The sequence below is a fragment of the Mycobacterium sp. P2_H7 genome, assembly GCF_056403275.1.
Genome location: NZ_JBFUFU010000013.1, coordinates 145,406 through 198,839, shown reverse-complemented (window position 1 = coordinate 198,839; position 53,434 = coordinate 145,406). Strand labels below are relative to the sequence as shown.

Sequence of the window (53,434 nt, the reverse complement as noted above, 5' to 3'; positions counted from 1 at the left end):
CCCGCGGCACGCGCGGGTCAGCGCGCCGAAGTCGCTAGACCACCTGGCCGTCGATGACGGTGGCCGCCACCAGCTTCGCGTCCAGGTCGCGCAGGACGTCCTCGGGTGCGGCCGTCAGCACGCACAGGTCGCCGGGCTGGCCGGCCGCCACCGTGCGCGCCCGGGTGGGCTCGATCGGTCCACCGAGGAACAGGTCCAGTGCCGTTCGCGCGCTGACCTGTTCACGCTCGCCGAGCACGGCGCCCGACGGGGTCCGTCGGTGCACCGCCGCACGCAACACGGCCCACGGATCGCCGTCACCGAACGGCATATCGGTGGAAAGTGCCACGGGGACACCGGCTTCCAGCAGCGACGCCAGTCGCCACAATTGGTGGTGCTCTTCGGCAGGCACATCGGCGAGATACTGATCGCCGCGCTCGGCGACGAAGTTGGGCTGGGTGACCACGGTGACACCCAGCCCGGCCAGCACGTCGAGCTGGTCGTCGGGCACCACCGCCGCGTGCTCGATCCGGTCACCCGGATGCACACCGGCGTCGGTCAGCGCGGCCAGGCTGACGATCAGCTGGGCGGCCGTCACACAGTGCAGGGCCACCGGTGCGTCCTCGTCATGACGGCGCCCGATCCAGCCGGTCAGTTCACCGAGATCGAGATCCTCGTCGTGCAGGATGCGCTTGCCGGGAGCCAGATGGTGCACGTGCTGACGCAGACCGCCGCGGCGATGCACCTCGGCCAGCAACACCATGTCGGTGATATCGAGATCGGGTGTGGCATCGGTGATTCCGGTGACGCCGTACCGGCAGAGCCGCCGACTGAGATCGTCGACGGACGTGTCCCGCCGCTTCAGCGCGTCCGACCACGACCGGTCGGCGCTGCGCAGCCGCCCGTCGGGGTGATCGGCGAGCCCGACGGCCGCCAGGCCCGCGGAGTTGAGCGTCCACAGGATGCCGCTGCGATGCTGGATCCGGACGGGCACCGCGGGCGACAGCGCATCCAGGCCGTGCCGATCGAGCGAACCGGCCACCACCTCGTGGTAGCCGACGGCCCGGATCCAGCCGTCCTCCCCCACCTCGGCCGCCGCCAGCACCCGCGCCAGATCATCGCCGTCGTGCACCTCACCGACCCCCACCCGCACCGAATCCGCTGCGGCAGCGGCCGAATGCACGTGCACGTGATGGTCGTGCAGACCGGGGATCACCAGGCCCAGTGCCGCGTCGAGCACCCGTTCGCCGTCGGCGGGCTCCAGCGCCGGGGCCACCTCGTCTATCCGGGTGTCGACCCGGATGTCGACGACGCTGCCGTCCAGCAGGGTTGCACGCCGAATCAGCATGACACGGACCACCTTTCCTCGATCATCGTGTGAACTCGGCCGTTGTCGGCCCCAGATGCCGGTGCCCGCATCGCGGGTTCCGGTGCTGTGCCGCACTGTAGTTCGCCACCGAGGCCGGCGTAGCGGGCCGCCGTCGCCGCCATCGACACCTCGATCAACTCTCCACCGCCCCGGCCCAGCGAAGCTGTCACCGCCTCGGCCGCCTGCAGACCCGTCAGCGGGTCGGCGATGGCGTCGCCGACGAAAACCGGCCGCCCACCGTCATACCCGACCAGAGCGCCGGACACCGCGGCATCATCTCCGAACGCCACCCAGTCCGCACCCGGCGCGTCGGTGCCGTGCCCGGTGATCTGCACCCACACCCGGCCATCCCGCGCCTCGACGGCATCCGGGCCGAACCCGCGCCGGTTCAGCGCGGCGGGCCGCGAGGACTCGATGACCACGTCGGCCACCGACAGCAGCCGGCGCAGCGCCTCGGTATCGTCGAAATCGACTGCGTAGGAGAGTTTTCCGCCGTTCATCCAGTCATAGAAGGCTGCGGGCCCTGCGCGGGTGCCGTCGGGGCGCCGCGGGCTCTCCACCTTGACCACGGTCGCACCCGCGTTCGCCAGCAGGTGGCCGCACAACGGACCGGCCCACATCGAGGACAGATCGGCGACCAGCAGGTCTGCCAACGGCCGGCTGCGCGCCCGGCCCGTGGTGCGTATTCGCGGTGCCGCCGCGGCGGTTTCGCCGAGCAGAGCCGCGGGCAGGCCCAGCAACCGGGCGCGCTCGACGACGGCGGCTGCCCCGTGGTCGTCGACCCCGCCCTGTACCGCCTGCCACGGGTCGTCCACCCGGTCCGCGCCGACCAGGGCGGGCACCGCGTCGATGTCGTCGGCGCGTGCCAACGTCAGGGCACACCAGCCGTCCGCACCGCCCAGCAGCCGCGTGGCGCCACCCGCCGAGACCGGGCCGTGGGGCGCCCAACCCAATTGGACGGCGCGGCCGGTGAGCAGTTCGGCCGCATCCACGGCGGCGCCGGTCCGCGCCGCGACCTGATCGGCCAGGGCCTGGGCGCGTGCGCAGATCTGCTGCGGGACGCCGGACGCGGAAGCCATCCCGCCATCTTGCCCCGCGGCGCAACGCGGGCGCTCCGGTTCAGGCGTGCAGCGCGGTGAAACGCCAGTCCAGCACGGGGCGGTCCGGCTCGCCCAGGTCGGCCGCGACGGCGTACACCACCGAGCGCAGCCGTAACCGCACCCCGACGGCGGCCGGCTCGGCCGACTCGATGTGCAGCTCACTGTGCAGCGTGTCGTTCTCGTGGACGGGCCCGGTGTGGTCGCAGGACTCCCAGCCGAGCACGGTGATCAGGTCGGGCAGCAGGCGGGTGGTCTGCGCCAGGGCCAGGCCGATGGTGTGCCCGCCGTACACCAGGCGTTGCCCGCCGGAGCGCCAATCATGATGCGTGGCAGCGATGTTCAGTGACAGACGGGCCAGCTCGGGCGCGCTGGACACCACGTCGGCGGTGCTGGGCACGACGGTCCCGACGAGCGCGTGGTCGAACCCCGTCCCGGACAGGGCGCGAGCGTTCCAGCCGGCGGTCGGATCCGGCGGGCTCTGCCGGTCGACTCCGATCGCGGCCAGGTCATCGGCGTGTCCGGTGTCCGGCGCGTCCGGGGACAACGGCAGCATGGCGCACCGGTAGAAGTCGAGCACGGAGCGACCGGACTGGTCGACCGTCGTCATCCGCAGTGCGGCCAGCCCGGTGGCGGCACGTCCGGGCTTCGCGGAGTTCTGCCGCAGGGCGACCACCTCGGTGCGGGTGGTCAGGGTGTCCCCGATGACCGGGAATCGGTGGAAGGTCAGGCCGCGGTAGAACAGGTTGGCCTTGACCCGCTGGGTGACCAGCGTGGACTGGCCGATCGCGATGTCGCACACCAGCGCGGGGTGCGCCAGCGGGCCGGCCTCCCCGGTCACCGCGCGGGCGAGCTCCGCGTCCAGGGACAGCCGCAGCCGATCGCCCAGGATGGCCTGATGCGCGGCCGCCGCACCGGAGGTCAGGGTCATCGCGGGGGCGGTGTCGAAGACCTGGCCGACATGCAGGTCGTCGAAGTACGGTCCGCCGGGTCTGTGCACAGTCACGGCTCGCACTCTAGGACGTGCGGCGCGTCAGTCACTCACCGGCGAGCGCGCGGTCGGCCAGTGCCCCGACGGCCGGTGCCAGGAACTCGGAGTATTGGCGGGTGATGTGGCCGCCGTCGAAATACACCATGGTGTCGCCGACGATGGCCGGGCAGCGGTTGTCGGCGCAGAACAGGTCGGTGACGTCGGCGTACTGTCCCCCGGCGCCGGTGACGACGGCCGACTCGGCGGCGGCGCCGGGACCGTGCTTGGGGTTGCGCACCGAGCCACACACGGTCGCGTCATCCAGGTGCCCGGACAGGCAGAGCGGCACCGGCGCAGGCAGATCGGCGGACGCGCCGAGCACCAGCACCCGCGCGCCGGTGTCCCGCAATTCGGTGGTGAGCCGACCCAGACTGTCGACCCAGGCCCTGTCGTACATGTCGAGCCCCGGCACCAGGGTGTGGGCGCCGTTGGCGTCGTACGCCCGCGACGACACGACCACCACCAGCTCGGGGCGCTCGGCCCGCAGCCGGGACAAGATGTGATGACGCCACTGTGCACAGCGCTGAATGCCTTCGGCCAGACCGTTGAGGTGGCTCGCGATCGGCATTTCCGTGATCGGGCAGCCGGCCTTCGCCATCATCTCCAGCCGCCAGTGCCGCTGTTCTGCGACCTGCTTGAACGCCGGGTTGAACATGGCTGCCCGCGAATCGCCGATCAGGGCCACCCTGGTCGATGAGTCGAGGTCGCCCACCGCGCACTCGGGATGCGACGCGTCGAAGAGCAGGATGCGCAGGCAGCCGTTGGTCAGGATGGCGAGTTGCTGGGACCCGCCGGAGGTCAGTGGCGGATTCAGGTTCGAGGGAACGGCTTTCAGGTTGACGGATGCGGCGACGGCGGCCTGCACCTGTTCGAAGGCATCGCGCACCGCCGCGTCGTAGGCGGCCATGCCGGAGCCCGGCGGCACCTGAACCGCGTTGATGTTCACGGGCCGGGCGGCAGGCCCGCGGCCGACCGGCGTCGGCACGGTGACCAAGACGACCACGCCCACCACGACCGCCACCGCGGTGACGCCGCCGCCGAGTCCCAGGCTGGCCCAGGCCGACGTGCGGATGCACGGGGCGAAGCGCAGCGGATTCTCGACGAATCGCAGGGTGAGGACTGCCAGCCCGGCCGCCACCAGCACCAGGGCCAGCTTTGCCGCCAGCCCCAGGGGGTGACCGACCAGCAACGGAATCAGAATCAGCACCGGCCAGTGCCAGAGATACAAGGGGTACGACACCCGGCCGATGGCTCTCATCGGCGCCAGCCCGAGGACGCGACCGCACCCGCGCGACGGGTCGGCGCAGCCGGCGCCGATGACGAGCACCGCGCCGAGGGTGGGCAGCAACGCCGCAAATCCCGGGTAGCTCGTGGCGCCGCTCAAGGTGGTACACGCCACGACGATCAGCGCCAGTCCAGCCCAGCCGACGAGCGCCGCGGCTCGCGACCGCAACCGGCGCCACTGCACCACGGTGAGGGCGACCAAGCCGCCGGCGGCCAACTGCCACGCCCGGGTCGGCAGCGAGAAGAACGCCAGCGGCGGCAACAGGTAGGTCAACACCACCGACAGGGCGAACGACACGGCGGCGACAAGTCCCAGCACCACCAGGTAGGGGCGAACCGACGTCGTGGTGCGCCGGCGCACGCGACGGAGGAACCAGGCGGTCGCGATGATCAGGATCGGCCACACCAGATAGAACTGTTCTTCGACGCCCAGCGACCAGTAGTGCTGAAAAGGCGACGGCGACAACAGGTTCTGCTTGCCGAAGTATTTCACGCCGGAGAAGATGAACTGGTAGTTGCTGACGTACAGGGCGCTGGTGATGCCGTCGATGGTGACCGACTTGACCTGCAGGGGCGGCAGCAAGAGAGCCGAGGCGATCAAGGTGACGACGGCCACCAGCGCCGACGCCGGAAGCAACCTGCGGGCCCGCGCGCCGTAGAAGTTGCGCAGCTTGACCGTCCCGGCGGTGCCGACGTCACGCCAGAGAAGTCCGGTGATGAGGAAGCCCGAGATGACGAAGAAGACGTCGACGCCGACGAACCCACCGCCCAAACCGGGCAGGTCCGCATGGAACAGGACGACGGCCAACACCGCGACGGCGCGCAGACCCTCGATATCGGTGCGGAATGTCTTCGGGGTAGCAGCAACCGGTTCCGCGAGAGCCGTGTCCTGTCGTTCGACGCGCTGCGGCGCCCCCGTGGTCACCACTTTGCGAGAACCGCTCTCACCGTGGCGCCGGACTCGGCGCACGGGGCATCCGGACCGCCGCGCCATGCAGCGTCCCGGCTACCCGCCGACGTCGCCGAGGTCGCCGCGAAAGAGCCACCGAAATGCGCTCCAACCAGCGGTTGCTGGCGGGCCTGGGTGGCCCTGGCGGCCCCGGAGGCCTCACGGTAGGTGCCCATGGGCCAGCAGAATATACGCCCACGTCAAATACTGCCAACCGAGTGGTCGGGGGACGTTTGGTTATTTGCCGTGTCAACGATACGGCGCGGGAAACACCAGCCCCTTGCGTTACATATCTGGTTGCTTTTGCAATGGTCTATCGACGGTGCTCAGCGGTGCGTGGGCTCCCCGGTGACCCGGTGGTCGGCGTGATTGAGCCCCTCCTGCACCAGCCGGCTCAGATGCCCGTCGCGCAGCCGGTAGAACACCCGGCGACCGTCCTTGCGGGTTTCCACGAGCCGGGCGAACCGCAGTTTGGCCAGATGCTGACTGATCGACGTGCGGGAGGCCCCGGTGGCGTCGGCCAGCGCGGTCACGTCGGCCTCGCCGCGGGCCAGCAGCCACAGCAGGTGCAGGCGGGTGCGGTCGGCGAGCATCCGGAAGGTCTCGCTGGCGATGTCGAGGCGCTCATCGTCGGGCGCAGCGTCATGAACGAGACTGGGCCGCGGGCTCTGCGGTTCGTGCCCCACGCGCCCGTCGCTGCCCGGTTCCCTGCCCATCGACCGTGCCCCTTTGTGCGATCCGGGCCGCGGCGATCGCTGCGGATGTAGCGACAATAGCGAGAATCGTGGCCGCGGCACCCTGATCGACGGTCGCGCCCACCCAGCCGGCGACCGGGTAGGTGATCAGGAATCCCGCGTGGGACAACGAGAACTGGGCGGTGAACACCGCGCCGCGGTGCGGACCGGCATTCCGGCGCAACAGCCGCCCGGCGGGTGTGTTGACCATCGATGTCGCGGCGCCGAGGACGGTCCACAACACCGCCAGGACGGTCCAGCCGGCCAGGCCGCTCACCAGCACGACGGCCGTCACCCCCAGCCCGGCCGCCGCGACAGCCGCGCCGGCGAGCATCAGCGTCCGATCCGCCAGGACATCCAGCAGGCGCGGGACCAGCAGGGCCACCGTCAGTGACCCCGCGCCGTAGCAGGCCAGCAGCAGCGCCACGTCCGCGTTGCCGCCGCCGAGCAGGTCGCGGGCATAGACCACGGTGTTGACCACGACCAGCCCGGTGGCCGCTGCCACCACCACATTCATGGCCAGTAGGCTTCGTAATTCGAAGCTGCCCAACATGATTCGACTGCCATCCAGAATGCGCCCCGGGAGTCCGGTCTCGGTATCGACGCTTCCTCGTCGCGGTATCGCGGTGCCGAGAACCAGCACCAGCGACACCACGAATCCGGCGGCGGTGCCGACGAACAGGCCGTGATAGGCGATCACCGTCAGCAGCGCCGCGGCGAGCAACGGGCTGAGCAAGGACTCCAGGTCGTACGCCAGCCGGGACAGCGCCAGCCCGCGGGTGTAGTCGGCCTCGTCGGTGAGCACATCGGCGATGACGGACTGGAAGGCCGGGGTGAACGTCGCCGAGGCCACCTGCAGCACGAACACCAGCAGGTAGATCTGCCAGACCTGGCCCACCCACGGCAGCGCCAGGGCGACCAGCGCCCGCACGACATCCGCGCCGACCAGTACGGCCTTCGGCGGGAGGCGGGCGGTGAGGCCCGACATGACCGGCGCCGCAACGACGTACGCGATCATTTTGATCGCCAGGGCGGTGCCGAGCACCGTGCCCGCGGCGCCGCCGGCCAGATCGAAGGCGAGCAGTCCGAGCGCAACGGTCAGCAGCCCGGTGCCGGCAAGGGCGGTCACCTGGGCGATGTAGAGCCGCCGGAACACGGGATGCCGCAGAACCATGCGACCAGTATTACCTATATGTGCGCAATTGCGCACATATAGGTTACGTCAGGTCACGTCGTCGACGAGCCCCCATACCCGTGCGGTGTGCGCGTCGATGGTGCGACCCGACAACACCAGATAGGCCGTGCGCCAACGACCGACCCGCCTGGTGATGCTCACCGTGCCGCCGGCGCCGGGGATGAGCCCGAGTGCGAGCTCCGGCAGCCCCAGCACGGCGTCGGGATGGCAGCGCACCCGACCGCAGTAGGCGGCCATCTCCAGACCGCTGCCGAGCACCTGCCCGTGCACCTCCGCCCGGCACCGCTCCCCCAGCCGGCCGGCGAGTTCGGCGAGCACCAGCGCGGGGCTGTGCCGGGTGCGGGCCAGATGGGCACTGGACGGATCGGCGAAGCTGCCGAACTCGGCGAGATCACCACCACTGCAGAAGGACCGGCCGTTGCCCGACAGCACGACCTCGGTGATGCCGTCGTCGAGTCGCGCGACCTCCAGAGCCTCCAGCAGCGCGGCCCGCGCATCGGTCGTGAACGCGTTGAGCCGTTGCGGACGGTTGAATCGCACGAACAGGGTGTCCCCGTCGCGTTCGGCCTGCACCGGATCGGGCAGCAGGGGCACCTCGGCGGGGCCGCGTTCGGCAAGCCAGCGGGCGAATTCGGGCCCCGCCTGCAGCGTCGAATAGGCCAGCGATTCGGTGATCACCCCACCGAACGCGGGTGCCGCCGGGTCCAGGGCGCGCAGCACGTCGTCGCACACCGCCGCCGCCTGCGGCCAGCGCGCGCAGCGTTCGGTGAGCTCCGTGATCGTCTGCTCGATCGAGTCGACGGTGATCACCCGCGGGTCATCCGAGGCCGCCTCGGCGAGCGTGAAGGTCAGATGGTCCGCGGGCGCAGCGGTGCCGACGAGAATGCCTGCCGGCAGCGCCAGTTCGCTCACGAGTACTTGTTTATCAGTTCCTGCTTGTAGAGCTTGCCGGTGTCGGTGCGCGGCAACTGAGCCTCGAACGAGATGGACCGCGGGCACTTGTAGTGCGACAGGTTCTCCCGCAGCCAGGCCAGCAGTTCCGCGGCGAACTCTTCGGTGGCATCCGCCGGGTCGACGGTCTGCACCACGCCCTTGACGCTCTGGCCCATCTCGGTGTCCGGGATGCCGAACACGGCGGCGTCCATCACCTTCGGATGGACGACGAGGGCGTTCTCGGCTTCCTGCGGGTAGATGTTCACCCCGCCGGAGATGATCATGTGGTGCCGCCGGTCGGTGAGGTAGAGGTAGCCGTCCTCGTCGAGGTAGCCGATGTCGCCGACGGTGAGCCAGCCGTGGGTGTCCCGCGAGGACGCCGTCTTGCCCGGGTCGTTGAGGTACTCGAAATCGTTGCCGCCTTCGAAGAAGATCTCGCCGGGCTCGCCGGCGGGTAGCTCGTTGCCGTCCTCGTCGAGGATGTGGATGACCCCGAGCATCGGCTTGCCGACAGAGCCGGGGTGGGTCAGCCAGTCCTCGGCGCTGATGAGCGTCGATCCGATGGCTTCGGAGGAGGCGTAGTACTCGTCGACGATCGGGCCCCACCACTCGATCATCTGCTTCTTGATCTCCACCGGGCACGGCGCGGCGGCATGCATGACGCGCTTGAGCGACGAGATGTCGTACGACTCGCGCACCGACTGCGGCAGCTTGAGCATCCTGGTGAACATCACTGGGACGAACTGGCCATGCGTGACACCGTGTTTCGCGATCGCCTCCAGCGCGCCCGCGGCGTCGAACTTGTCCATCACGACGACCGTCAGGCCGCCGGCCAGCGCATTGAGCGACCACACCGACGGTGCGGTGTGGTACAGCGGCGCCGGGCTGAGATAGATCGCGTCGGGACCCATCCAGTACTCGACGAGCATCGCCATCATCCCCGGCACCTCGGCGGGCGGCAGGTGCGGCAGGGCTCGCTTGATGCCCTTGGGGCGGCCGGTGGTGCCCGAGGAGTACTGCAGCAGATCGCCTTCGATCTCGTCCTCGATCGGCGTCTCGGGTTGGTCGGCGACGGCGGCCGGGTACGGCGCCCAGCCGTCCAGATCGTCTGCGGTGCTGAGCAGGACAGCGGGCAAGCCGTTGGGCAGATGCTCCGCCAGGCCGGCACACACCTCACGCAGCGCGGCGGACGCGACGACGGCTTTGGCCCCGCTGTTGTCGATGATGTAGGCCGTCTCGGCGGCGGTCAGGTGCGTGTTGATCGGCACGTAGTAGAGGCCGCTGCGCCGCGCCGCCCACATGATCGTGTGCATGTGCTCGGTGTTCTCCATGAGGATCGCCACCGCATCGCCCTCGCGCAGACCCTGGCCGCGGAAGTAGTGGGCAAGTTGATTCGCCCGCGCCTCCATCTGACCGAATGTGACCACGGTGCCGGCCGGATACAGGATGACGGCCGGCTTGTCAGGAGTCGCGAGAGCGGTTTCACGGATCTGCATGGGGTGACTCTACGACCCGATGTTTGACACCCGTCAAGTGGTGGCCTGCGCCACACTCGGCACCACACCTCGGCTGTGGCCTACATCACGTCGATATGCAGATTTAGCAAAGTTTTATCTCGTCGCGAACAGAGATTGATACCGCAGTCACACCAGTTCAATGTGCCAGTCTTCTCGCAGACTTCACCAACTGAAGTAGATACGGCGAATTATCGACAGGCGTTGCGCTATGCTTCCGCGCAGCTGAAATCAAGGAGTGATCCATGGCCGGAGACCTCGCCGCACGCCCGACCGGAACGCCCGCCGTTCCCGCGCCGGAGCCGGCACCCCACGCGCTCGACCGCAGCCCGCACGACATCGCCGCCGAGATCGACATGACCGGATCGGCATGCCTGCGGGCCCTGACCGGACCGGAGTGGACGGCGCGGGCCAGGGCGTACGCGCACGCACTGGCCGCGCGGGGCGAACACGAGGTGATGATCGAGGGTCCCGAGGCCGACGATCTCGGGTTCATCCGTGAGTTGACCGCCGACCCCCGCCTCCGGGCATTGCTGGACGGCGTCACCCGGGCCGGCTACCCCGACGCGAGCCCCGCGGACGGCACCTTCTCCTGTTCCATGCGGGTGATTCAGGGCGCCGATCCGCTGCAACGTCCCCTGTGGTTTCACTACGACGCGAGCGTCGTGACCATGGTGATCCCGGTCGACATCCCCGACGCGGACCCCGGGCAATGCGGTGAGCTGGTCCTGTGCCCGAATCATCGGCCGTACCGGCGATGGGCGCTGACCAACATCATCGAGAAGGCCGTCGTGCAGAGCGACGCCTACCGGCGCCGGTTCCTGACCGGTGTGCGGTGGGACCGGGACGCCGAGGTGGTGCCACTGACGCCGGGCAACGCCTATCTGTTCTGGGGCTACCGGTCGTATCACGCCACCCTGCCCGTCGCGGCCGGGCACACCCGGATCACCGTGGTGCTGCACTACACCAACGTGCACAACCGAAGCCGCGTCCTGCGGCACGCCAAAGCGCTGCGGGGCCGGTTGCGCGCCCGCTGACACCCCCGGGCGCCTGATCGCGCCATGACGGGCCCATCCAGGCGACCGGTGACTCCGAATCATCAAAGCAGCGGTTTGGTCTGGGAGGTTCGGTGGAATACACGCACTGTCGCGAGGCCCTTCGGGTCCGTGGCCGGCGACGGGGGGCCTGGTGACCGACAACGGATCGCTTCGCGTTCTGGTCACCGGCGCCACGGGCTATATCGGCGGGCGCCTCGCGCCGCGTCTCGTCGACGCCGGTCACGAGGTCCGGGTTCTGGTCCGCGACCCGGACAAGATCCACCCGACGCCGTGGGCCAAGAGCGTGCAGACGTTCTGCGGTGACCTGATGGACCCGGCCACCCTCGACGCGCCCTGCCGCGACGTCGACGTCATCTACTACCTGGTCCACTCGATGAACAGCGACGGCGAGTTCATCGAGCAGGAGCGCCGCAGCGCGCGCAATCTTGCCGACGCGGCCAGACGTGCGGGCGTGGGACGCATCGTGTACCTGGGCGGTCTGCACGCGGACTCCGAGCAACTCTCGACGCACCTGCGGTCGCGCACCCAGGTGGGAGAGATCCTGATGGACTCGGGGGTGCCGACCCTGGTGCTACAGGCCGGTGTCGTGATCGGTTCCGGCTCGGCCTCTTTCGAGATGATCCGCCATCTCACCGAACGCCTGCCGGTGATGACCACACCGCGCTGGGTGAACAACCACATCCAGCCCATCGCGGTGCGCGATGTCCTGCACTATCTGATTGCCGCGGCAAGCGCCGCGCTGCCGGAGAGCCGCACCTATGACATCGGCGGACCCGATGTACTGCGCTACGGCGAGATGATGCAGATCTACGCCGAGGTGGCCGGCCTGGCACCGCGCCGGATTCTGGTCCTCCCGGTCCTCACCCCGAAACTCGCGGGTCTGTGGATCGGCCTGGTGACGCCGGTGCCCCGCTCGATCGGCCGTGCCCTCATCGAGTCGCTGAGCACCGATGCCGTTGCGGCCGAACACGATATCGATACGGTGATCCCGCCACCGCCGGGCGGGCCCACCGACTACCGGGCGGCCGTCGCCCTCGCACTCCGGCAAGCCGCCAAGGGCGAGGTGGAGACCACGTGGGCGAACGCCGCGGCCAACGGGGCGCCGTCGGACCCACTACCGTCCGACCCCAGTTGGGCCGGCGAACTGGTGTACACCGACGTGCGCAGTGCCGACTGCCCCGCCAACGTCGCCCAGGTGTGGAACGTCTTCGAACAGCGCTGCGCCGAGAACACGCTGCGCTCGTTTCCCTTCGGCGCCGGCCGCAGCCACTGGCGCGTCGAGAAGAAGACGGATCGGTCGTTTCTCCGCCTGCGCGCGCAGACGCGCGCACCGGGCGGGGTATGGCTGGAGTGGCAGCTCGAACCCCTGGACGCGCACCACACCCGGGTACATCAGCGGGCGATCTATTCGCCGAAAGGTCTTGCCGGACAGATCTACTGGAATGCGCTTCGGCCGCTGCACCGGACCGCTCTGGCCGATGCGCTGCACAACCTCACCAGCGCCTGACCCACACGAAGGACAACGGATGATCCAGATGCAGCGCGAGGTCACGACCGAAGCCGCGCCGGATGCGGTGTTCGCGTATCTGGCCGACTTCACCACGACCGAGCAGTGGGATCCCGGCTCGGTGCGCACCGTGCGGGTTGCCGGCGACGGCGGTGTCGGCACCCGCTACGAGAACACCTCGAAGTTCGCGGGCCGCACCAGCGAGCTGGTCTACGAGGTGATCGGTGTGACACCGGGGGAATCCATCCGCCTGCGCGGCGAGAACTCGTCACTGATCGCGCATGACACCATCACCGTGCACCCGCACCCCGACGGCTCGCAGGTGATCTACCGGGTCGAGTTCGCGTTCCAGGGCTTGCTGCGGTGGGCCGAGCCGCTGCTGCGCTTCGCCGTCGGCAATCTGATGGACAACGGTGCGCGGGGCCTGCGCCGCGAACTGGCGAAGATCTGAGTTCAGGACAGCCCGAGGGCACTGGCGCAGTAGTTCCACACCCAGTCCAGATCGGCATCGCTGTCGTGGGTGGTGGGCAGATAGTGGGTGGGCCGGATCGCGCGGTCATGCCAGAACTTGCCCGACGGCGGCGTGGGAGTCGTTGCGGTGAGCCAGATTGCGGTGTCCGCTGCCTCCTCCGGCGTCCGCAGCACCGGGCCGGTGATCCGCCGGAACGCGGGCAGCGACTGGGCGACCCCGGGAGTGTCCGCCCACCCCGGGTGCATCGCCGACACCGCGACCGGCCAGCGCTGCGCGAGCCGGGGCGCCAGGGCGACCTGGACGCGCTTGCTGCGCGCGTAGGCGGTCGCGCCGCGGTAATGGCCCGTGCGGTACTCGATGTCCTCGACCGGCAACGCCTGGGTGTACATGCCGCCCGAGGACATCAGCACCACCCGCGGGTCGGGTGTGGCCGTCAGGGCGGGCAGCAGCAGCTCGGTGAGCAGCACGGGCCCGAGCACATGGGTGGACAGCGACAGCTCGTGCCCCTGTTCGGTGTAGGTGCGCTCCGGCGGCATGACCCCGGCGTTGTGGATCACCGCGTCCAGCCACGGGCGCCGCGCCGTCACCTCGGCGGCGAAGGCACGCACATCCGCCAGGTCCGACACATCGCACCGCTCGACGACGAGGTCCGCGGTGGGCAGCTCGGCGAGGATGTCGTCCCGGGCGGCTTCGCCGCGCGCGCGGTCACGCACCGTCATCAGCACCGTGGCGCCCAGCTCCGCGACACCGGCGGCGATGGCCTTGCCGATCCCGGAGTTCGCTCCCGTGACCATCACCGTGGCGCCGTCCAGTGCGTGCGGATCCAGCGCGGACCAGAACCGTTCGCGCACCGCATAGCCCAGCCGGGAGTAGCCCGGGGCGATGGTGCGATCGAGCAGTCCGTCGAGGAAGGTGGTCACCTTCCTGATTCGGAGCCACCGACCCTAGGTATGGGCCAATTCGGATCTGATCTGCACCAGTTGCTCGACGGCACGCAGGTCATACGGGGCGCGGACCCCGAGAATGATGTGCTCGGCACCCGCTTCGATCAGGGCTTCGACGGAATCGGCCGCCGGGGCCTCGATCCACACCGTGCGCTCGATGACACGGGGATCGCGGCCCTCGACCTCACACCAGCGGTCGATGACGGCGTTGAGACGCCGGATCGTGTCGGCGTCGCCGTATCCGTTCCACATGTCGGCGTATCTGGCGACCAGCCGCAGGGTGCGCTTCTCGCCGTTGCCGCCGATCAGGATCGGCAACCGGCCCAACGGTTTCGGGTTGAGTTTGTCGATCCGTGCGCGGATGCGGGGCAGCGCCGCCGCCAGTTCGTCGAGGCGTTGCACGGGCGTGCGCACCGGGTAGCCGTACTCGAGCTCATCGCGGTCCATCCAGCCCGAGCCGATGCCCAGCACTGCCCGGCCGTCCGACAGGTGGTCCAGGGTGCGGGCCATATCGGCCAGCAGGTCCGGATTGCGGTAGCCACCGCCGGACACCAGCATGCCGATCTGCGACACCCGCGACGTGGTGACCGCCATCGCCGCCAGCACCTGCCAGCCCTCGAAGTGCGGGTCGTCCGGCCGGCCGTAGAGGGGCGGGAAGAAGTGATCCCAGGTCCACAGGCTGTCGACGCCGAGTTCGTCGACACCGGTCCAGCCCGCCCGCAGGTCGGCCATCGACGATGTCTGCGGATGGATCTGGACGCCGATCTTGACCATTGCCCGACGCTACCGCGAGCTCGCCGAAACCTCCTGCATCCGTGGCAGATTGCGCTCGGCGTCGGCGTCGTCGTCGGGCAGTGCGACGAAAGGCGCACGCAGCGTGGCGAGCAGCACGTGCCGGTTGACGACGAAACCCGCGACCGCGAGAACACCGTAGACCCCGCACAACACCAGCCGGCCCTCGGTGGAGGTGATCGGGAACTGCACCGCGAACAGCACCAGCAGCAGCCACGCGGTGCGCCGGTGGAAGCGCAGCGAGAGGATCAGCGCGATACCCATCAGAGTCTGGGTCGCGGTCAGTAGGACCTCTTCGATCTGACGGCCGTCGAGCACCAGGGCAGTTCCGCCACCGCCGGCCATGTACGCGATGGGCAGCGAGCCCATCAACAGCGTCCACTGGTTGACCTTCGAGGAGATCAGGGTGGCGATCGCGGCGGTACCCTTGCCCCGGCTGGCGAAGATGATGGCAATGATGAACTCCGGTGCCTCCGACGCCAGCGGCGCCAACCACTGCACCAACAGGAAACGGTCGACACCCATCTCGGTGCCCGCACCGATGAGGCTTTCGGCGAACGGCTCCGCGCACGCGAGGATGACCGCGCCGGCGGTGACGAACAGGGCGACGACGGTGCGCCGGCGCATCCGGGTGGGCAGTGCGCCGATCGCGGCGGCGGTGCCGATCAACTCCGGTTCCTCGACCTCGCCCCTGGTCAACTTGTAGAGGTAGAAGCCGAACCAGGCCAGCAGCGCCACGCCCAGCACCAGGTGGATGCGTCCCGTCGACGGGATGACGAACGCGACCACACCGGCGATGAGCAGGAAGCCGAGCTCGACCCGGTTACCGGATTCCAGAGTCATGAAGGTCGTCTTCTGACTCGACACGCCGGGTTTGGACATACGTCGGGCAACCCACAGCGACACGAGCACCACGACCGGCCAGCCGATACCCATCAGCAGCCGGTTGGAGCCGGTCATGTTCGCCGCCGCGTACTGCACGTACTCGGGATTGCTGCCCGCGGTGTAGGCGTAATACAGGTCGACGGCGTACTCCGGGAGCACCGCGATCAGCGCCAGGACGGCAATGGCCAGCCCGCCGGACACGTCGATCTGCGCGGCTTCGGCGGCCCACGCCAACAGGAAGCTGGCCGCGACCACCGCGGCGCCGTAGAGCGCCAGCGCGACGACGGGATTCGGGTGCAGTCCGGCGAAGCGGACCACCAGGGCGGGGACGATGAAGGCGAAGGTGAGGGCGAGTGACCGGATGAGGGTCCATCCGTGAGTTCTTGTCACGTGGGCACGTCCTTAGGTATGCGGCCCGCGAGTTCATCGACAGCGACGAAACCTCGGACCGACAGATGTCATGTCGGCCGAAGGTCTCGCTCGCCGGATGTGGGATCCGGTGGAGGGCCGGGCGGCTACCGCGCTGCCAGTATGTCGACCATCCGCATCACGCCGGACGAGCCGGCGGTCAGGAACTACTCCCCTTCGCTGGGTCCGACCATACCCCCGACAGGCACGGCCCAGCAACTTAGTGAGACTACAAATTAGCGGTGTGAATGACCCTGAATTTGCTGATCAGAGGCATCACATCAGAAAGTTCGGCCACTCGAATCGAGAGATTTGAATACCCTTGGCAAACAAGAAACCGCCCCGGCCGTGGCCGGGGCGGTTCTCGCGGAGATCGGGTGTCAGTCGGTTTCCGACAGACGCGTCTTCAGGGCGTCGAACTCGTCCTTGATGCCCGTCGGCAGCTTTTCGCCGACGAACTCGAACCACTCCTCGATCAGCGGCAGTTCGGCACGCCACTCGTCGGCGTTGACGGCCAGGGCCTCGTCGACGTCGGCGGCCTTCACTGACAGACCCTCCAGGTCCAGATCGGCAGCGGTCGGCACGATACCGATGGGGGTCGTCTTGCCCTCGGCCTTGTGCTCGATGCGCTCGACGGCCCACTTCAGCACGCGGCTGTTCTCACCGAATCCGGGCCACAGGAAGCGGCCGTCGTCGCCACGGCGGAACCAGTTCACGAAGAACACCGCGGGCAGCTTGGATTCGTCGGCGTTCTTGCCGATGTCGATCCAGTGCTGGAAGTAGTCACCGACGTTGTAGCCCAGGAACGGCAGCATCGCCATCGGGTCGCGGCGCACGGTGCCGACCTTGCCCTCGGCGGCGGCGGTCTGCTCGGAGCCCAGGGTGGCGCCGATGAACACACCGTGCTGCCAGTCGCGGGCCTGCGTGATCAGCGGGACGGTGGTCTTACGACGGCCGCCGAACAGGATGGCCGAGATCGGCACACCCTGCGGGTCGTCCCATTCGGGGGCCAGCGTCGGGCACTGCGAGATGGGGGTGCAGTAGCGCGAGTTCGGATGCGCCGCTTTGGTTTCCGTCTCGCGAAGGATCCAGTCCTGGCCCTTCCAGTCGATCAGGTGATCGGGCTCGCCCTCCAGACCCTCCCACCACACGTCACCGTCATCGGTCTTGGCGACGTTGGTGAAGACGGTGTTGCCGCCGGCGATGGTCTTCATCGCGTTGGGGTTGGAGTCCCAGTTGGTGCCGGGCGCGACACCGAAGAAACCGAACTCGGGGTTGGTGGCGTAGAGCCGGCCGTCCTTGCCGAACCGCATCCACGCGATGTCGTCACCGACGGTCTCGGCGCGCCAGCCCGGGATGGTGGGCTGCAGCATCGCGAGGTTGGTCTTGCCACAGGCCGACGGGAACGCGGCGGCGATGTAGTACGCCTTGTTCTCGGGAGAGATCAGCTTGAGGATCAGCATGTGCTCGGCGAGCCAGCCCTCGTCGTGCGCCATGGCCGAGGCGATGCGCAGCGAGTAGCACTTCTTGCCCAGCAGCGCGTTGCCGCCGTAGCCGGAGCCGAAGCTCCAGATCTCGCGGGTCTCAGGGAAGTGGGTGATGTACTTCGTGTCGTTGCACGGCCACGGCACATCCTTCTGGCCGGGCTCCAACGGGGCGCCGATCGAGTGCAGCGCCTTGACGAAGAAACCGTCGTCGCCGATCTTGCCCAGCGCCGCCGCGCCCATCCGGGTCATGGTGCGCATGGAGACCACCACGTACTCCGAGTCGGTGATCTCGACACCGAGCTTGGGATCCTCCGCGTCCAGCGGGCCCATGCAGAACGGCACGACCCACATGGTGCGGCCGCGCATGCTGCCGCGGTACAGGTCGGTCATCAGCGGCCGCATCTCGGCGGGCGCCATCCAGTTGTTGGTGGGGCCGGCGTCGACCTCACGCTCGGAACAGATGAAGGTCCGCGATTCGACGCGCGCGACGTCGGACGGGTCGGACAGCGCCAAGTACGAGTTCGGCTGCTTGTCCTGATTGAGCTTCTGGAAGGTACCGGCCTCGACCAACTGCGCGGCGAGACGCTCGTACTCCTCCTCGGAGCCGTCCGCGAACACCACCCGCTCGGGCTGCGTCAGCTCCGCGACCTCTTGAACCCAGGCCAACAGCCCCTGATGTTTGGTCGGTGCAGTGTCGAGACCGGGAATGGTCGCTGAGGTCATCTAATATCTCCTGCGTAGGTTACGCGCCAGTAGCATATGGCGATAACTGGTAGGTCACGATCGTCCCTATGGAGAGGTTAACTCCCGTGACTTACGCGTGGTGAATCGGGACAATGTCCGATCACTCACAGGAACGATTCAGAGACGCCAGTCGGCCGCACCTTTTCTCATCCGCCGCCCAGATCGGCACACACCGCGGCCAGTTCGGCACGCAGCCGAGGAAGCTCCCGCTGACCGTCAGCGGACGCGTGGGTGGCGAGCACCGCGATGCCCCGCAGCTCGGTGTCCATCTCGTCCATCCGCTGAGCCAGCGTTGCCGCCTCGCGATCTTCGCGCGCCGCATTTTCGCCGGTGAACTGCACTTCTGCGACCAGCACCCGACTGGCGACACGTTGCTCGGTGGCCTCCCGCAGACGGGCGGTCGCCTCGGTGATCCACCGGTCCACCACGGCCCGGTCGTGCAGCACGCTGCGGATACCGACCACCCACCAGCTCAGCAGCAGCCCCGCCACCGCGCCTACCAGCACACCCACCGCGGCCAGCCCGGGTGCCAGACCGGCGAACAACCGGCTCACCGCGAAGGCGGCGCCCAACCCGAAACCCGCACCGAGCACCATCATCAGCCGGGTCTCCAGGGTTCTGGACCGCAGGCCCGGCCGCCCTGGATCCGGGATGGGGTCCGGCGGCGGCACCGCCGGGGCCGACAGTCCGAGTTCGGTCGCGACGTCGACAAGGTGCTCGGTGATCCCGTCGTCGACCTCCCGAACCACGTCGGCCGAGCGCCGGTGCACGTAGGACTCGAGGCGCTCTACCTTCCTGCCGTTCCAGTCCGCGACGTCCTCGGACAGCTCGGTGCGCACCGACGCGCACCGGCTGCGCGCGAAGTACGCCAGCTGGACCCGCGCCTGCTGCACCTGACTGCGCAGGGCGATGTTGCGTTCGGTGCGGATCAGCCGCCGGGCCCGCAGCAGCTCGTCGCGTTCGGTCCGAAGCGCTGCAGCACGGCCGTCCGGCCGCTGTCGGGAACTCAGTGCGGCGATGCGGTCCCTCAGGTGGGTTTCCTTCGCGCGCAATTCATTTCGCTGCGCCATTGTGTCGTCCGACAGGCCCGTCGACAGCACGTCGACCAGATCGTCGAGGGCCGGTTCACCGTCTTCGGGCGCGGCGGCCACGCCGGCCCACGGCATCTGGACGTAACGCGGTGACCGGGCGGCGAGCAGTTCACGGTCGGTGGCGAGCACGTCACGCCACCCGCGGTGCACATCGATCTTGGTCACGGCGCCGATCACCAGGTCGGTGTGGCGGGCGGCCGCATCCAGCAGTGCCGCATCCGACTCGGCCAGCGGGGCGACCGCGGACACCGCGAAGACCACCGCCGCGGGGGCGTGGTCCGGGGCCAGGTCGGCGGCCTCGACGAAGGTCCGGTCCGGCAACCTCGCCCGTAGCGCCGCGACGACGGCGGACACCCCGGCCAGCCACGGGCCGACCACCAGGACGACATCGCGACGCACGACGCCGGGCGCCTCCGGGGTCACGTCCGCGCCGCCAGTCGCAGTGCGCCCCGGGTGAGTGCGTGCGCGCACCCTCGGTGCAGGGCGTTCACCGGTCCGCGGCCGTAGCGGCTCCAGCGCACCGCGTCGGCAGGACCGATCGGCAGTCCGTCGGCACGCACCACGTCGGCCGCCGCCGCCATCAGGCCGAGCACCAGTCCGTCGGAGGCCAGCAGCTCCCAGACCGCGGCGTCGCCGGACCCCACGGCCAATGCCCGCAGGTCGGTCACCGCCCTCTCGGCACGCAGGTAGCGCACCGGCGCGGTCACCGCGGTCAGCGCGTCGAGGACATCGTCGATGCCGCTGAGCTGCCGCATCAGCTCGGGCAGGGACTCGGTGCCGGCCCCAGCGCGCAGCGCGGCGGTCGCCCGGGCGATACCGAACCGGTCCAGGGTCGCCAGCAGCCTGTCGCGGGTCACGGCGTCGGGCGACGGAGCCCGCAGCGCATCGACGAGGACCTCGTCCAGCACCGCGGTGGCCAGCAGGGCGTTCAGCGGCAGCGTCGGGCGGCCGGTGCGGCGCCGGATCTCATCGATCTGCCGCGTGGCCGCCGCCCCGAGCAGGTCGCACTTGTTGAGCACCACCAGCGCTGCCGGGGTGGGCAGGTCCTCGGGTTTCACGGTCTCGGCCACCACCAGCACGGTCACGTCGCCGGTACCGGCGTCGCCCACGACGCGCCAGCCGGCGCCGACCAGTGCGGCGGCCACCGCGTCGCGTCCGGTTCCGGGGCGGCCGGTGACACGCACCGTCGTCGGCCGGGTCAGCCGCCGCAGAATCGGGGCCACGCGCAGATCGCCGGTCCGTGCGGCGAATGCCGCCAATTCCTCGGCGAAAATGACCGACTCCTCACCTCACGCGTCGCACTGACACCAATGCGCACTTCAAATGGTGACACTGCGGCGACGTACTCGTGAACGGTGTTTTTCCGCACACGGTGTTCCAGGCAACTGTTGGGTATCAATCTGCCGCACGATGCAGGTCAATCGGCCACGATGCGCGACGATGTACCGATGCATGCCCAGCGTGAGGAAGCCGGCCGTGGGCTGCCGGATTCGGATACCTCGGGCCCGCCCGCAGCTAACGATGCGCTGGATGCGCCCTCGGCCGAGAAACACCACGCCCGGCGCGTCAGTAGTTTCCGGAACCGGCGTTCCACGCTCTCCGGCGGCCAGCAGGATTTGTGGGAGCGGCGCTGGCCCGAACTCGGCGCCGAGGCACGCGACCCTGCCGGGCACCCGTTGTCCCGCGACATCGACCAGTGGTTCGGCAGACAGGCCCCGGTGATCCTGGAGATCGGCTGCGGCACCGGTATCTCGACGCTGGCCATGGCGAGCGACGAACCGCACATGGATGTGGTGGCCGTGGAGGTCTACCGGCGCGGGCTGGCGCAGCTGCTCGGGGCCATCGACCGCACCGCCGCGACCGACCACCCCGTCACCAACATCCGGCTGATCCGCGGCGACGGCCTGGACGTGCTCGAGCACATCTTCGGCCCGGCGTCGCTGACGGGCGTGCGGGTGTTCTTCCCGGACCCGTGGCCGAAGGCCCGCCACCACAAGCGCCGGCTGCTGCAGCCCGAGACGGTGGCGCTCATCGCCGACCGGCTGGTGCCCGGCGGGATCCTGCACGCCGCCACCGACCACGCCGAGTACGCCGAGCAGATCGTGGAGGTCGGTGACGCCGAGCCGCTGCTGCGGCGCGCGGACGCCGCGACGGAGCTGCCGATCTCGGTCCGGCGACCGGAGACCAAGTACGAGGGCAAAGGTCTGGAGGCGGGCCGCGATATCGCCGAGCTGGTGTGGGTACGTACTCACTCAGCGATGGAATGAGCGAAGGACACCAGCCATGAGTGTGGTCACCGACATCCCCGAAGTGCCCGAGATCCCCGCGCCCACCGAGGACGCGCAGGCACCGGCGATCCACAAGGTGCTGCTGGTCTGGGACGCACCCAATCTGGACATGGGCCTCGGGTCGATCCTCGGTGGCCGGCCCACCGCCGCACACCGCCCGCGGTTCGACGCGCTGGGCCGCTGGTTGCTGCAGCGCACCGCAGACATCTCGGCCATCTCGGCGATCTCGGACAGCGGCGAGGACGGCTCGGCAACGCCGGTCACGCTGGAGCCCGAAGCGACCGTGTTCACCAACATCGCCCCTGGTAGCGCCGATGTCGTCCGCCCCTGGGTGGAGGCGCTGCGTAACGTGGGCTTCGCGGTCTTTGCGAAGCCGAAAGTCGATGACGACAGCGACGTCGACAGCGACATGCTCGGCCATATCGCGCTCCGCCGGGGCGAAGGTCTGGCCGGGTTGGTGGTGGCGTCGGCCGACGGGCAGGCGTTTCGCGCACCGCTGGAGGAGATAGCTCACGAGGGCGTTCCGGTGCAGGTGCTCGGATTTCGCGAACATGCCAGTTGGGCGTTAGCGTCGGATACCTTGGAGTTTGTCGACCTGGAGGACATCGCAGGTGTCTTCAGGGAGCCGCTACCGCGAATCGGCCTTGATTCGCTGCCCGAGCAGGGCGCTTGGCTGCAGCCCTTCCGGCCGCTGTCCGCGCTACTGACCTCGCGCTTATAGACGACAGAAGCGATAATGCGCGCGCAGCGTGACCAGAACATATTAAGGAGCTGACGTGTTCGCCTGGTGGGGTCGAACGGTGTACCGATTCCGATACATAGTGATCGGTGTCATGGTCGCACTGTGCCTTGGTGGCGGCGTGTTCGGGGCAAGCCTCGGTCAGCACGTCACCCAGAGTGGTTTCTACAACGAAGGCAGCGAATCGGTACGGGCGTCGCTGCTCAGCGATGAGGTGTACGGCCGGGACCGCACCAGCCACGTCGTCGCCATCCTGACGCCGCCAGACGACAAGAAGGTCACCGACAAGGACTGGCAGAAGAAGGTCGTCGGCGAGCTGGACCAGGTGGTCAAGGACCATCCCGATCAGATCGTCGGCTGGGTGGGTTGGCTGAAGGCCCCCGACACCACCGATCCGACGGTCAGCCAGATGAAAACCGAGGATCTGCGCCACACCTTCGTCAGCATCCCGCTCAAGGGCGACGACGACGACACGATCCTGAAGAACTACCAGACCGTTCAGCCCGACCTCGAGAAGATCAATGGCGGCGATATCAAACTGGCAGGCCTGAATCCGCTGGCCAGCGAGCTGACCGGAACCATCGGCACCGATCAGCAACGAGCCGAGGTGGTCATCATCCCGCTGGTGGCGGTGGTGCTGTTCTTCGTGTTCGGCGGTGCCGTCGCCGCGGCGCTGCCCGCCATCATCGGCGGCCTGACCATCGGCGGTGCGCTGGGCATCCTGCGCCTCACCGCCGAGTTCGGGCCGGTGCACTACTTCGCGCAGCCCGTCGTGACGATGATGGGCTTCGGTATCGCCATCGACTATGGCCTGTTCATCGTCAGCCGGTTCCGCGAGGAACTCGCCGAGGGTTACGACGTGGAGGCGGCAGTCCGAAGATCGGTGATGACGTCGGGCCGCACGGTCGCGTTCTCGGCGGTGATCATCGTGGCGTCGATTTTGCCGCTGCTGCTCATCCCGCTCGGCTTCCTGAAGTCGATCACCTACGCCGTCATCGCGTCGGTGCTGTTGGCCGCCATCCTGTCGATCAGCGTGTTGCCCGCCGTGCTCGGCATCCTCGGGACCAATGTCGACGCCCTCGGCGTGCGCACCCTGCTGCGGGTGCCTTTCCTGGCGAACTGGCCGTTCTCCCGCAAGATCATCGACTGGTTCATCGAGAAGACCCAGAAGACCAAGACCCGCGAAGAGGTCGAAAAGGGATTCTGGGGCAAGCTGGTCAACATGGTGATGAAGCGGCCTATCGCCTTCGCCGCACCCATCCTCGTGATCATGACGCTGCTGGTCATCCCCATCGGGCAGTTGGCCCTCGGCGGTCTGAGCGAGAAGTACCTGCCGCCGGACAACCCCGTCCGCAGCGCCCAGGAACAGTTCGACAAAGAGTTCGCCGGTTTCCGTACCGAGCCGCTGACCCTGGTGATCCGCAACGACAACGGCGAACCGGTGACCGATCAGCAGCTGGCCGCGGTGCGTGCCGAGGCGCAGACGATCCCCGGCTTCGCCGGCAGCGACAACCCGTCCAAGATGTGGCAGGAACGTCCTGCCCAGGAAAGCGGCTCCAAGGATCCGTCGGTCCGGGTGATCCAGAACGGCCTGGTGAACAGCAGCACGGCCCCGAAGACCATCGAGGAACTGCGGGCGCTGACGCCGCCCCGGGGTACCACGATCCTGGTCGGCGGCACCCAGGCACTGGCCCAGGACAGCATCCTGACCCTCTTCGACAAACTGCCGCTGATCGCGGTGATCCTGGTGATCACCACGACCATCCTGATGTTCCTGGCGTTCGGCTCGATCGTGCTCCCGATCAAGGCGGCATTGATGAGCGCCCTGACACTGGGCTCCACGATGGGCATTCTGACGTGGATGTTCGTCGAGGGTGGGCACGGTTCGGGCCTGTTCAACTACACGCCACAGCCGCTGCTGGCCCCGATGATCGGCCTGATCATCGCGGTCATCTGGGGCTTGTCCACCGACTACGAGGTCTTCCTGGTGTCCCGCATGGTGGAGGCGCGTGAGCGCGGCCTGTCCACCGCCGAGGCCATCCGGATCGGTACCGCCACCACCGGCCGGCTGATCACCGGCGCGGCCCTGGTGCTGGCCGTCGTGGTGGCCGCGTTCGCGTTCTCCGACCTGGTCGTGATGAAGTACCTGGCCTTCGGCCTGCTCATCGCGCTGCTGCTGGACGCCACAGTGATCCGGATGTTCCTGGTGCCGGCCATCATGAAACTGCTGGGCGACGACTGCTGGTGGGCTCCGCAGTGGATGAAGCGGATTCAGGAGCGCATCGGACTCGGCGAGGTCGAACTGCCCGACGAGCGCAAGCGCCCGACGGTGCGCGACTCCGGCGAACCCGCACCCGATCCGGCCGCCCTGGTCGGCGCGGGTGCACCGATGCTGGCTCTGCCCGCACACGACCCGACCCACCCCGCGACGCCGGTGGCGCCCGCGGGTGGCCGGGCCCCGGCGCCACCCGTCCGCTCCGCCGGACCGTCCGCCGCCGGCACCAGCAGGATTCCGACGACGGCCACCACCCCGCCCGAGCCGGCGACGACCCGGTTCGCCGCACAGCCCGAGTCGCCTGCGACCGTCGCGATCGACGCCGCCCGCAACGCGATCAACTCCGCGGGCGCGCCGACCGAACGTCGCCGCGGCGAGCCGCGCGAGATGCGCAGTGGTGAACCCCGCGACAAGCGGGAGATCGAATCGTGGCTGGGCGACCTGCGTAGCGGCGGTAGCGGTAGCGGAACGGGACAGCAGCCGCCCCGGCCGTCTGCGCAGCCGACGGTGTCGATGGGTGATCCGGGTGGCAACACCCCGACCACGGCCATTCCCACCCAGCGCGACGTGGATGCCACCGAGAAGCTGGACACCTCCAAGGTGCGCGACAAAGCCGAGGCCGGCGATGACGCACCGACGCGCCGCAGCGGCGGGCTCAGTGCCGCCGACCTGCTGCGCCGCGAGGGCAGGCTGTAGCTCGAGATCGACGAAAATGGTCGCTTCGCCACCCGGCGGGGCGACCATTTCGTCATTCTGAGGAAGGTGGGTCCAGCCCCACTCCCGGCGTCTCCGCGGCCAGCAGGACTTCCTCGGCGTCGGGATCCGGTGCCAGCAGCACCCGCACGGCGCTGTTGAGCACCGCGAGGATGGGCACCGCGAGCAGGGCGCCGACGATGCCGGCCAGCACGCCACCCCCGGCGATGGCCAGCACCACCGCGAGCGGATGCAGCGAAACCGCGCGACCCATCACGATCGGTTGCAGCACATGGGCTTCCAGCTGCTGCACCGCGATGATGAGGCCGAGCGTGATCAGGGCGTACACCCAGCCCTTGGCGATGAGCGCCACGATGACGGCGATGCCTCCGGTCAGCACCGCACCCACGAGCGGGATGAACGCACCGAGGAACACCAGCGAGGCCAGGGGCAGCGCCAGCGGCACGCCCATGATGGCCAGTCCGGTGCCGATGYCGATCGCGTCGACCAGGGCCACCAGGCACGTCGCCCGCACGTAGCCGATCAGCGAACGGAACCCGGCCCGCCCTGCGTCGCGCACCCGGTCCCGCACCGTCACCGGGACGATCTTGGTGACGAAGGCGAAGATCTCGCGCCCGCCGTTGAGCAGGAAGATCAGCGTGAACAGCACCAGCAGGGCACCGGTGACGATCTCGGTGATGGTGCCTGCCGTGGACAGCGCGCCGCTGGTCAGTTTGGCTTGGTTCTCCCGGATCGCGGTGATGACCGAGTCGCCGGCGTGGTCGATCTGGTCCTTGCTCAGATGCGCCGGACCCTCGATCAGCCAGATCCGCAGCCCGTCGATGCTGCGGGTCACCTGTTCGACCAGACCCGGTGCGCCGCTGACGAATTGGCTGACGACGAAGGTCATGATGCCGCCCACCACCGCGATCGCACCGAGGATCACCCCGGCCACCGCCGCACCCCGCGGTAGCCGGCGGCTGTGCAGCAGGTCGACGGCGGGCAGTAACAGCGCGGCCATCATCGCCGCCAGCGCGACGGGCACGAAGATGAGCTCCAGATGGACGACCACCCACAGTGCCGCCAGCACCGCGGCCCCGATGATCAGCAACCGCCAGGACCAGGCGGCCGTCTTGCGGATCAACGGGCTCACCGACTCGTCGGCAAACGGATCGGCGGTGGGTATCAGGCTCATGCGATTGAGCGTAACGGCGCGGCGCGCCCGGCCAAGGGACGTTTCCGCACGACATCGGCCGTTACTGTGTAGGCGTGTCGCATGACGACGCGCCGATGAGCAGCGACCACCACCAGGCCTCCCCGCAGGACGGCCGGCCAGATGTCCGTCGCCGCGGCAGGTATTGGTGGGTGCGCTGGGCCATCCTCGCGGTTGCCGTCGTGGTGCTGACCGTCGAACTGGTGCTGGTGTGGGACCAGCTGGCCAAGGCGTGGAAGAGCCTGCTGTCGGCGAACTGGTGGTGGGTGCTGGCCGCCGTCGGCGCGGCGATGGCCTCGATGCACAGCTTCGCCCAGATCCAGCGCACGCTGCTGCGGTCGGCCGGCGTGGACGTCCGGCAATGGCGCTCCGAGGCCGCCTTCTACGCGGGCAACGCGTTGTCGACGACGCTGCCCGGCGGGCCGGTGCTGTCGGCCACCTTCGTCTACCGCCAGCAGCGCATCTGGGGCGCATCCCCCGTGGTGGCCTCCTGGCAGCTGGTGATGTCCGGCGTCCTGCAGGTGGTCGGGCTGGCGTTGCTCGGCCTGGGCGGCGCGTTCCTGCTCGGGGCCAGCAAGAACCCGCTGTCGCTGATCTTCACCCTGGGTGGTTTCGTCGCCCTGCTGCTGCTGGCGCAGACCGTCGCGGCCAACCCGCAGCAGATCGACGGGATCGGCGTGCGGCTGTTGTCGTGGTTCAACTCGCTGCGGGGTAAGCCCGTCGACACCGGGCTGGCCGGCTGGCGCAAGATGTTGTCGCAGCTGGAATCGGTGAGTCTCAGCCGGCGGGCGCTGACCAACGCGTTCAGCTGGTCGATGTTCAACTGGATCGCCGACGTGGCCTGCCTGGCGTTCGCCGCGTATGCCGCCGGTGGGCACCCGTCGCTGGCGGGCCTGACGGTGGCCTACGCCGCGGCCCGCGCGGTCGGCTCGATCCCGTTGATGCCGGGCGGCCTGCTGGTGGTCGAGGCGGTCCTGGTACCTGGCCTGGTGTCGAGCGGTATGACGTTGGCCCAAGCCATTTCGGCGATGCTGATCTACCGTCTGGTCAGCTGGATCTTCATCTCGACCATCGGCTGGGTGGTGTTCTTCTTCATGTTCCGCACCGAAACCGACCTGGATCCGGACGCCCCCGACACCTCGACCGAAAGCCAGGAGATGACCTACGCACCGGATCCCGATAACCCCCGCCATCCGGACTCCTGATGCGCACCCGTTGGGCGGCAATCCTTTTCAGCACGATCGCACTGGCCTCCGGGTGCGGGGGCAACACCGCCGACACCGCCGGGTCGGCGGTATCGGCCACGTCCACGTCGCCCGTACCGGCCGGAGTACCCGCGGCCACCCCGCTGCTGGCCCGCACCGTCGCCGCACCCGTCCCGGTGCCGGCCACCGACGGGCGGACACATCTGGCCTATGAGCTGCTGCTCACCAACGCGCTCAACCAGGACGTCACCTTGCAGACGCTGACCGTGCAGGGGGACGGCGCATCGGTGCTCTCCCTGTCCGGTGACACGCTGGCGCATTGGACCCGGATACTCGGTGCGGGCGCGAAGCCGACCGCCACCATCGGGCCCGCCCAGACCGTCGCGGTGTGGATCGACGCCACGGTCGCCCCGGGCAACGTGCCCGCCCAGCTGCAGCACGCGGTCACGGTGTCGCTGAGCCAGCCCGCCCCCCCGCTGCTAACGGCGATCATGACCGAGACGGTGGCACCGGTGACGGTCCAGACCCGCACGCCGGTACAAATCGCCCCGCCGCTGCGGGGACCGAAATGGCTGGACGCCAACGGATGTTGTGAGATGACTCCGCACCGGATGGCACTCAATCCGATCGACGGCGCGCTGTGGGCGGCCGAACGGTTCGCCATCGACTACGTCCAGCTCGACCCGGGCTACCGGTTGCTCAACGGCAGTGTCGGTAAGCTGACCAGCTACGCATACTTCGGGGCGGACATCCATGCCGTCGCCGACGGGCCCGTGGTGGCCGTCCTGGACGGGCTGCCCGAGCAGGTGCCGGGGCAGTCGCCGACCGGTCTGACCCTGGACCAGTACGGCGGCAACCACGTCGTGCAGGACATCGGCGGGGGCAACTACGCGTTCTACGCCCACCTGAAGACCGGCAGCGTGAAAGTACAACCGGGACAACAACTCAAGACCGGGGACGTGCTCGGCAATCTGGGCAATACCGGCAACACGGACGCACCGCACCTGCATTTCCACGTGATGGACGGTCCCGATCCGCTGCGTGCGGACGGGTTGCCGTTCGTGCTCACGTCGTTCCGGTTGCAGGCCCAGACCGCAAGTGTCGACGTGTTCGACACCCTGATCGCCGGAAAGCCCGCCCCACTGCGGCCCGGCGCCCCGGCCCGCGACGAATCCGGTGTCTCCCCATTGGTTTCCGATGTGATGGACTACGACGGTGAGTAAACGCAGCACGGTCCTGGCCGCGGCGGCGGCCGACGCGGTGGCCGTCATCGTCTTCTGCGCCATCGGCAGGCGCAGCCACGCCGAAGGATTGACGTTGGCCGGGGTCGCCGAGACGGCCTGGCCGTTCCTCACCGGAACCCTGGTGGGCTGGCTGGTGGCGCGCGGCTGGCAGCGGCCCACGACCATCACCCCGACCGGACTGATCATCTGGGTGGCCACGGTGGCCGTCGGAATGCTGTTGCGCAAGGCGACATCGGCCGGGACGGCGGTCAGTTTTGTGGTGGTGGCGTCCCTGACGACCGCCATCCTGCTACTCGGTTGGCGCGCCGCCGCCAAGGTTGCATCCCGGTCTTGACCGGGATGGTGGTCTCCAGGTCCACCGGCGCCGAGATCGCGATCGTCAGCGTGGCGCGCAGGCCACCCAGCGGACTGTCGGAGAGCGCCAGTTCGCCGCCGTGCAGGTCGGCCTGCTGAGTGACCAGCGCCAGACCCAGGCCGGAGCCGCCGGGGGCGGCGGTGCTGCCGCGGGCGAACCGGCCCAGCACGATGTCCCGCTCGTCGACGGGGACGCCCGCACCGTCGTCGTCGATGATGATGTCGATCGTGTGGGACCGCCGATGCCCGGTCAGCACAACATGTTCGGCCCCACCGTGGGTGGCGGCATTGCGCACCAGATTGTCCACCGCCAGCCGCAGCCCTCCCGGCCAGCCCCACACCGTGCCCAGATCGTCGTCCGCTTCCACCGTGAGTTCGACGGTGCTGCGAAGGTTCTCCCGCGCCACCCGGTCCAGCAGGTCGGTGACGTCGATCGGCTCCCGGTCCTCGGCCCGGGCCAGCTGACCCGAGGCGAGTTGGCCCAGCGCGGTGATGGTCGCCTCGACGCGCAGCTGGGCCCGCAGCAGGTCGGCGACCACCTCGTCGCGCTCCTCGTCGGGCAGGTTGTGGATCCGCAGCGTGTCCAGATCCGCGCGCATCGCGGTCAGCGGGGTACGCAACTCGTGGGCCGCGTTCGCCGCGAAATCCTGGGCAGCCTGAAGGGAATTGGTGGTGGCCTGCTGGGCCGCCGCGAGCCGGCGCAGCATCCCGGCCATCGCCTCGGAGAGCTCCTCGGCTTCGCGTGCGCCGGTGATCGCGGGCATCTGTTCGCTGCCGCCGCCGAGCCGGGTGGTCTGTTCGGTGAGCTTGCGTAGCGGGCGGACGGCCGGACCGGCCAGCAGCCAGCCCAGGCCGCCCGCAACGATCACCGTGAACACCCCGACGGCGGTGTAGAACGGGATCCTGGCCCGGTTCAGCAGGATGCTGTCGGCTCGAATCCCGATGGACACCAACACGTTTCCGGCTTGCTGGGTCATCTTGATGGTGCGCACCCGGTAGTCCACGCCGTTGACCGCCACGGTGTCGGTGCCGGGCTGCAGCGACGGCAGCTGGAAACCGCGCTGGAAGACCACCTGACCGGTGGACAGTGACCGGCCGGTGGTGAGCACGCCGCGTTTGGGATCGCTGAGCTGTTCGGGGAACATGCTCGCCTCGACGATCGAATCCAGCCGCCGGTCCAGCTGGGCGTCGTCGTTGCTGGCCAGCACCACCGAGGTGAGGATGGTGAAACCGGCGACGACCGCGGCCGCGGCGACCGCCGACGCCAGCGCCACCCGGGTACGCAACGAGGCCGACCGACCGAAACGGGACAGTCGCACGCGCTACGCCTCCTCCCGCAGGACGTAGCCGATCCCGCGGACCGTGTGGATGACCCGCGGATGGCCGTCGCGCTCGAGCTTGCGCCGGAGATAGGACACGAAGACGTCGGCGACGTTGGTGTCGACGTCGAAGTCGTAACCCCACACCAGTTCCAGCAGCCGCTGGCGGGAGAGCACCACGCCCGCGTTCTCGGCGAGCACCGCGAGCAGGTCGAATTCGCGCTTGGTCAGGTCCGCGCGATCACCGTCCACGAAGACCAGCCGGCGGGCGGTGTCGATGGTCAGCGGCCCCACCGACATGGTGTCCGAGGGCCGCTCGGAATGACCGGCCCGGCGAAGGAGCGCATGCAACCGCGCCACCAGCTCACCCAGGTCGAAAGGTTTGGTCAGGTAGGCGGCGGCGCCGGCCCCCCGGCCGGCGATCCGGTCGTTGACCGTGTCGCGCGCCGAGAGCACACAGATCGGGATGTCGTTGCCGAGCGCCCGGAGCGCCGTGACCACGGCGACCCCGTCGAGTTCGGGCATCTGTACGTCCAGCACGAGCGCGTCGTGCGCCTCGGTGGACAGCAGGCGCAACGCCTCCTTGCCGTTGGCCGCGACCCGGACGTCGAACCCCGAATGTCGTAGCCCGCGGGCCACCGAGGTTCGCACGTCCGGGTCGTCGTCGACCATGAGCACCATACGACCGGTGCTCTCCGAGGAGACTGAATCAAGCGCGCCAGGCACGCTGCCTACGGTATGGCAGGCGCGGGTGCCGCGCCGCAGCGGTTCTTCAGATCCACCAGCGGCTGCCGGATGCCGCTCAGCTCCGCCTTGGTCTGCGGATTCTGGTCGAGGTACTTGGTCACCTCGCCGCGGACCTCGTCGCGGGGCAGGCCCTCGAGGCTGGTGAAGAACCAGTTCACGTCGGGGTGGGAGAACAGGTACGCGGACGTCGCCGCGGAGACGCCCGCAGCCACCTGCGAGAGGTCGCCTGCGGTGCAGTTGGGCGGGTTGTTCGCCGGGTCGTCGGCAAAGGCCGACGGGACGGCACCGAACAACATCGCACCGGCGAGTGCGCCGGTGCCTACCGCGCCAGCAACCGCACGCCGCGCAGCACGAGCCGAGAGCAACATGGTCAAGCTCCTTACCGAATTCTGCAGATTCACCAGGACCGGTATCCGTGAGCGGTTACCGACTCCAAGAAGCTAAGCAGAATCGCCATGGACTTTCGCGGCTTGCTGACAACGAATCGCCAGAAACACCGAATACGCAGGTCGCACGGGCCGTTGCCGGAACGCTGACGGCCCGCCGGGGTTACCGGGCGGCGACGGTGGCAGGCCCGGGCAGTGGTCCGGAGCCCGTCGCACCGGCCGAAACGGGTGCCGATGTGGCCGGTGTGGTCGCGGCCGGGGTTCCCGCGACGCCGAGGGACTGCGCGGGCGTCAGGGTCGCCGGCAAACTTCCCGGCAGCCCGCCCCCTTGGTTCTGCGCGGCCTGCATGAGACCCATGATCTGGGGCAGCGTGATGGGCAGCCGGCACTGCGTGGACAGCGAAACCAGCGGCTGCTGCAACTGCTGCATGTCCTTGCCCGCCTGCGGGTTGGCATCGAAGTACGTCTTGGCCGCGCCGAGGGACTGTGGTCCGGCCGGCTGCTGCGCGATGGTCGTCAGCGCCTGATTGGTTTCGGGATGGGCATCGAGGTAGGACCCCGTCGAGGTGGCCACCGAACCGATGGTCTTGGCGATCTGGCTGGCCGCGCACGGATCGGACGCCGCCTCGGCGGCCGGCGTGAGCAGCCCCGCCGTGACCGCTCCGCCGAGCGCAGTTACAGCGAATGCACCGAGCAGGGCACGGCGCAGGGCGCGCGGGGCACTGGAAGTCATGGTCATGGGTCACTCCTTCACGGTGACGACTGCAATACCGGTCGGCAAAGAGTGATGACCGGCACTTTTTCGCAGCTTTTCGGGCCCCCGACCCGGAAACTTCTCCGCCCATGATGCCATCCCCCGGCGACCTCGGGAAATCAGCACAGCAAACATTGCACCAATGATCACCCAGCTCGCCCCCGGTGAGCCCGCCGTGACCCGTTGCACAACGTCCCCGCCGGGGTATCCACACCCCACGTCAGACCCGGTTCGGGGCCGTACAGACTGCTCACGGGAGCGTCACGACCGGGTTCACGGGCAGGTCAGGACACAGGCTGCTGCGGTAGGCTCCGGGCTACCAGCGGCGGGGTAGAGAGGCGGAGGCTCGCCATCCAGCAGTTCATGATGCGCTTGAGCGGCACGCTGCGCAGATATCGCTGGGCGGTGTTTGTCCTGTGGCTGCTGCTCCTCGTGCCCTCGGTCTCTCTCGCGATGAGTCAGTCGGACAACCTCACCGGCGGTGGTTTCGAGGTGTCCGGGTCCCAGTCGCTCTACGTCCAGCGCCAGCTCGAACAGCAGTTCCCCGAGCAGGGGGCCTCCCCGTTGGCGCTGGTGGCGGTGCCGCGCGCCGACGCATCGTTCGAGGACATGAACGCGGCCGTCGCCGAGCTGCAGCGCATCGCCACCGAGGTGCCCAGCGTCAAGGCCGTGCCGAATCCACAACAGCGCCCACCTGCCCCGGACCGGCCGTACGTCGTCACGCTGCAGATGGACTTCAACAACAGCGGTGCCGTCGACATCGCCAAACAGCTGCGCACCAAGGTCGGCATCGTCGGGGATCAGGCCGGCCAGACCCAGGACGGCAAGGTCCGCCTCTACGTCATCGGCCAGGGCGCCCTCGGCGCGGCCGCCCAGACCGCCACCAAACACGACATCGCCCAGGCCGAGCAATGGAACCTGCCCGTCGTCCTGATCGTGCTGCTCGCGGTGTTCGGCTCGCTGGCCGCCGCGGCCATGCCGATGCTGCTCGCGGTCTGCACGGTGATCGTCACCATGGGCGTCGTCTTCCTGTTGTCGATGGTGTCGACGATGTCGGTGTTCGTCACGTCGACGGTGTCGATGTTCGGCATCGCGCTCGCGGTCGACTACTCCCTGTTCATCCTCATGCGATTCCGCGAGGAGCTGCGCGCCGGCCGTGATCCCGCCCAGGCCATCGATGCCGCAATGGCCACCTCGGGGCTGGCCGTCGTGCTGTCCGGGCTCACCGTCATCGCCTCGGTCACCGGCATCTACCTGATCAACACGCCGATCCTGCGATCGATGGCCACCGGCGCGATCCTCGCCGTCGCCATCGCGGTACTGACCTCGACCACCCTGACCCCCGCGGTGCTCGCCACCTTCGGCCGGGCCGCGGCCAAACGGTCGGCCCTGCTGCACTGGTCGCGGCGTCCGGTCACCACCCAGTCCCGGTTCTGGACGCGGTGGACCGGCTGGGTGATGCACCGGCCGTGGTTGTCCGCGCTGCTGGCGTCGATCCTGCTGCTCGCCATGGCCGCACCGGTGTTCGCGATGTCGTTGGGCAACAGCATGCTGCGCCAGTTCGACCCCAGCCACGAGATCCGCGGCGGGGTGAACGCGGCCTCCGAAGCGCTCGGACCAGGTGCGCTGGGGCCCATCCGGATCCTGATGACCTTCCCCGACGCCAACGCCGACGCCCCGCCGTCTGCGCCCGTGATCGACGCGATCCGCGCCAGGATCGCCGAGGCACCGGACGTCGCGACGGTGTCCCCGCCGGTGTTCGGCAAGGACAACCGCAACGTGATGATGTCGGCGGTGCTGTCGGTCGACCCGGAGGACCTCGCGGCCCGCCAGACGATCGACTGGCTGCGGGCCGAACTGCCCACGCTGCAGACCGACGGCATCCGGATCGACGTCGGCGGACCCACCGCCTTGATCAAGGACTTCGACGATCAGGTCTCGGCCATGCAGCCCTGGGTGTTCCTGTTCGTCTGCGTCATCGCCTTCGTGATGCTGCTGATCTCCATCCGGTCGCTGTTCCTCGCCCTCAAGGGCGTCTTGATGACGGTGCTGTCGGTGGCCGCGGCGTACGGCAGCCTGGTGGTGGTCTTCGAGTGGGGCTGGCTGGAGGACCTCGGCTTCGCGCCGCTGCAGTCGCTGGACAGCACCGTCCCGCCGCTGGTGCTGGCCATGACGTTCGGGCTGTCGATGGACTACGAGATCTTCCTGCTCACCCGCATCCGGGAGCGGTTCCTGCAGACCAACGACACCCGCGACGCCGTCGCCTACGGCGTGAGCACCAGCGCGCGCACCATCACCAGCGCGGCACTGATCATGATCGCGGTGTTCATCGGTTTCGCGTTCGCCGGCATGCCGCTGGTCGCGCAGATCGGTGTCGCCTGCGCGACGGCCATCGCCGTGGACGCCACGGTGGTGCGCCTGGTGCTGGTGCCCGCCCTGATGGCGATGTTCGACCAGTGGAACTGGTGGCTGCCCGCCTGGCTGGACCGCATCCTGCCGTCGGTCGACTTCGAGAAGCCGCTGCCCAAGATCGACATCGGCGACCTGGTCCTCATCCCCGACGACATCTCCGGCCTGGTCACCCCGGGCGGGGATCTACGTGTGGTGATGAAATCCTCGGCCAAGCTGAAAACCCTTGCGCCACAGTCGATCATCGTCGCCGACCCGCTGGTGTTCAGCGGTTGCCGGCCGCGGGTGGCCCAGCTCGCGGGGGCGCGCCGGTTCGCGGGCGTCGGTTCCGGCCGCGGGAGCGGCGGCCCGGGCGGGGTGACACAGGCGGTCAGCAAGCCGGTGCATCCGGTCACCATGTGGCGCGGACGACTGGCCGTGGCCCTGGACGCCCTGGACATCGCCGCCGCGACCGAACGCACGCCCATGGAACGCAGCAGTCCCGTGGAGACCACCAACGTCCAGTTGCCCACCGGCGACCGGCTGCTGATCCCGACCGGCGCCGAGACGCTGCGGCTCAAGGGTTACCTGATCATGACCCGCAACAGTGCACGGGATTACGCCGACTTCGCGGGCATGGCCGTCGCGATGGACACCCAGAACGCAGCCGCGGTGCTCGCCGGAATGGACCGGTATTACTGTGGAAAGCGTCCACGGTCGCAGTGGGTCGCCACCCAGCTGATCAGGCGTCTGGCCGACCCCCGCCCAGAGGACAACCCGGCCGAGGCACTCACTTCGGCCGACACCGATTGGTCCATGGTCCGGAAGCTCTGTCTGTCCGTCGCCGTGGCGATGCTCGAGGAAACGAGGTGACGGTGGCTGCGAAGCCCGCGCAGACCTCGGTGCCCACCGGGGACCGGCCGGTGGAGTTCTGGCCGACCTCGGCCATCCGCGCCGCCCTGGACAACGACGACCTTTCGGTGTGGCAGCGCATCGCCACCGCGATCAAGCGCGACCCGTTCGGCAGGACCGCGCGCCAGGTCGAAGAGGTGCTGGAAACCGCTCAGCCCTACGGCGTTTCGGCGGCGCTGGCCGAAGTACTCGACAAGTCCCGGGCCCAACTGGAAGCCACCGAACGCGCCGAGGTGACCCATCACGTCCGGCTGCTGCTGGAGCGCTCCGGCCTCAAACCCCACGAATTCGCCTCGCGCATCGGCGTGCCCGGCGACGATTTCACCGGGTGGCTCGACGGCACGGGCGCCCCGTCGGCATCGATGATGGTGCGGATGCGCCGGCTCTCCGACCGGTTCGCCAAGATCCGCGCCCAGCGCGACGCTCAGTAGCAGCTTGGCGCGCCGAGACTACGGTTTCTGCGCCGAAACGGCCGAATTCTCGTCACAAACAACCGTAGGCTCGGCGGACAATCGCACCCGTCAGCGCGCGTTGATCGGCGTCACGTCGGCCACCAGCCACTTGCCGTCCTGCTTGGCCAGCACCACCCGCAGCGCCAGCACCGCGACATCGGCGGGCTTGCCCGGCGCGTTCTGCGTGCCGCGCATCACCACCGCGACGCTGGCGTCGGACGGGCCGATCGCCTCCACCCCGGCCGACACCGTCTGCGCCTGACCCGAGACGTTGCGGCCCGTCAAATCCTTTGCCACCGCGGCGAACTCGGATCGGTAAGACTCTGCTCGATCAGGCGTCATGAGCGCGGTCGCCCGGTCTATCGACGCGTTCGGGCTGCTCGGCGTGAAGGTGGCCGAGGCCTCGGCGACGCTGCTGGCGATGCCGACCACCTCGGCGCTGTCGTTGTGCAGATCCCGATCGGGCACCGTCCAACTCGTGTACCCGACGATGACCGCGGCCGCCAGCGTCGACGCCGCCCCCGCGACCACACCCAGTCGCAGCCCCGGGCCGTCGTCGTCGGTGCCCAGCGTCACCCCGTCCCGACGGAACAGCACCGCGTTGACCACCATGCCCTGGACGATCAGCACGCACAGTACCGAGCACACCGACACCCACCACACCGGCCATGCCAGGGCGGCACCGACGTAGATGAGCGCGACGATCGCCGCGATCGGCGCCAGGATGTCGAAGACGAGCACGCGCAACCGGTTGCTCATCGGATGGTCTCCAACCGCGAGATCAAAAGTTTTCCGTCCACATCGGAGACCCCGAGCCGCAGGTTCCACCGCACCGTCTGGGGTTTGCCACCGGCATTTTGGCTCACCGAGGTCGCGACCACCAGGACGGTGTCCGTGCGCGACGCGACCGCGTCGAGCTCCGGCTGGTCGGCGGGCGGCTTGCCGCCCTCACCGGGCTGGTGGTGCAGCGTTTCGATGGACACCGATTCGACCTGACCGACGGTCTGCGCCTGCAGCTTGGCCACGATCTCCTTGAACGGTTCGACGGTCTGGTCGAACTCCACGTTCAGCTGCCCGACGGTGCCGTCACGCAGCTTCTGCAGATTCCCGGCCACGGTGTCCTTGTTCATGGTGACCAGTCCGCCGGTCCAGTCCGCGGCGGTTTGCAGCACCCGGGTGCGGTAGGCCAGCTCACCGGCGTCGTCCCGGTGGCTCGACCAGATCATCCCGGCCAGCACGGCGGCCGCGACGGCGATGACGCCGAGTACGACGGAGGCGACGCCATAACGGCTGATGGACCGGGCCGGCGCCGGCGGCTCTTCGGTGAGCAGGTCAGGCATGGCCGTGAGGCTACCTGCCCCGTTGCTGGGCGCGGCTTCTGGCAGGATGCGAGAGTGACGTCTTCAACCACATCCGGTATCGACCTGAGCTATGTCGACAGCGAGGTCCGGCCCCAGGATGACCTGTTCGGCCATGTCAACGGCCGCTGGCTGGCCGACTACGAGATTCCCGCCGACCGTGCCACCGATGGTGCCTTCCGCACCCTGGCCGACCGTGCCGAGGAGCAGGTCCGCGATCTGATCACGGAAGCGGCCGGGTCCGACGGCGCAGGCGACCAGCAGCGCATAGGTGACCTGTACGCGAGCTTCATGGATACCGCCACCGTCGACCAGCGCGGGCTGGCACCGTTGCACGCCGAACTCGCCCCGATCGACGCCGCCACCGATGCGACCGCCCTGGCGGCCGTGCTCGCCGGGCTGCAGCGCGCCGGCGTGGGCGGCGGAACGGGCGTGTACGTCGACACCGACTCCAAGGACTCGACGCGGTATCTGCTGCACCTCTCGCAGTCCGGATTGGGGCTGCCCGACGAGTCGTACTACCGCGACCCGCAGCACGCCGCGATCCTGGAGGCGTACCCGGCGCACATCGCCCGGATGCTGGCACTGGTGTTCCCCGACGGGGCCGACCACGCCGCCACTGCGACCCGCATCGTGGCGCTGGAGACCAAACTTGCTGCCGCGCATTGGGATGTGGTGAAGCGCCGCGACGCGGATCTCACCTACAACCTGCGCACGTTCGCCGAACTTCCTGGTGAGGCACCGGGATTCGACTGGTCCGGGTGGGTCGGCGCACTGGGTGCCACCCCGGCGCAGGTGGTCGTGCGCCAGCCCGACTACCTGACAGCCTTCGCCGCGCTGTGGTCGGGTGAGCCGCTGGAGGACTGGAAGGCGTGGCTGCGCTGGCGGGTCATCAGCTCCCGCGCGTCGCTGCTGACCGACGACCTCGTCGCCGAGAACTTCGACTTCTACGGCCGCACGCTGTCGGGCACCGAGGCCATCCGCGACCGGTGGAAGCGTGGGGTGGCCCTGGTCGAGAACCTGATGGGCGACGCCGTCGGAAAGCTCTACGTGGACCAGCATTTCCCGCCCGCCGCCAAGGCGCGGATGGATGAGCTGGTGGCCAATCTGCGGGAGGCCTACCGGGTCAGCATCACCAATCTGGCCTGGATGACCCCGGAGACCCGGGAGCGCGCGCTGGCCAAGCTGGACAAGTTCACCCCGAAGATCGGCTACCCGGCCCGGTGGCGCGACTACGCGGCGCTGACGATCGACCGCGCCGACCTGTACGGGAACTATCAGCGCGGCTACGCCGTCGAGTACGACCGTGAACTGGCCAAGCTCGGCGGCCCCGTGGATCGCGACGAGTGGTTCATGACGCCGCAGACCGTCAACGCCTACTACAACCCGGGCATGAACGAGATCGTCTTCCCCGCAGCCATTCTGCAGCCGCCGTTCTTCGACGCCGATGCCGACGACGCCGCGAACTACGGCGGGATCGGCGCGGTCATCGGGCACGAGATCGGGCACGGTTTCGACGATCAGGGCGCCAAGTACGACGGTGACGGCAACCTGGTGGACTGGTGGACCGATGATGACCGGGCCGAATTCGGGCTGCGCACAAAAGCTTTGATCGAGCAGTACGAGGATTTCACCCCGCGCGCCCTCGCTGTCGACCATCACGTCAACGGCGCCTTCACCGTCGGCGAGAACATCGGCGACCTGGGCGGCCTGTCCATCGCGCTGCTCGCCTACGAACTGTCCTTGGACGGTAAAGACGCTCCGGTGATCGACGGCTTGACCGGCGTGCAGCGGGTGCTGTTCGGCTGGGCTCAGGTGTGGCGGACGAAATCCCGCGACGCCGAGGCGATCCGCCGGCTGGCCACCGATCCACATTCCCCGCCGGAGTTCCGGTGCAACGGCGTCATCCGCAATATCGACGCGTTCTACGACGCGTTCGAGGTTGCCGACTCAGACGAGCTGTTCCTGGAACCCGCTGCCCGCGTGCGCATCTGGAGCTGACCGCGGGTTGCGATCCACAGACCCTGGATCGGGCCGAACGCGTGTTGTATCGATCTAGGTGACCGGTCTTGGCGCTACCATCAGGACCGTCACATCCTGATGCCGAGCCTCCGGAGGACTGCGTGGCCGTCAGCGATCGACCGACCATGCAGGACATCTCCGACCGGGTCGGCGTCTCGAAGGCGTTGGTCTCCCTGGTGTTCCGCAACGCACCGGGACCCAGTGCCGACACCCGGCAACGCGCCGAGGTCGCCGTGACCGGCTACGACGACAGCACGCTCGCGCAGCTGGCGCACATCGACATGACCTCGGTCAGCCAGGAACCCGCGCAGCAGGCCGCACGTGCCGTCGACGCGGTGGTCGAGCGGCTCGACCGGGGCCGGGCCGAACGCATCGACGTGGTGCTGGAACCGCGCCTGGTGGTGCGGCGCACGACGGCTCGCCCTGACCAGGGCTAGGGCTCCGCCGTCGTCGGACTCGCCCGAGACATACAGAAACTCCCGCATTCCCAGGAAGGAAGTGCGGGAGTGTCCGTGTGTTCGAGCCGGAAGTCAGAACATCTGCCAGTCCGACGCACCGTCGGGTGCGTTGTAGGTTCCCTTCGAGTTCTTCACCACCACGGGGTCGCCGCTGCCGAAGTTGTCGTAGAACCACTGGGCGTTCGCGGCACTGAGGTTGATGCAGCCGTGGCTGACGTTGCGCTTGCCCTGGTCGCCCACCGACCACGGCGCGCTGTGCACGAAGATGCCGCTGTTGTCGATGCGCACGGCATCCTGCACCTTGAGCTTGTAGCCCTCGGCGGAGTTCACCGGCACCCCGTAGGTGGACGAGTCCATGACGATGTCCGGGAACTTCTCCAGCACGTAATAGGTGCCGTTCTTGGTCTCGTGCTTACCGTCGGGCCGGCCCATCGAGACGGGGAAAGTCTTCTCCACCTTGCCGTTTCGCGTGACGGTCATCTGATGGGTGGCGTCGTCCACGGTGGCGACGAGCTGCTCGGGCACCCGGAAGCTGGACTTGGTGCCACCGGCGTCGATGTTGACGGTGGTGCCGGCCGGCCAGAACGCCAACGGCCGCCAGCGCAGCTGGGTGTCGGTGGTCCAGTAGAACCGGCCGGGCACCGGCGGCACCGACGAGATGTGCACGGCGTCCTGTGCCATCTGGCGGTCGGCGATCGGGCGGGCGAAGTTGATGTAAATCGGCTTGGCCGCGCCGGCGATCGACCCGTTGGTCGGGTTGAACGTCGGGGGCGCGAACACCGGCTGCCCCGTATAGGGCGTCGGGTTCTGGCCGGCCGGGGTGCCCGCGGGAATCACGCCGGGAGGGGCGAGCGGATCGATCGGGGCCGGCGGTGCCGGCGGTGCGGCCAACGGGTCAGCCGGCGGCGGGGCCAGCGGATCGACGGGCGGCGCGAACGGGTCGGCCGGCGGCGCCGGCGGCGGGAACGCGAACGGGTCCGGCGGCGGCGCGGGTGCGGGGGGCGCGTCGACGACACCGGGTTCGGGCGCGACTTCCGGATCTGCCCAGGCAGACGGGCTGCTGATACAGAATCCGGCAACCACTCCGGCCGCCAGGATGGCGCCGGCGAGCTTGCGTCTCGTCCGCTGCGACATACGTCACCTCCAGTACATTTCTGAAATCCAGTGTGGCATAGCGCCAGGACCCATTAACCCTGGCAAGGCCGGGCAGACCCCTCAGCTCTCCCCGGCCTACGCCACTGACCTGGGGTTTGATCGCCGATGGGGCGTCCGGCGTTACAAGGTGTGATGTTTGCGCCGGTCGGCGGCTAGGACCGGACCAGCCTGGCGATGGCCGCCGAGGCCTCGGCCAGCTTGGCGTCGGCGTCGGTACCGCCTGCCGCGACCGCGTGCGTCACGCAGTGCCCCAGATGCTCGTCGAGCAGCCCCAGCGCCACCGATTGCAGCGCGCTGTTGACGGCGCTGATCTGGGTGAGGATGTCGATGCAGTATTTGTCGTCCTCGATCATCTTGGCGATGCCGCGGACCTGCCCTTCGATCCGGCGCAGCCGCTTGGCGTAGTTGTCCTTCTGCGGCGAATAGCCGTGTTCACCGGAGTTCTCGTCGGTCATTGCTCACCCCACCATCCGCTGCATCTGCTCTACCTGGGCCTGGCGCGTGGCCAGGATCGATTTCGCCAGTGTCTGGGCGTCGACGTTGCGCCCACCGGCGATCTCTGCCCGGGTCAGGTCGATGACGGCCCGGTGCAGGCCCAGCATCGACTGCAACCACAGTGTGTCGAACTCCCGGCCCTGCAGCGACTCGAGCCGCGTCAGGGTGGCCGCATCGAGCGCACCGGGTGCCGCGGCGCTCGGGGCCGCGGGTGGGCCGGCACCGTCATTCCACTGCACCAGCAGCACCTTCACCGTGTCGGTCTCGCCCTGCTGCCCGGTGGCAATGGTCTTCGCCAGCGTGACCAGGTCCGCGTCCGACGAGCGGGCCGGGGCCAGCCCGGCCAGCTGGATGGCCTGCTTCTGCAGCGGTAGGAGATCGGTGCCGAACGCGGTGTCCTCGGCATTGCTGCCGGCGGGCGCCTCGGTGGTGCTCACCGGGGAACTGGCGGCCGGCGGCGCCGCGGGGGCCTGGTCCCCGGCGGAACAGCCGGCCAGCGACAGGGCGACCGCCAGCAGGGCCGCCGAGACGTGAACGCGCATCCCACCACCTTACCGGGTACCCCTGAGGGGTATGTGGATATGGTTTGGGTCGGTAACGACCGCGAAGGCATAATTACCCAATGCCCTCAGACGCTCCTACTCCTGCTCACGACATCAAGCCCCGCAGTCGCGACGTCACCGACGGCCTGGAGAAGACCGCGGCCCGCGGCATGCTCCGCGCGGTCGGCATGGGGGACGACGACTGGGTGAAACCGCAGATCGGCGTCGGCTCATCGTGGAACGAGATCACCCCGTGCAACATGTCGCTGCAGCGTCTGGCGCAGTCCGTGAAGGGCGGCGTGCACGAGGCCGGCGGCTACCCGCTGGAGTTCGGCACCATCTCGGTGTCCGACGGCATCTCCATGGGCCACGAGGGCATGCACTTCTCGCTGGTGTCCCGCGAGGTGATCGCCGACAGCGTCGAGACCGTCGTGCAGGCCGAGCGCCTCGACGGCACCGTGCTGCTGGCCGGCTGCGACAAGTCGATCCCCGGCATGCTGATGGCCGCGGCCCGGCTCAACCTCGCCAGCGTCTTCTTCTACAACGGGTCGATCATGCCGGGCGTCGCCAAGCTCACCGACGGCACCGAGAAGGAAGTCACCATCATCGACGCCTTCGAGGCGGTCGGAGCGTGCGCACGCGGCCTGATGTCCCGCGAGGACGTCGACATCATCGAACGCGCGATCTGTCCGGGCGAGGGCGCCTGCGGCGGCATGTACACCGCCAACACCATGGCGTCCGCGGCCGAGGCGCTGGGCATGTCACTGCCGGGCAGCGCCTCGCCGGTGGCCATCGACAAGCGGCGCGACGAATATGCGCGCCAGTCCGGCGAAGCGGTGGTCGAGATGCTGCGCCGCGGGATCACCGCCCGCGACATCCTCACCAAGGAGGCGTTCGAGAACGCCATCGCCGTGGTGATGGCGTTCGGCGGATCCACCAACGCGGTGCTTCACCTGCTGGCCATCGCGTGGGAGGCCGGCGTCGAACTGACGCTGGCGGACTTCACCCGGGTGGGGCAGAAGGTGCCGCACCTGGCCGACGTAAAGCCCTTCGGCCGGCACGTGATGAAGCACGTCGACGAGATCGGCGGCGTCCCGGTTGTCATGAAGGCACTGCTGGATGCCGGTCTGCTGCATGGTGATTGCCTGACCGTCACGGGAAAGACCATGGCCGAGAACCTCGCCCACATCGAGCCGCCGGATCCCGACGGCAAGGTGCTGCGCGCGATGAACAACCCGATCCACCCCACCGGCGGCATCACGATCCTGCACGGGTCGCTGGCACCGGAGGGCGCGGTGGTCAAGTCCGCGGGCTTCGATTCCGACGTGTTCGAAGGCACCGCACGGGTTTTCGAGCGTGAGCGGGCAGCCCTGGATGCGCTGGAGGACGGCACCATCACCCACGGCGACGTCGTCGTGATCCGTTACGAGGGCCCCAAGGGCGGACCGGGCATGCGCGAGATGCTCGCGATCACCGGCGCCATCAAGGGTGCGGGCCTCGGCAAGGACGTGCTGTTGATGACCGACGGCCGGTTCTCCGGCGGCACCACCGGCCTGTGCGTCGGGCACATCGCACCGGAGGCCGTCGACGGCGGCCCGATCGCCTTCATCAAGGACGGCGACCGGATTCGGCTCGACGTCGCCAACGGCAAACTCGACGTCCTGGTCGACGACGACGAATTCGAGTCCCGCAAGGTCGGTTTCGAACCGCTGCCCCCGGTGTACCGGACGGGTGTGCTGGCGAAGTACACCAAGCTGGTCGGCTCGGCGGCCACCGGCGCGGTCTGTTCCTGATCCCCCTTGTCCGCGAGCGTGCGGGTCTGCACACCAACACGCCGCCAGCTGTGGCGGTTTGCGCACGCTCGCTGACAGTTACGTGCCCTGTGGCTGCTGTAATGTGATCTCAGAGTGGCCCACAACACAGCACGTGAGATGCACGGAAAGAGTCTTCAGTGAACGAGGTTCTCGCGCGGTCCGGCATCTTCCAAGGGGTTGCACCCGATGCCGCCACCGCCCTGATCGCGCAGTTACAGCAAGTCTCATTCCCGCGCGGGCACACCGTCTTCGTCGAGGGTGAGCCCGGCGACCGGCTGTACATCATCCTCGAAGGCAAGGTGAAGATCGGTCGCCGCACGGCCGACGGCCGGGAAAGCCTGATCACGGTGATGGGGCCTGCGGACATGTTCGGCGAACTCGCCCTTTTCGATCCGGGCCCGCGCACCTCGACGGTGACTACTCTGACCGAGGTCAAAGCGGTCACCATGGACCGGGAAGCGCTGCACGCCTGGGTACTCGGCCGGCCCGAGATCGCCGAGCAACTGCTGCGGGTGCTGGCCCGCCGGCTGCGCCGCACCAACAGCGCACTGTCGGACCTGATCTTCACCGATGTCCCCGGCCGGGTGGCCAAGCAGCTGCTCGACATCGCCAAGCGGTTCGGCAAGCCGGAGGGCAACGTCCTGCACGTCACCCACGAGCTGACCCAGGAGGAACTGGCGCAGCTCGTCGGCGCATCGCGCGAGACGGTGAACAAGGCCCTGTCGGACTTCGCGCAGCGCGGCTGGATCAAGTTGCAGGGCAAGACGATCCTGATCTACGACTCCGCCCGGCTGGCCCAGCGCGCCAAATAGTCAGGTCACGACGGCTAGACCACCACTGCGACCGCGAAGCCGTCCCAGCCCTTGGTGCCGACGGTCTGGATCGCGGCGGCGTCCAACCGGGGATGCCTGCCCATCATGGCCAGCATGTCGCGCACCGCGCGCGCCTGGATGTCCGCGGGTTCCGGGTCCAGCACCCGGCCCATCCTGGTGACGTTGTCGACGACGATCACCGCACCCGGCGCGGCGAGTCGCACGGCCCACTCGACGTAGGCAGTGTTGTTCTCCTTGTCCGCGTCGATGAAGAACAGGTCGAACGGTCCGGCCAGCGCCGGCAGGGTGTCCAGCGCCGCACCGACAATCACCTCGACACGGTCTGCCACCCCGGCCCGGTCCAGGTTCTTGCGGGCGACCTCGGCGTGCCGGGGATCGAACTCCAGCGTGACGACCTGCCCGTCGGGACCCACTCCGCGCGCCAGACAGATGGTGGAATATCCGGCCAGCGTGCCGATTTCGAGCACCCGCCGGGCCCGGGCGATCCGGGTCAGCAGCTCCAGCAGTCGGCCGTGCTGCGCCGACACCTCGATGGCGGGCATGGATTCGGCCGCCGCGGACTCCCGCGCCGCGCGCAGCGCGTCATCTTCGGTCTGCAACAACTCCCCGAACAACGCGTCGACCGCCACCGGATCTGCCATCACTGCACCCCTTCTTTTGCGTAGACCACCCGCAGTACATGCTGCACCTCCGGGCCCATGACGGCACCGGTCAACTCGCAGAAGGTGGTGACGAACTCTGGGCCGTGCGGCGCGCCCTCGGTACACAGATGATGGGCAAGTTCATGCAGCACAACGAGTTCCCGCAGCGCCCAGGTGGTGTGCTGCTCGGGGACCGCCATGGTCGCCGTGTCCGCCTCGTAGTGCGCGGCCGCCAGCCCCCGTCTGGCGCGAATCCGCACCGCGCCGGCAGTGGGCCACCGTTCCCGCACCGACGGCAGTGCGAGGACGTCGTCGACGTAGGTGCGCACCGAATCCAGGGAGGCGAACCGGCCTTCCGGCGGCAAGGTCAGCCGCGTGCCGAAGAAGTCCATCGAGCGGTCACCACGCTGGGTGGCGCGGTCGAACATGGCACGGACAAACGCCTCGGCGGCATACACTTTCGCGCGCTGAGCGTCGCGTTCAGGCACGCGATGTCACGGCCTCAGTGGGGCGCGCGCACCCGGCAACTCCTGGCTGGGGCCGAGTCTGGCCCGTTTGCCGGCCCGGTCACCGGCACGGCGCGCATCCGACGAATAGCCCGCCGAGGCACTGCTGGCCCGCCAGGTACCGCGTGCCGACGAACTCTGCCGGTAGAACGACTTCAGTTCAAGGTCCTTGTTGCGCAGGGCCAGCGCCGTCCCGGGCCGGTCCTGACGATCCGCTTCGCGTTCCGCGTCGGCCTTCGCCTCGGACAATCGCTGCCCCACCCGGGCACCGAAGGCCAGCTGGAAGTTCAGTCGCGCGGTGATGGTCGGGGTCGGCCGGTGCTGCCCCGACCCGATGTAGGCCTCGGATGCCTTGACCATCTGCGTCACCAGGCTGGCGTACAGCGCGTGGGTGGCGTCGACGTCCTCGGCGAAACCGTAGGCGTGGACATAGGTCGAGTTGGTCGCGACGTCGCATTTCACATCGTTGGCCATGCCGATGACCACGAACAGCTGCACGTAGGTGCGCAGGCCCCGCGTGCCGGGCGGGCCGATGGTGATGGTGCGCTGTTCGGGCAGCTGCGCCTTGGTGCGCTGCGTCGAGTGCGCCCGGGCCAGCGCCAGGTCGATGGAGGTGGCCGTGGCCAGCCGCTGGGCGGCCGTCATGAACGCCTCGGCCTCGTGCGGGTTGTCGGTGCCCTCGGCCTGGCGGAGCAGGGCCGCGATCCGGGCCAGCATCTTGTCGCTCACACCGCCAGGCTAGGTGAGGACTCCGACATCGCGCGATCTGGTGCGCAGCGCCGGCGTCATCGGAGCTTCTCGATCACGCGGGCGGCGGCCTCGGCGTCCCCGCCGAGGTACCAGTAGGTGATACCGAATCGCTCACTCCACTCGGCCAGCCTGTCGGCGCACTCGGCTGTGGTACCGACGAGCACGGCCGGTGAATCTCGCAGTTCCGCCATCTCCGCTCCGATGGCCGACGACCACGTCGAACCGTGTGCCGCTGCGGAGGGACCGTCGGTGACGTGCACGTGATAGCAGCTGAACTGCAGTCTGGGTGCGGGGCGCCCCGCCCGCCGGGCGGCGTCTCGTACCCTGTCGATCTTGGCCTGGATGGAATCGGCGGTCAGTCCATGGACCGCCGTGCGGTCGATGGCCCCGCCACGCATCTGCGCATGAATGCCCACGATATCTGCGGTGCGGCCGGCAAGGTCGAGCATCCTGGGGCCACCCGCGCCGATCAGTATCGGCGGATTCGCGGGCCGGGCCGGCCGGGGCAATGCCTCCATACCGTTGACCTGGTAGTAGGACCCATCGAAATCGACTGTCTCCGTGTTGAAATAGCGATCGATGATCTGCAGCGATTCCTCCAACCGACCGAACCGGTGCCCGCCGGTCTCAACCTCCATGCCCAGCACGTGGTAATCGTCAGCGAGCCACCCGGCCCCGATCCCGAGTTCCACCCGTCCGCCGGACAACCGGTCGATCGTCGCGATGTCCTTTGCCAACAACGCCGGATGCTGCAAGGGATTCTGCGCGACCAGCGACAGCACTCGAAGGCGTGAGGTGCTGGCTGCGGCGAACGCCATCGCCGAGATCAATCCCAGCTGCCAACCCCTGGTCACGTGATGCGACACGGCCACGGTGTCGAACCCGAGGTCCTCCAGCCGGAGTAGCTCCGAAACCCATTCGGGACCATCAGTTTTCAGACGCGGCATCGGGGCAATGAATTCGATCGGACCCTGCACGTCCACCCTCGCCTCACGTCCGCCGCGAGCTCGCGTGGACATTCGCTGTGACTTACCTGTGAACTATCTTCACAGCGCCTGTGGGACGTGTCAACTCGGCAGGGCAAGCTCGGCGGAGAGCGCAACAGGTCGCCCGCATGCGCTCAAATTCATTGCCTATGAACAGATTAACGGAGAGCGAATGTCAGTCCGGGACGGCTTCGGCCACGAGTACCCAGTCATCGGGCGTCGGAGGAACGTAGGTGTAACGCCCCTTCGGCCGAACGCCCACCTTGGTGTATTCACCTGTGGTCGGGTCGAACCAAGACAGCCGGACCTGACGACCGGTCAGTACCGACAGATCGACATCGACCGCTTCGCCACCGCCCGGGTTGTACACCATCGCGAACGAGCCATCGGAGGCGCGAAATCCTTGCAGCCGTTCGGGTCCCGCAACAATGCGCGACTTGATGAACTGTTGGTCCGGCACACCTCGGTACCAGGGGTGCGCCTTCATCAGATCTGCCAGATAGCGCATCTGCCAGGCCGCCGCATCCTCCATGGCCGACTGCCAGTCACCGATGGCGCCCAGTTCCGGCGCCAGGCTGGTCGCCCCGACGAACTGCCACACGCTGTGATGCCCGTACGTGACACCAGCCGCGCCGGCGAAGGCCGCCCAGTACGCGTCGCGTCGGACATCCAGTGGAGTCGAGTAACCGTCCTCGGACTTCCAGCAATAGGGGTGCTCGGCATAGATCTGCTCGCCGTCGAGGAAGGGCCTGGTGACCTTGGCCTGATAGGCCGCGTCGAGCATCTTCCGGCGTTCCTCATACCGCAGGCAGTGTCCGCCCTGCGCCATGTCGAAGCTCAGCCACGGAGCACTGGCGAACCACTGCAAGCTGTCGGTTCCACCGATGGGGTGGTAGGTCATCAGCGGCGTCTTGTAGTCCTCGACACCGGTGACACCGGTCGCGATGCCACGAGCCAAGGTGGCCCAGATCTTTTCCGTACCGGCGGCGGGTGTGTCTCCGCCCAGCACCCAGACGACCTGGGATTTGCGGTAGCGGGTGCCGACGAAATTGCCGTACTCGAAGGCGTTGTCCTGCGTCAGGACGGAGCCCGCCATCTTGTGGCCCCAGATCGGGACCAGGGCCACCCGTATCCCGCGGACGTTGGCCTGCTCGATGATGTAGTCCAGGTGGTCCCAGTAGTCGTACTGCTCGGGATTACTGGGGTCAGAGCCATCCGTGATCGCGAGCCGGGACAGATCCTTGTCGTAGGGATAGTCGCCGTAGCGGTTGGGTCCGGGTCCGCCGGCCTGATTGAAGATGCCGACCACCTGAATGACGTTGAAGCCCTGCTTGGCTCGTGTATCGAGATACTGGGCCACCTCGTCGCGGTTCAGGTCCACCGGCATCCCCCATGCCGTGTCGGCCACCCAGAAGAACGGGTCGCCGACCGGGTCCACAAAGTAGCGGCCGTTGCTGCTGACGGTGATGTCCGGGTCGATCTGCAGTCGGCTCGACCCCGCGCCGATCCCGCTGTCCACCCCCATCACGACGAACAACAGCGTCGGCAGACCGACGATCAATATCCGCCGCCAGCCGATCTTGCGCCGCCTGCCTTCTTCTTCCCGTTTGGCCTTCCGGACCTCGGATCGCTTGAGCCGCATACCTTCACCCCCTTCGGAGCTGATCACTTCTTCTTCACGTAGGCGAAGATGACGGTGTCGTCATCCTCGCTCACCTTCGACCACCCCTCCGTCTTGGAGATGCGCTCGATCAGGCTGGGGATGAATGTCACCGGATACCAGCCGAGATACTCGCCGTAGGCGATCGCCTGCCGGGGCAGAATGATGTACAGGGTGCGAATGGGGCCGATCTTCGGCAAGGCGCTCTCCAGCAGATCGACATCATGAGCCGTCGCCTTCTTCTTGTGCATCAAAGAGGAACGCACAGAATCGAGTACGGCGTCATAGCTCGGGTCCTGCAGCTTGTGGCTGACCTGCTCGGCGGTCGAGCCCTCCGGCCAGCCCACCGGCTGGGCCAGGGTTCCGATGATGAACCGGCCCTGGGTGGCCGACGGTAGCCCTCGGCTCTGCTCCAGTTGCGAGCTGGTCACCGTCACATGGTTCCAGCCACCGTAATAACCCTGCAGTGAACCCGCACCCAAGGCGATCACCACCAGCCCCGCCATGATCCAGGCGGGTATCGCGAACACTCGCCGCCGGATGTCGCTGATCGAAGCGATCACCACCGCGATGAGAATCGCGGCACCGGCCAACGAATACAGATACACCCGGATGACTGCCTCGCCGCCGTAATTCTGGCCGGCCAGGATCGCCATCGACGAGAAGGCGATCAGAGCCAAAGCCCAAGGGGCCCCGTATTTCCGCCAGATCACGAAGAAGCACAACAGTGCCAGCAACCAGACGGTGACCGACACCCCGCGGTCCACCATGGTGGTGAATTCACGACCGTCCGACCCCCGCGCGGCGGCGACCACTTCGGTGTTCTTGAACGGGTTGAACCCCGTGAACAGATCGAAGCGGCCGGCTCGCCCCAGCCGCGGAACCACATAGGTGGCCAGAATCGCTGCGTACACCAGGGCCAACCAGCGTGGCGTGATCTGGTTGAACACCGCGAGCGCAACGGTGAGAAGGCAAAGCCAGACCGGGGTCAGCTGGTGTGTCGCGGCGAAGACCGCGAACAGCGGGATGGAGATGTACCCCGCCAAGGGCAGCTTCTTCGAGTACAGCAGCAGCGACAGAATGGTCAGCGCCAGAATGAATCCCACTGCCTGCGGTGAGTAGTAGTCCTGTCCGGTCCAGTTGAGGATCGCGGCAAGCATGGCGGCGACCAGAGCGGCCCGGACGCTGAATCCCGCACTCATGGTCAGCACCCCGATCAAGATGGCGATCAGGAGCGCCGCCACCGGCGCAAACCAATGCGCCACGATCACGGGGTCCAGGCCCGAGATGGTGCTGAACCATGCCATCATGGCGAAGAAACTGGGCCAGTCGCCGTAGATCTGGATGTGTGGCGACTCGTGATTGTGGATCATGAACTCGACGATGCCGATGTGCCGATACGTCCACACATACAGCGGTAGATCCGTGATGAGCGTGGCGGTCACCCGTTCGACGAGCGTCACACCGACGATGGCGAGAGCCGCGACGCCCACACTGTTGACTGCGACCGCCCAGATGAACGCGACCAATGACACACAGAGACTGACGAGCAGCAGTGTCCCGCCCGTCGTCGGCAACAGTCCGTATTGGCCCGCGACGTGGTCGTCGGTGGCCTGCCGGAGCAGTGGCAGCGCCACCAGCCAGACGACCATGGCCACCACCAACAGCACCATCGGTTGATGCCGGGCGGACAGACCGAATCTGCGCCCTCTGACCGGCAATTCGTGGACGTCGGTGTCGTCCACATCCACAGTCAGCATGGCAGGCTCGTCGTCGCCGACGCCCGCCGCAGTGAGCGCACCCGCAGGAGACCGGAGCAGAGCACGCCGGCAGAGAGCAGCAGGCACGACACCACCGGGTACCAGATGCCTATCCATGCCATCACCACCGCCAGCGACATCGCGGAGGTGATGCTGATGCCCACCAACGCCGCGAACAGCGGCGCCGGCGGCAGGTCGACCCAGCACATCACGGCGCTGCCGACGCCGGCGAGCACGAGGAGCAGCAGGAACAATGCCTGCAGGACAGGCGCGACGGGAACGGTGGACAAGATGCCACAGACCCCGGCGACGACCGCGGTCTTCGCGACCGGTTCACTGCCGTAGTGCGTGCTGACAGTGGATCGATATGTTGCCACGATTACTTGCCCTCCATTCCGTATTGACGAGCCCAATCGACCATTTGTTGCGCGCCCGGAATCGCGGGCCCGCCGAAATAATCCAGTTGAAGGCACAGATGCATCGCGCGCGGCGGTATCCGAGCCGGCTCGGTGATCTCCCAAAGCGGTTCACCGTCAACGAAATACATGACGTGCGACGGATTCCATTCCACTGCGTAGCTGTGCCAGGCCGTCGCGTCGACTGGAAGCTCCCTGCTCTCCTTCTTGCCGTCGGGGTCGTAGTGGATCCAGAACTGCACGCTCTGCCTCGTCGGGTCGACGACCTCCATGAAATCGACCTCGCCGCCGGCCGGCCAGTCTTCGGCATCCGGCCACAGCAAGGCCAGCGAGTGGTAGGACTCCGGTCCCACGGAGGACCGGACACACACCTCCCAGCGGCCGTACAACTGGCCGGGATACCAGCCCATTCCCCCGGTGTGGCCCTGCTCGTCGCCGGTGATGGTCAACATTCCGTCGGCGACGGACATCGCGGCGGGAGTGCGGCGCCCGTTGCCCGCGTGACCTTTTCCGTCGTAGACAATCCAATCTTTCAATGCCGCAGGGTCATTGAATTCGTCATCGCGATTCGGCACGCCCCACCCGTACTTTTGCGCCGCGGTCGCCCGGCAGTTCTCGCTTTCCGAGTGGGCCGTGCCCGGCCAGCYGCATCCCGATGCGGCAAGACCGAGCACACCGATCAGTGCGACGCCTCGGGTCGCGCGCGATGCGCGCCGGGGCGCCCCGCTAATCCGAACCCACCCGGGGTAGGGCGGGCACGGCCTCCGCCGGGACCCGGTCGCGTTCGGCACCGGGAAGCAGCGCCACGTCGGAGAGGAAAATGGCATCCAGGCTCGGCACATCGGTGCGCACCGCTGGCATACCGTCGGGAGTATCGGTCAGGCCGATCTCTTTCGGCAGCCCCAGATGCATGCGCCGGCGCAGCCACACGACGACCGGCCCGATGAGCACGCATGCCGAGAACCCCTCGGCGGCAATGTAGGCCCACCCGACGCCCTCGACCCCGAGGTGTCGGGTGCCGAGCAGCGAACCGGTGATCACGATGACCGTGGCGCACAGTGTGACCGCGAGTTGCAGCCGGAGTTTGCGCTGCACACGCGCAAAGCCCTCATACGCGGCACCGATGACGGAGAGCGGGATGAAGACGGCGGCGAGTTGGAGCAGCCCGGCCCCACCCTCGCGGTATTCCGCTCCGATCACCGACAGCATGATCGGACCGGCGATCAGCAGCCCGGCAGCACCGGTGCCTGCCACCAGCATCAACATGCGCATCATCCGCCAGGACAGCGCAGCTACCTTGTCGGGATGGGCGGCGACCTCGGCGACGAACGGACTGACCACGAAATGCACTGTGAGATACAGAGCTCCGATGAGCTGCCAGGCGATCTGGAAGTGCGCGTTGGCCACCGGGCCGATCTGGGCGATGACGATGAGCGGTACCACCAGAGCGCCGATGGACAGCAGTGCGGTGATCCCGAACGACGCGCCGAAGTACGACCAGATCTCCTTCCACGGCGGTAGCGCCGCGGGGACCCGGAAGCGCGGGACACGGCGGCAACGGCGGTCGAGCGCGACGAAGACGCCCACCGCGATGACC

At 68.3% G+C, this 53,434-nt stretch carries 48 protein-coding genes and 1 pseudogene (1 of these 49 only partly in view); 15 read left to right on the top strand and 34 right to left on the bottom strand.

The genetic code is table 11. The annotated features are described in order from the left end of the window. Positions 1 to 34: 34 nt before the first annotated feature. The 9 genes from AC1DY7_RS21410 to fadD4 form a co-directional block, all read right to left on the bottom strand. Positions 35 to 1,327: an amidohydrolase family protein gene (locus AC1DY7_RS21410; RefSeq protein ID WP_477495722.1), complete on the bottom strand. Its 1,293-nt coding sequence runs from the start codon at positions 1,325 to 1,327 to the stop codon at positions 35 to 37. Then, positions 1,321 to 2,427 carry a CoA transferase gene (locus AC1DY7_RS21405; RefSeq protein WP_477495721.1) on the bottom strand — a complete coding sequence of 369 codons (1,107 nt, stop codon included), beginning with the start codon at positions 2,425 to 2,427 and terminating at the stop codon, positions 1,321 to 1,323. The genes AC1DY7_RS21410 and AC1DY7_RS21405 overlap by 7 nt, the downstream gene beginning before the upstream one ends. Before the next feature lie 40 nt (positions 2,428 to 2,467). After that, positions 2,468 to 3,451, bottom strand: a complete 984-nt coding sequence (locus tag AC1DY7_RS21400) for a MaoC family dehydratase (protein ID WP_477495720.1) — start codon at positions 3,449 to 3,451, stop codon at positions 2,468 to 2,470. Positions 3,452 to 3,482: 31 nt separating this feature from the next. After that, complete coding sequence (locus AC1DY7_RS21395) at positions 3,483 to 5,687, bottom strand: acyltransferase family protein (RefSeq protein ID WP_477495719.1); 2,205 nt, start codon at positions 5,685 to 5,687, stop codon at positions 3,483 to 3,485. Further along, positions 5,681 to 5,884, bottom strand: coding sequence for a hypothetical protein (locus tag AC1DY7_RS21390; RefSeq protein ID WP_477495718.1), 204 nt, complete (start codon positions 5,882 to 5,884; stop codon positions 5,681 to 5,683). Before AC1DY7_RS21390 ends, AC1DY7_RS21395 begins: the two co-directional genes overlap by 7 nt. 150 nt (positions 5,885 to 6,034) lie before the next feature. Beyond that, on the bottom strand, positions 6,035 to 6,394 hold the full coding sequence (locus AC1DY7_RS21385) for an ArsR/SmtB family transcription factor (protein ID WP_477495717.1): 360 nt from the start codon (positions 6,392 to 6,394) through the stop codon (positions 6,035 to 6,037). Further along, entirely contained in the window at positions 6,351 to 7,616 is a 1,266-nt protein-coding gene (locus AC1DY7_RS21380; RefSeq protein ID WP_477495716.1) for an MFS transporter, read from the bottom strand. The genes AC1DY7_RS21385 and AC1DY7_RS21380 overlap by 44 nt, the downstream gene beginning before the upstream one ends. 48 nt (positions 7,617 to 7,664) lie before the next feature. Continuing rightward, a complete protein-coding gene (locus AC1DY7_RS21375; RefSeq protein ID WP_477495715.1) occupies positions 7,665 to 8,549 on the bottom strand; it encodes an enoyl-CoA hydratase/isomerase family protein in 885 nt (294 codons plus the stop codon). After that, a complete protein-coding gene (gene fadD4, locus AC1DY7_RS21370; RefSeq protein WP_477495714.1) occupies positions 8,546 to 10,066 on the bottom strand; it encodes a fatty-acid--CoA ligase FadD4 in 1,521 nt (506 codons plus the stop codon). Before fadD4 ends, AC1DY7_RS21375 begins: the two co-directional genes overlap by 4 nt. A gap of 263 nt (positions 10,067 to 10,329) precedes the next feature. Here fadD4 and AC1DY7_RS21365 point away from each other — a divergent pair, with 263 nt between their 5' ends. The 3 genes from AC1DY7_RS21365 to AC1DY7_RS21355 all read left to right on the top strand — a co-directional run bounded on the left by AC1DY7_RS21365 (position 10,330) and on the right by AC1DY7_RS21355 (position 13,100). After that, positions 10,330 to 11,121, top strand: a complete 792-nt coding sequence (locus tag AC1DY7_RS21365; protein WP_477495713.1) for a hypothetical protein — start codon at positions 10,330 to 10,332, stop codon at positions 11,119 to 11,121. A gap of 151 nt (positions 11,122 to 11,272) precedes the next feature. Next, the gene (locus AC1DY7_RS21360; RefSeq protein ID WP_477495712.1) at positions 11,273 to 12,649 is read left to right on the top strand and encodes a DUF2867 domain-containing protein; all 1,377 of its coding nucleotides are present in this window, start codon (positions 11,273 to 11,275) and stop codon (positions 12,647 to 12,649) included. A gap of 19 nt (positions 12,650 to 12,668) precedes the next feature. Next, a complete protein-coding gene (locus AC1DY7_RS21355) occupies positions 12,669 to 13,100 on the top strand; it encodes an SRPBCC family protein (RefSeq protein ID WP_477495711.1) in 432 nt (143 codons plus the stop codon). A gap of 2 nt (positions 13,101 to 13,102) precedes the next feature. Here the strand turns inward: AC1DY7_RS21355 and AC1DY7_RS21350 are convergent, their stop codons facing one another. The 6 genes from AC1DY7_RS21350 to AC1DY7_RS21325 all read right to left on the bottom strand — a co-directional run bounded on the left by AC1DY7_RS21350 (position 13,103) and on the right by AC1DY7_RS21325 (position 20,695). Next, positions 13,103 to 14,041, bottom strand: coding sequence for an SDR family NAD(P)-dependent oxidoreductase (locus AC1DY7_RS21350; protein WP_477495710.1), 939 nt, complete (start codon positions 14,039 to 14,041; stop codon positions 13,103 to 13,105). A 24-nt stretch (positions 14,042 to 14,065) separates the two neighbouring features. Beyond that, the gene (locus AC1DY7_RS21345) at positions 14,066 to 14,839 is read right to left on the bottom strand and encodes an LLM class F420-dependent oxidoreductase (RefSeq protein ID WP_477495709.1); all 774 of its coding nucleotides are present in this window, start codon (positions 14,837 to 14,839) and stop codon (positions 14,066 to 14,068) included. Positions 14,840 to 14,848: 9 nt separating this feature from the next. Then, entirely contained in the window at positions 14,849 to 16,132 is a 1,284-nt protein-coding gene (locus AC1DY7_RS21340) for a sodium:proton exchanger (RefSeq protein ID WP_477495708.1), read from the bottom strand. Between the two features lie 398 nt (positions 16,133 to 16,530). After that, positions 16,531 to 18,360, bottom strand: coding sequence for a phosphoenolpyruvate carboxykinase (GTP) (locus AC1DY7_RS21335; protein WP_477495707.1), 1,830 nt, complete (start codon positions 18,358 to 18,360; stop codon positions 16,531 to 16,533). Positions 18,361 to 18,527: 167 nt separating this feature from the next. Next, positions 18,528 to 19,895 (bottom strand): hypothetical protein, encoded by a 1,368-nt coding sequence (locus AC1DY7_RS21330; RefSeq protein ID WP_477495706.1) that lies wholly within the window; start codon positions 19,893 to 19,895, stop codon positions 18,528 to 18,530. Beyond that, a complete protein-coding gene (locus tag AC1DY7_RS21325) occupies positions 19,892 to 20,695 on the bottom strand; it encodes a P-loop NTPase family protein (RefSeq protein WP_477495705.1) in 804 nt (267 codons plus the stop codon). The genes AC1DY7_RS21330 and AC1DY7_RS21325 overlap by 4 nt, the downstream gene beginning before the upstream one ends. A 207-nt stretch (positions 20,696 to 20,902) precedes the next feature. Here AC1DY7_RS21325 and trmB point away from each other — a divergent pair, with 207 nt between their 5' ends. Genes trmB through mmpL3 form a run of 3 tightly spaced genes read left to right on the top strand, consistent with a single transcriptional unit; the run spans position 20,903 to position 25,470 of the window. Continuing rightward, entirely contained in the window at positions 20,903 to 21,739 is an 837-nt protein-coding gene (trmB, locus tag AC1DY7_RS21320; RefSeq protein ID WP_477495704.1) for a tRNA (guanosine(46)-N7)-methyltransferase TrmB, read from the top strand. Positions 21,740 to 21,755: 16 nt separating this feature from the next. Then, positions 21,756 to 22,481, top strand: coding sequence for an NYN domain-containing protein (locus tag AC1DY7_RS21315; RefSeq protein ID WP_477495703.1), 726 nt, complete (start codon positions 21,756 to 21,758; stop codon positions 22,479 to 22,481). Between the two features lie 55 nt (positions 22,482 to 22,536). Continuing rightward, positions 22,537 to 25,470: a trehalose monomycolate exporter MmpL3 gene (mmpL3, locus tag AC1DY7_RS21310; RefSeq protein ID WP_477495702.1), complete on the top strand. Its 2,934-nt coding sequence runs from the start codon at positions 22,537 to 22,539 to the stop codon at positions 25,468 to 25,470. A gap of 52 nt (positions 25,471 to 25,522) precedes the next feature. On the opposite strand, the gene AC1DY7_RS21305 is transcribed toward mmpL3, so the two are convergent. Further along, complete coding sequence (locus tag AC1DY7_RS21305; RefSeq protein WP_477495701.1) at positions 25,523 to 26,662, bottom strand: AI-2E family transporter; 1,140 nt, start codon at positions 26,660 to 26,662, stop codon at positions 25,523 to 25,525. Positions 26,663 to 26,757: 95 nt separating this feature from the next. On the opposite strand from AC1DY7_RS21305, the gene AC1DY7_RS21300 reads away from it, so the two are divergent. The 3 genes from AC1DY7_RS21300 to AC1DY7_RS21290 are packed head-to-tail and all read left to right on the top strand — an operon-like array spanning position 26,758 to position 29,463. Continuing rightward, positions 26,758 to 27,885, top strand: a complete 1,128-nt coding sequence (locus AC1DY7_RS21300) for a lysylphosphatidylglycerol synthase transmembrane domain-containing protein (protein ID WP_477495735.1) — start codon at positions 26,758 to 26,760, stop codon at positions 27,883 to 27,885. Further along, positions 27,885 to 29,108, top strand: coding sequence for a peptidoglycan DD-metalloendopeptidase family protein (locus tag AC1DY7_RS21295; protein WP_477495700.1), 1,224 nt, complete (start codon positions 27,885 to 27,887; stop codon positions 29,106 to 29,108). Before AC1DY7_RS21300 ends, AC1DY7_RS21295 begins: the two co-directional genes overlap by 1 nt. Next, positions 29,101 to 29,463 (top strand): DUF3054 domain-containing protein, encoded by a 363-nt coding sequence (locus tag AC1DY7_RS21290; RefSeq protein ID WP_477495699.1) that lies wholly within the window; start codon positions 29,101 to 29,103, stop codon positions 29,461 to 29,463. Before AC1DY7_RS21295 ends, AC1DY7_RS21290 begins: the two co-directional genes overlap by 8 nt. Here AC1DY7_RS21290 and AC1DY7_RS21285 read toward each other — a convergent pair. The 4 genes from AC1DY7_RS21285 to AC1DY7_RS21270 form a co-directional block, all read right to left on the bottom strand. Further along, a complete protein-coding gene (locus AC1DY7_RS21285; RefSeq protein ID WP_477495698.1) occupies positions 29,378 to 30,802 on the bottom strand; it encodes a sensor histidine kinase in 1,425 nt (474 codons plus the stop codon). The genes AC1DY7_RS21290 and AC1DY7_RS21285 overlap by 86 nt on opposite strands. Positions 30,803 to 30,805: 3 nt before the next feature. Continuing rightward, positions 30,806 to 31,474 carry a response regulator transcription factor gene (locus AC1DY7_RS21280; RefSeq protein ID WP_477495697.1) on the bottom strand — a complete coding sequence of 223 codons (669 nt, stop codon included), beginning with the start codon at positions 31,472 to 31,474 and terminating at the stop codon, positions 30,806 to 30,808. A 59-nt stretch (positions 31,475 to 31,533) separates the two neighbouring features. Then, positions 31,534 to 31,917: a heme-binding protein gene (locus AC1DY7_RS21275; protein WP_477495696.1), complete on the bottom strand. Its 384-nt coding sequence runs from the start codon at positions 31,915 to 31,917 to the stop codon at positions 31,534 to 31,536. A 181-nt stretch (positions 31,918 to 32,098) separates the two neighbouring features. Next, positions 32,099 to 32,674 (bottom strand): hemophore, encoded by a 576-nt coding sequence (locus tag AC1DY7_RS21270; protein WP_477495695.1) that lies wholly within the window; start codon positions 32,672 to 32,674, stop codon positions 32,099 to 32,101. A 378-nt stretch (positions 32,675 to 33,052) separates the two neighbouring features. Here AC1DY7_RS21270 and AC1DY7_RS21265 point away from each other — a divergent pair, with 378 nt between their 5' ends. Both AC1DY7_RS21265 and AC1DY7_RS21260 read left to right on the top strand, forming a co-directional pair. After that, positions 33,053 to 35,950: an MMPL family transporter gene (locus AC1DY7_RS21265; RefSeq protein WP_477495694.1), complete on the top strand. Its 2,898-nt coding sequence runs from the start codon at positions 33,053 to 33,055 to the stop codon at positions 35,948 to 35,950. Then, complete coding sequence (locus tag AC1DY7_RS21260; RefSeq protein ID WP_477495693.1) at positions 35,947 to 36,420, top strand: XRE family transcriptional regulator; 474 nt, start codon at positions 35,947 to 35,949, stop codon at positions 36,418 to 36,420. Before AC1DY7_RS21265 ends, AC1DY7_RS21260 begins: the two co-directional genes overlap by 4 nt. A gap of 90 nt (positions 36,421 to 36,510) precedes the next feature. On the opposite strand, the gene AC1DY7_RS21255 is transcribed toward AC1DY7_RS21260, so the two are convergent. Beyond that, positions 36,511 to 37,200: a hypothetical protein gene (locus tag AC1DY7_RS21255; protein WP_477495692.1), complete on the bottom strand. Its 690-nt coding sequence runs from the start codon at positions 37,198 to 37,200 to the stop codon at positions 36,511 to 36,513. Beyond that, complete coding sequence (locus AC1DY7_RS21250; protein ID WP_477495691.1) at positions 37,197 to 37,781, bottom strand: hypothetical protein; 585 nt, start codon at positions 37,779 to 37,781, stop codon at positions 37,197 to 37,199. Before AC1DY7_RS21250 ends, AC1DY7_RS21255 begins: the two co-directional genes overlap by 4 nt. A 54-nt stretch (positions 37,782 to 37,835) precedes the next feature. Here AC1DY7_RS21250 and AC1DY7_RS21245 point away from each other — a divergent pair, with 54 nt between their 5' ends. Then, positions 37,836 to 39,800, top strand: coding sequence for a M13 family metallopeptidase (locus tag AC1DY7_RS21245; RefSeq protein WP_477495690.1), 1,965 nt, complete (start codon positions 37,836 to 37,838; stop codon positions 39,798 to 39,800). A gap of 248 nt (positions 39,801 to 40,048) precedes the next feature. Further along, a pseudogene (locus AC1DY7_RS21240) lies at positions 40,049 to 40,258 on the top strand (substrate-binding domain-containing protein); the annotation flags it as partial. 93 nt (positions 40,259 to 40,351) lie between these two features. Here the strand turns inward: AC1DY7_RS21240 and AC1DY7_RS21235 are convergent. The 3 genes from AC1DY7_RS21235 to AC1DY7_RS21225 form a co-directional block, all read right to left on the bottom strand. Then, positions 40,352 to 41,413, bottom strand: a complete 1,062-nt coding sequence (locus tag AC1DY7_RS21235) for a L,D-transpeptidase (protein ID WP_477495689.1) — start codon at positions 41,411 to 41,413, stop codon at positions 40,352 to 40,354. A 173-nt stretch (positions 41,414 to 41,586) separates the two neighbouring features. Continuing rightward, entirely contained in the window at positions 41,587 to 41,889 is a 303-nt protein-coding gene (gene ricR, locus AC1DY7_RS21230) for a copper-sensing transcriptional repressor RicR (protein WP_477495688.1), read from the bottom strand. Between the two features lie 3 nt (positions 41,890 to 41,892). Further along, the gene (locus tag AC1DY7_RS21225) at positions 41,893 to 42,471 is read right to left on the bottom strand and encodes a DUF305 domain-containing protein (protein WP_477495687.1); all 579 of its coding nucleotides are present in this window, start codon (positions 42,469 to 42,471) and stop codon (positions 41,893 to 41,895) included. An 80-nt stretch (positions 42,472 to 42,551) separates the two neighbouring features. On the opposite strand from AC1DY7_RS21225, the gene ilvD reads away from it, so the two are divergent. Continuing rightward, positions 42,552 to 44,264, top strand: coding sequence for a dihydroxy-acid dehydratase (gene ilvD, locus AC1DY7_RS21220; RefSeq protein ID WP_477495686.1), 1,713 nt, complete (start codon positions 42,552 to 42,554; stop codon positions 44,262 to 44,264). Between the two features lie 158 nt (positions 44,265 to 44,422). Continuing rightward, positions 44,423 to 45,097, top strand: coding sequence for a Crp/Fnr family transcriptional regulator (locus AC1DY7_RS21215; RefSeq protein ID WP_477495685.1), 675 nt, complete (start codon positions 44,423 to 44,425; stop codon positions 45,095 to 45,097). A gap of 14 nt (positions 45,098 to 45,111) precedes the next feature. Here the strand turns inward: AC1DY7_RS21215 and AC1DY7_RS21210 are convergent, their stop codons facing one another. The 9 genes from AC1DY7_RS21210 to AC1DY7_RS21170 form a co-directional block, all read right to left on the bottom strand. Continuing rightward, complete coding sequence (locus AC1DY7_RS21210; protein ID WP_477495684.1) at positions 45,112 to 45,759, bottom strand: O-methyltransferase; 648 nt, start codon at positions 45,757 to 45,759, stop codon at positions 45,112 to 45,114. After that, entirely contained in the window at positions 45,759 to 46,247 is a 489-nt protein-coding gene (locus AC1DY7_RS21205) for a TIGR04338 family metallohydrolase (RefSeq protein ID WP_477495683.1), read from the bottom strand. The genes AC1DY7_RS21210 and AC1DY7_RS21205 overlap by 1 nt, the downstream gene beginning before the upstream one ends. A 6-nt stretch (positions 46,248 to 46,253) precedes the next feature. Then, complete coding sequence (locus AC1DY7_RS21200; protein ID WP_477495734.1) at positions 46,254 to 46,982, bottom strand: DUF2786 domain-containing protein; 729 nt, start codon at positions 46,980 to 46,982, stop codon at positions 46,254 to 46,256. 68 nt (positions 46,983 to 47,050) lie between these two features. Further along, on the bottom strand, positions 47,051 to 47,962 hold the full coding sequence (locus AC1DY7_RS21195; protein WP_477495682.1) for a TIGR03621 family F420-dependent LLM class oxidoreductase: 912 nt from the start codon (positions 47,960 to 47,962) through the stop codon (positions 47,051 to 47,053). A 214-nt stretch (positions 47,963 to 48,176) separates the two neighbouring features. Beyond that, positions 48,177 to 49,643, bottom strand: coding sequence for a glycoside hydrolase family 140 protein (locus AC1DY7_RS21190; RefSeq protein ID WP_477495681.1), 1,467 nt, complete (start codon positions 49,641 to 49,643; stop codon positions 48,177 to 48,179). Positions 49,644 to 49,666: 23 nt separating this feature from the next. Next, a complete protein-coding gene (locus AC1DY7_RS21185) occupies positions 49,667 to 51,421 on the bottom strand; it encodes a hypothetical protein (protein ID WP_477495680.1) in 1,755 nt (584 codons plus the stop codon). Then, on the bottom strand, positions 51,415 to 51,798 hold the full coding sequence (locus AC1DY7_RS21180; protein ID WP_477495679.1) for a hypothetical protein: 384 nt from the start codon (positions 51,796 to 51,798) through the stop codon (positions 51,415 to 51,417). The genes AC1DY7_RS21185 and AC1DY7_RS21180 overlap by 7 nt, the downstream gene beginning before the upstream one ends. Positions 51,799 to 51,800: 2 nt before the next feature. Then, complete coding sequence (locus tag AC1DY7_RS21175; protein ID WP_477495678.1) at positions 51,801 to 52,511, bottom strand: glycoside hydrolase family 16 protein; 711 nt, start codon at positions 52,509 to 52,511, stop codon at positions 51,801 to 51,803. Between the two features lie 52 nt (positions 52,512 to 52,563). Then, on the bottom strand, positions 52,564 to 53,434 hold the 3' portion of the coding sequence (locus AC1DY7_RS21170) for a lipopolysaccharide biosynthesis protein (protein ID WP_477495677.1). Its footprint extends 572 nt past the window's final position; only the last 871 of its 1,443 coding nucleotides appear in the window; its start codon lies off the right edge, out of view; the stop codon is at positions 52,564 to 52,566.

Coding starts and splice junctions, on each gene's coding strand:
- AC1DY7_RS21410 (WP_477495722.1), bottom strand. CDS start 1,327: ATGCTGATTCGGCGTGCAACCCTGCTGGACGGCAGCGTCGTCGACATC.
- AC1DY7_RS21405 (WP_477495721.1), bottom strand. CDS start 2,427: ATGGCTTCCGCGTCCGGCGTCCCGCAGCAGATCTGCGCACGCGCCCAG.
- AC1DY7_RS21390 (WP_477495718.1), bottom strand. CDS start 5,884: ATGGGCACCTACCGTGAGGCCTCCGGGGCCGCCAGGGCCACCCAGGCC.
- AC1DY7_RS21380 (WP_477495716.1), bottom strand. CDS start 7,616: ATGGTTCTGCGGCATCCCGTGTTCCGGCGGCTCTACATCGCCCAGGTG.
- fadD4 (WP_477495714.1), bottom strand. CDS start 10,066: ATGCAGATCCGTGAAACCGCTCTCGCGACTCCTGACAAGCCGGCCGTC.
- AC1DY7_RS21365 (WP_477495713.1), top strand. CDS start 10,330: ATGGCCGGAGACCTCGCCGCACGCCCGACCGGAACGCCCGCCGTTCCC.
- AC1DY7_RS21355 (WP_477495711.1), top strand. CDS start 12,669: ATGATCCAGATGCAGCGCGAGGTCACGACCGAAGCCGCGCCGGATGCG.
- AC1DY7_RS21345 (WP_477495709.1), bottom strand. CDS start 14,839: ATGGTCAAGATCGGCGTCCAGATCCATCCGCAGACATCGTCGATGGCC.
- AC1DY7_RS21335 (WP_477495707.1), bottom strand. CDS start 18,360: ATGACCTCAGCGACCATTCCCGGTCTCGACACTGCACCGACCAAACAT.
- trmB (WP_477495704.1), top strand. CDS start 20,903: ATGCGCGACGATGTACCGATGCATGCCCAGCGTGAGGAAGCCGGCCGT.
- AC1DY7_RS21315 (WP_477495703.1), top strand. CDS start 21,756: ATGAGTGTGGTCACCGACATCCCCGAAGTGCCCGAGATCCCCGCGCCC.
- AC1DY7_RS21300 (WP_477495735.1), top strand. CDS start 26,758: ATGAGCAGCGACCACCACCAGGCCTCCCCGCAGGACGGCCGGCCAGAT.
- AC1DY7_RS21295 (WP_477495700.1), top strand. CDS start 27,885: ATGCGCACCCGTTGGGCGGCAATCCTTTTCAGCACGATCGCACTGGCC.
- AC1DY7_RS21280 (WP_477495697.1), bottom strand. CDS start 31,474: ATGGTCGACGACGACCCGGACGTGCGAACCTCGGTGGCCCGCGGGCTA.
- AC1DY7_RS21275 (WP_477495696.1), bottom strand. CDS start 31,917: ATGTTGCTCTCGGCTCGTGCTGCGCGGCGTGCGGTTGCTGGCGCGGTA.
- AC1DY7_RS21270 (WP_477495695.1), bottom strand. CDS start 32,674: ATGACCATGACTTCCAGTGCCCCGCGCGCCCTGCGCCGTGCCCTGCTC.
- AC1DY7_RS21265 (WP_477495694.1), top strand. CDS start 33,053: ATGATGCGCTTGAGCGGCACGCTGCGCAGATATCGCTGGGCGGTGTTT.
- AC1DY7_RS21255 (WP_477495692.1), bottom strand. CDS start 37,200: ATGAGCAACCGGTTGCGCGTGCTCGTCTTCGACATCCTGGCGCCGATC.
- AC1DY7_RS21250 (WP_477495691.1), bottom strand. CDS start 37,781: ATGCCTGACCTGCTCACCGAAGAGCCGCCGGCGCCGGCCCGGTCCATC.
- AC1DY7_RS21235 (WP_477495689.1), bottom strand. CDS start 41,413: ATGTCGCAGCGGACGAGACGCAAGCTCGCCGGCGCCATCCTGGCGGCC.
- ricR (WP_477495688.1), bottom strand. CDS start 41,889: ATGACCGACGAGAACTCCGGTGAACACGGCTATTCGCCGCAGAAGGAC.
- AC1DY7_RS21225 (WP_477495687.1), bottom strand. CDS start 42,471: ATGCGCGTTCACGTCTCGGCGGCCCTGCTGGCGGTCGCCCTGTCGCTG.
- ilvD (WP_477495686.1), top strand. CDS start 42,552: ATGCCCTCAGACGCTCCTACTCCTGCTCACGACATCAAGCCCCGCAGT.
- AC1DY7_RS21210 (WP_477495684.1), bottom strand. CDS start 45,759: ATGGCAGATCCGGTGGCGGTCGACGCGTTGTTCGGGGAGTTGTTGCAG.
- AC1DY7_RS21200 (WP_477495734.1), bottom strand. CDS start 46,982: ATGCTGGCCCGGATCGCGGCCCTGCTCCGCCAGGCCGAGGGCACCGAC.
- AC1DY7_RS21195 (WP_477495682.1), bottom strand. CDS start 47,962: ATGCCGCGTCTGAAAACTGATGGTCCCGAATGGGTTTCGGAGCTACTC.
- AC1DY7_RS21190 (WP_477495681.1), bottom strand. CDS start 49,643: ATGCGGCTCAAGCGATCCGAGGTCCGGAAGGCCAAACGGGAAGAAGAA.
- AC1DY7_RS21185 (WP_477495680.1), bottom strand. CDS start 51,421: ATGCTGACTGTGGATGTGGACGACACCGACGTCCACGAATTGCCGGTC.